General features: G+C 73.3%; 46 protein-coding genes and 1 tRNA gene (2 of these 47 running past the window's edge). 25 read left to right on the top strand and 22 right to left on the bottom strand.

Translation table 11 applies throughout. The features are described from left to right. From ABGB21_RS07440 to ABGB21_RS07430, 3 genes are all read left to right on the top strand, one after another. A protein-coding gene (locus tag ABGB21_RS07440) for a low temperature requirement protein A (RefSeq protein ID WP_347676985.1) crosses the window boundary here: on the top strand, positions 1-480 show its 3' portion. Its footprint begins 774 nt before the window's first position; only the last 480 of its 1254 coding nucleotides appear in the window; its start codon lies beyond the left edge, outside the window; it ends in the stop codon at positions 478-480. An 87-nt stretch (positions 481-567) separates the two neighbouring features. After that, positions 568-648: transfer RNA gene (locus ABGB21_RS07435), tRNA-Leu, on the top strand. Between the two features lie 84 nt (positions 649-732). Further along, entirely contained in the window at positions 733-1257 is a 525-nt protein-coding gene (locus tag ABGB21_RS07430; RefSeq protein WP_347655364.1) for a GNAT family N-acetyltransferase, read from the top strand. Between the two features lie 31 nt (positions 1258-1288). On the opposite strand, the gene ABGB21_RS07425 is transcribed toward ABGB21_RS07430, so the two are convergent. The 3 genes from ABGB21_RS07425 to ABGB21_RS07415 form a co-directional block, all read right to left on the bottom strand. Then, on the bottom strand, positions 1289-2374 hold the full coding sequence (locus tag ABGB21_RS07425) for an expansin EXLX1 family cellulose-binding protein (protein WP_347676983.1): 1086 nt from the start codon (positions 2372-2374) through the stop codon (positions 1289-1291). Between the two features lie 97 nt (positions 2375-2471). Further along, positions 2472-3311: an MOSC N-terminal beta barrel domain-containing protein gene (locus tag ABGB21_RS07420; protein WP_347655366.1), complete on the bottom strand. Its 840-nt coding sequence runs from the start codon at positions 3309-3311 to the stop codon at positions 2472-2474. A 104-nt stretch (positions 3312-3415) separates the two neighbouring features. After that, complete coding sequence (locus tag ABGB21_RS07415) at positions 3416-4249, bottom strand: class I SAM-dependent methyltransferase (RefSeq protein ID WP_347655367.1); 834 nt, start codon at positions 4247-4249, stop codon at positions 3416-3418. A 68-nt stretch (positions 4250-4317) separates the two neighbouring features. On the opposite strand from ABGB21_RS07415, the gene ABGB21_RS07410 reads away from it, so the two are divergent. The 7 genes from ABGB21_RS07410 (at position 4318) to ABGB21_RS07380 (ending at position 12745) form a co-directional block, all read left to right on the top strand. After that, on the top strand, positions 4318-5184 hold the full coding sequence (locus ABGB21_RS07410) for a MurR/RpiR family transcriptional regulator (RefSeq protein WP_347655368.1): 867 nt from the start codon (positions 4318-4320) through the stop codon (positions 5182-5184). 75 nt (positions 5185-5259) lie between these two features. After that, positions 5260-6909 carry a urocanate hydratase gene (hutU, locus tag ABGB21_RS07405; RefSeq protein WP_347676981.1) on the top strand — a complete coding sequence of 550 codons (1650 nt, stop codon included), beginning with the start codon at positions 5260-5262 and terminating at the stop codon, positions 6907-6909. Positions 6910-6920: 11 nt separating this feature from the next. Beyond that, positions 6921-8222 (top strand): allantoate amidohydrolase, encoded by a 1302-nt coding sequence (locus tag ABGB21_RS07400; protein ID WP_347676979.1) that lies wholly within the window; start codon positions 6921-6923, stop codon positions 8220-8222. After that, complete coding sequence (locus ABGB21_RS07395) at positions 8219-9550, top strand: formimidoylglutamate deiminase (RefSeq protein WP_347655371.1); 1332 nt, start codon at positions 8219-8221, stop codon at positions 9548-9550. The genes ABGB21_RS07400 and ABGB21_RS07395 overlap by 4 nt, the downstream gene beginning before the upstream one ends. A gap of 73 nt (positions 9551-9623) precedes the next feature. Next, on the top strand, positions 9624-10832 hold the full coding sequence (gene hutI / locus ABGB21_RS07390) for an imidazolonepropionase (RefSeq protein WP_347676977.1): 1209 nt from the start codon (positions 9624-9626) through the stop codon (positions 10830-10832). Further along, positions 10820-12373, top strand: a complete 1554-nt coding sequence (gene hutH / locus ABGB21_RS07385) for a histidine ammonia-lyase (protein ID WP_347676975.1) — start codon at positions 10820-10822, stop codon at positions 12371-12373. Before hutI ends, hutH begins: the two co-directional genes overlap by 13 nt. Before the next feature lie 99 nt (positions 12374-12472). After that, positions 12473-12745, top strand: coding sequence for a DUF4190 domain-containing protein (locus ABGB21_RS07380; RefSeq protein ID WP_347655374.1), 273 nt, complete (start codon positions 12473-12475; stop codon positions 12743-12745). Between the two features lie 60 nt (positions 12746-12805). On the opposite strand, the gene ABGB21_RS07375 is transcribed toward ABGB21_RS07380, so the two are convergent. Then, positions 12806-13552, bottom strand: coding sequence for a helix-turn-helix domain-containing protein (locus ABGB21_RS07375; protein ID WP_347676973.1), 747 nt, complete (start codon positions 13550-13552; stop codon positions 12806-12808). 62 nt (positions 13553-13614) lie between these two features. Here ABGB21_RS07375 and ABGB21_RS07370 point away from each other — a divergent pair, with 62 nt between their 5' ends. After that, on the top strand, positions 13615-14196 hold the full coding sequence (locus tag ABGB21_RS07370; RefSeq protein WP_347676971.1) for a TIGR03086 family metal-binding protein: 582 nt from the start codon (positions 13615-13617) through the stop codon (positions 14194-14196). Here ABGB21_RS07370 and ABGB21_RS07365 read toward each other — a convergent pair. Together ABGB21_RS07365 and ABGB21_RS07360 are read right to left on the bottom strand one after the other, a co-directional pair. Next, positions 14128-15114, bottom strand: coding sequence for a DMT family transporter (locus tag ABGB21_RS07365; RefSeq protein ID WP_347676969.1), 987 nt, complete (start codon positions 15112-15114; stop codon positions 14128-14130). The genes ABGB21_RS07370 and ABGB21_RS07365 overlap by 69 nt on opposite strands. 21 nt (positions 15115-15135) lie before the next feature. Further along, positions 15136-15501 (bottom strand): DsbA family protein, encoded by a 366-nt coding sequence (locus ABGB21_RS07360; RefSeq protein ID WP_347676967.1) that lies wholly within the window; start codon positions 15499-15501, stop codon positions 15136-15138. A gap of 111 nt (positions 15502-15612) precedes the next feature. Between ABGB21_RS07360 and ABGB21_RS07355 the strand changes: the two genes are divergently transcribed. Then, positions 15613-17100: a PLP-dependent aminotransferase family protein gene (locus ABGB21_RS07355; protein WP_347655379.1), complete on the top strand. Its 1488-nt coding sequence runs from the start codon at positions 15613-15615 to the stop codon at positions 17098-17100. Here ABGB21_RS07355 and ABGB21_RS07350 read toward each other — a convergent pair. From ABGB21_RS07350 to ABGB21_RS07340, 3 genes are all read right to left on the bottom strand, one after another. Continuing rightward, positions 17093-20368 carry a S8 family serine peptidase gene (locus ABGB21_RS07350; RefSeq protein ID WP_347676965.1) on the bottom strand — a complete coding sequence of 1092 codons (3276 nt, stop codon included), beginning with the start codon at positions 20366-20368 and terminating at the stop codon, positions 17093-17095. The two genes, ABGB21_RS07355 and ABGB21_RS07350, sit on opposite strands and share 8 nt — an antisense overlap. Before the next feature lie 203 nt (positions 20369-20571). After that, positions 20572-22221 (bottom strand): MDR family MFS transporter, encoded by a 1650-nt coding sequence (locus tag ABGB21_RS07345; RefSeq protein ID WP_347655381.1) that lies wholly within the window; start codon positions 22219-22221, stop codon positions 20572-20574. Further along, complete coding sequence (locus ABGB21_RS07340) at positions 22218-22784, bottom strand: MarR family winged helix-turn-helix transcriptional regulator (RefSeq protein WP_347676963.1); 567 nt, start codon at positions 22782-22784, stop codon at positions 22218-22220. Before ABGB21_RS07340 ends, ABGB21_RS07345 begins: the two co-directional genes overlap by 4 nt. A gap of 108 nt (positions 22785-22892) precedes the next feature. Here ABGB21_RS07340 and ABGB21_RS07335 point away from each other — a divergent pair, with 108 nt between their 5' ends. Further along, the gene (locus tag ABGB21_RS07335; RefSeq protein ID WP_347655383.1) at positions 22893-23477 is read left to right on the top strand and encodes a TetR/AcrR family transcriptional regulator; all 585 of its coding nucleotides are present in this window, start codon (positions 22893-22895) and stop codon (positions 23475-23477) included. 215 nt (positions 23478-23692) lie between these two features. Here the strand turns inward: ABGB21_RS07335 and rdgB are convergent, their stop codons facing one another. From rdgB to ABGB21_RS07305, 6 genes are all read right to left on the bottom strand, one after another. Next, positions 23693-24331 carry an RdgB/HAM1 family non-canonical purine NTP pyrophosphatase gene (gene rdgB, locus ABGB21_RS07330; protein WP_347655384.1) on the bottom strand — a complete coding sequence of 213 codons (639 nt, stop codon included), beginning with the start codon at positions 24329-24331 and terminating at the stop codon, positions 23693-23695. Positions 24332-24351: 20 nt separating this feature from the next. Further along, positions 24352-25080, bottom strand: a complete 729-nt coding sequence (rph, locus tag ABGB21_RS07325) for a ribonuclease PH (RefSeq protein ID WP_347655385.1) — start codon at positions 25078-25080, stop codon at positions 24352-24354. Positions 25081-25169: 89 nt separating this feature from the next. Then, entirely contained in the window at positions 25170-25916 is a 747-nt protein-coding gene (locus tag ABGB21_RS07320) for an MBL fold metallo-hydrolase (RefSeq protein WP_347655386.1), read from the bottom strand. Between the two features lie 296 nt (positions 25917-26212). Then, the gene (locus ABGB21_RS07315; protein WP_347655387.1) at positions 26213-27178 is read right to left on the bottom strand and encodes a pyridoxal-phosphate dependent enzyme; all 966 of its coding nucleotides are present in this window, start codon (positions 27176-27178) and stop codon (positions 26213-26215) included. Positions 27179-27188: 10 nt separating this feature from the next. Continuing rightward, positions 27189-27584, bottom strand: coding sequence for a MoaD family protein (locus ABGB21_RS07310; RefSeq protein WP_347655388.1), 396 nt, complete (start codon positions 27582-27584; stop codon positions 27189-27191). 87 nt (positions 27585-27671) lie between these two features. Beyond that, positions 27672-28160 carry a M67 family metallopeptidase gene (locus ABGB21_RS07305; protein WP_347655389.1) on the bottom strand — a complete coding sequence of 163 codons (489 nt, stop codon included), beginning with the start codon at positions 28158-28160 and terminating at the stop codon, positions 27672-27674. 186 nt (positions 28161-28346) lie between these two features. Between ABGB21_RS07305 and ABGB21_RS07300 the strand changes: the two genes are divergently transcribed. Continuing rightward, positions 28347-29210, top strand: coding sequence for an aldo/keto reductase (locus ABGB21_RS07300; RefSeq protein ID WP_347676961.1), 864 nt, complete (start codon positions 28347-28349; stop codon positions 29208-29210). Between the two features lie 71 nt (positions 29211-29281). On the opposite strand, the gene ABGB21_RS07295 is transcribed toward ABGB21_RS07300, so the two are convergent. From ABGB21_RS07295 to ABGB21_RS07285, 3 genes are all read right to left on the bottom strand, one after another. Next, on the bottom strand, positions 29282-29809 hold the full coding sequence (locus ABGB21_RS07295) for a DUF2017 domain-containing protein (RefSeq protein WP_347655391.1): 528 nt from the start codon (positions 29807-29809) through the stop codon (positions 29282-29284). After that, on the bottom strand, positions 29785-30075 hold the full coding sequence (clpS, locus tag ABGB21_RS07290) for an ATP-dependent Clp protease adapter ClpS (RefSeq protein WP_331213031.1): 291 nt from the start codon (positions 30073-30075) through the stop codon (positions 29785-29787). Before clpS ends, ABGB21_RS07295 begins: the two co-directional genes overlap by 25 nt. Before the next feature lie 123 nt (positions 30076-30198). Beyond that, the gene (locus ABGB21_RS07285) at positions 30199-31722 is read right to left on the bottom strand and encodes a hypothetical protein (protein WP_347655392.1); all 1524 of its coding nucleotides are present in this window, start codon (positions 31720-31722) and stop codon (positions 30199-30201) included. 198 nt (positions 31723-31920) lie between these two features. Between ABGB21_RS07285 and ABGB21_RS07280 the strand changes: the two genes are divergently transcribed. The 9 genes from ABGB21_RS07280 to ABGB21_RS07240 all read left to right on the top strand — a co-directional run bounded on the left by ABGB21_RS07280 (position 31921) and on the right by ABGB21_RS07240 (position 51182). After that, positions 31921-34599 (top strand): LuxR C-terminal-related transcriptional regulator, encoded by a 2679-nt coding sequence (locus tag ABGB21_RS07280; protein ID WP_347655393.1) that lies wholly within the window; start codon positions 31921-31923, stop codon positions 34597-34599. A 37-nt stretch (positions 34600-34636) separates the two neighbouring features. Further along, the gene (locus ABGB21_RS07275) at positions 34637-35920 is read left to right on the top strand and encodes a nicotinate phosphoribosyltransferase (protein WP_347676959.1); all 1284 of its coding nucleotides are present in this window, start codon (positions 34637-34639) and stop codon (positions 35918-35920) included. A 39-nt stretch (positions 35921-35959) separates the two neighbouring features. Beyond that, complete coding sequence (locus ABGB21_RS07270) at positions 35960-36547, top strand: isochorismatase family protein (protein WP_347676957.1); 588 nt, start codon at positions 35960-35962, stop codon at positions 36545-36547. Positions 36548-36607: 60 nt separating this feature from the next. Next, complete coding sequence (locus ABGB21_RS07265) at positions 36608-37822, top strand: MFS transporter (RefSeq protein WP_347655396.1); 1215 nt, start codon at positions 36608-36610, stop codon at positions 37820-37822. A 252-nt stretch (positions 37823-38074) separates the two neighbouring features. Further along, positions 38075-38938, top strand: a complete 864-nt coding sequence (locus ABGB21_RS07260; RefSeq protein WP_347676955.1) for a DUF4132 domain-containing protein — start codon at positions 38075-38077, stop codon at positions 38936-38938. Positions 38939-38943: 5 nt separating this feature from the next. Further along, complete coding sequence (locus tag ABGB21_RS07255) at positions 38944-43935, top strand: hypothetical protein (RefSeq protein ID WP_347676953.1); 4992 nt, start codon at positions 38944-38946, stop codon at positions 43933-43935. Positions 43936-44074: 139 nt separating this feature from the next. Then, positions 44075-45283: an AAA family ATPase gene (locus ABGB21_RS07250; protein ID WP_347676951.1), complete on the top strand. Its 1209-nt coding sequence runs from the start codon at positions 44075-44077 to the stop codon at positions 45281-45283. Next, the gene (locus ABGB21_RS07245; RefSeq protein WP_347676949.1) at positions 45280-49125 is read left to right on the top strand and encodes a DUF5682 family protein; all 3846 of its coding nucleotides are present in this window, start codon (positions 45280-45282) and stop codon (positions 49123-49125) included. The genes ABGB21_RS07250 and ABGB21_RS07245 overlap by 4 nt, the downstream gene beginning before the upstream one ends. Then, the gene (locus tag ABGB21_RS07240; RefSeq protein ID WP_347676947.1) at positions 49122-51182 is read left to right on the top strand and encodes a hypothetical protein; all 2061 of its coding nucleotides are present in this window, start codon (positions 49122-49124) and stop codon (positions 51180-51182) included. The genes ABGB21_RS07245 and ABGB21_RS07240 overlap by 4 nt, the downstream gene beginning before the upstream one ends. Positions 51183-51256: 74 nt before the next feature. On the opposite strand, the gene ctaD is transcribed toward ABGB21_RS07240, so the two are convergent. The 4 genes from ctaD to eda all read right to left on the bottom strand — a co-directional run bounded on the left by ctaD (position 51257) and on the right by eda (position 56345). Beyond that, entirely contained in the window at positions 51257-53017 is a 1761-nt protein-coding gene (ctaD, locus tag ABGB21_RS07235) for a cytochrome c oxidase subunit I (protein ID WP_347655402.1), read from the bottom strand. A gap of 266 nt (positions 53018-53283) precedes the next feature. Next, complete coding sequence (locus tag ABGB21_RS07230; RefSeq protein ID WP_347676945.1) at positions 53284-54393, bottom strand: FAD-dependent monooxygenase; 1110 nt, start codon at positions 54391-54393, stop codon at positions 53284-53286. A 159-nt stretch (positions 54394-54552) separates the two neighbouring features. Further along, positions 54553-55650, bottom strand: coding sequence for a sugar kinase (locus ABGB21_RS07225; RefSeq protein ID WP_347676943.1), 1098 nt, complete (start codon positions 55648-55650; stop codon positions 54553-54555). Between the two features lie 38 nt (positions 55651-55688). Next, complete coding sequence (gene eda / locus ABGB21_RS07220; protein WP_347676941.1) at positions 55689-56345, bottom strand: bifunctional 4-hydroxy-2-oxoglutarate aldolase/2-dehydro-3-deoxy-phosphogluconate aldolase; 657 nt, start codon at positions 56343-56345, stop codon at positions 55689-55691. Positions 56346-56399: 54 nt separating this feature from the next. On the opposite strand from eda, the gene ABGB21_RS07215 reads away from it, so the two are divergent. Together ABGB21_RS07215 and ABGB21_RS07210 are read left to right on the top strand one after the other, a co-directional pair. Continuing rightward, positions 56400-57257 (top strand): IclR family transcriptional regulator, encoded by an 858-nt coding sequence (locus ABGB21_RS07215; protein WP_347676939.1) that lies wholly within the window; start codon positions 56400-56402, stop codon positions 57255-57257. Between the two features lie 247 nt (positions 57258-57504). After that, positions 57505-57671: the 5' portion of a cellulose binding domain-containing protein gene (locus ABGB21_RS07210; RefSeq protein WP_347676937.1), read on the top strand. The gene runs 958 nt beyond the window's last position; only the first 167 of its 1125 coding nucleotides appear in the window; its start codon is at positions 57505-57507; the stop codon falls past the right edge of the window.

Raw genomic sequence — 57671 nt, 5'->3', positions numbered from 1 at the left:
TTCGTGGTGTCGGTCTGTTTCTGGTGGACCTACACCAGTTTCCTGGCCGCCGGTCTGCCCATCCGACGCCGGCTCGGCAGCGGTCAGGTCTACGGCCTCATCCACGTACCGGCCGGGATCGCGGTCCTCTTCCTCGGCTGGACGTCGGGTCAGGTCGTGGCGCAGATCACGCAGGATGCCGGGCGACTGCCCGGCATCCTGCGTGCGGTCCTGGCCGGGTCACTCGTGATCTGGATGCTCACCGGGGTCGTCCTGCAGTGGTTCCTCCTCGGTGCGGTGCCCCGGGCCCGGGCGGTGGCCACCGCACTCGGGGTCGTGCTGGTCGCCGGGGTCGCCGCCGGGTCGGTCGTCCCGGCCGTGACGCTGGCCCTGACCACCGCGATCATGATCGGTTACTCGATCACGGTGAACGCGCAGCTGGCCCGGTCCGGCACCGGCAACACCGGCCACCCGACGTCCGCGCAGCCCGAGACGCCGTAGCTGCCGGCGGGGCCGGGAGCCGGCCGGAACCGGTGACTCGGGCGGGTTGCCAACGGGTGCGCGTTGTCGGTCTAGACTCACGTCCGAGCGGGAGTGGTGTAATGGCAGCCACGCAGGATTTAGGTTCCTGTGCCTTCGGGCGTAGGGGTTCGACTCCCCTCTCCCGCACCGAACACGTCGGCGCCTGTTAGCGCCGTCACGACGATGCCGGCCGGATCGGCGGACGGGTCGACACCGACGAGGATCAGCCGGGTGGGCATCCGCTTCGTGGTCGATCCTCCCCTCACCGCCGAACTCCGTGACCAGATCGTCACGCTCTGGACCGCGGTGACCAACGCCGGCGGCGCCGTCGGCTTCGTCGGCCCGGTCACCGAGGACGACGTACGTCCGCTCGCGCTCACCACCCTCGCGGAGGCGGGGAACGGCCCGGACCGGCTGTTGGTCGGGTACGAGGAGGACGGGCGGCCGGTCGCGATGCTCTTCCTCACCGACAACCGCTTCCGGCTCAAGGCACACTGGGGTGTGCTCAAGCGGGTGATGGTGCACCCCGACCGGCAGGGGTACGGCCACGGCGCCGCGCTGATGCGACACGCCGAACAGGTCGCCCGGGAACTCGGCTGGGCGGCACTGCACCTGACCGTACGCGGCGGTACCGGCATCGAGAAGTTCTACCAGCGGCTCGGCTACCAGGAGGTCGGCCGACTCCCCGGCGCGCTCCGGCTCGGCCCCGACGACGACCGCGACGAGATCCTGATGTGGCTGCCGCTCGGCCGCTGAGTCGCCGGTCCGCCGGGGGCGAACCCGGCCGCTACCGGCAGGGCGCACCGCCGCCCGCCGCGGCACCGACCACGGGTGCGGTGGCGGTTCCCGGTGCCGGGGTGTTCGGCGTCGGCGGGGTCGGTGACCCGGCTGTGCCGGGGCCGGCGCTGGTGGAGGCCGACGGGGTCGGGGTGGGGCCGGTACCGTCGCCGTACAGCCGGACGCGGCTGCGCTGCTGCTTTCGGGGCTCGAGCGTGATGCCGGTGGCCACCGCCTGGTTACCGTGCACGTCGGTGACCCGGATCTCGTACGGCCCCTTGCCGAGCCCGCCGTCGATCACCCAGTAGTTGTCGGGCTGCCGCTTCGCGTTCCGCCACCCGGCACCGGCCCGGCGTACGGCCACCGACTTCAGCGGGTTGCCGTGGTTGCCCACCTGCACGGCGAACCAGTACTGCGAGGCGCCGCCCTTGACCCGGAAGGTGAGCGGACCGGAGACCGGCGGGTCCACCACGAGCCGGTAGGACACCGACACGATGCCCTGGGAAAGGTCGGCGATCTTCTTGAACGCCTGCTTGGACAGGTCGATCTTGTTGCCGGTACAGCCGGCGCAGCGGTCCAGCACCATCACCCGTACCGTGCCCTTCGGGCCGGTGACGTCGAGAAAACTGCCACAGGCGGCCGATCCGGCGTACCTGGTGGAGCCCACCGCGGCGTAGAGCCGGTTGGCCGGCGGGCCGGGGAAGGAACAGTTGCCGCCCGAGTTGCCACCGTCGTAGTGCGACGCCTTTCCCTTGTAGACCCTGCCGCTGGTCGGCGGGGCGGCGAGCGCGACGGGTGGAGCGGCAAGCGCGGCCGGCGGGGCTGCGAGCGCGGCCGGTTCGCCGACCGGGGCGGCGGGCCGGCCGGGGACCGGGACGGCGGCGGCGCAGGCGGCGGACTCGCCGGAGACCCAGAACAGGACAACGCCGAGGACCGCGGCGAGCAGGGCCGCCCCGCCGCCGGCGAGCCACCGACCCGACCATCGGCGTCGGCCCGCCACCCCACCCGGTCGTGCCGCCGCTGCCGGTTCCGGCGCACCGCCAGGCTCGCGGACGGAACTGGGACGGGTGTGGTCGGGGATCTCCGGGTCGATCATCCGGGCATGTTGCCGGAGTGCCCTCGACGTGCGCAACACGCCACCTCTCCGGCGGGCCGCTGGCCGGGTTGGTGACCGCCGCCGAGGTGTTGTCGAGTTAGTCGGGGAGCAGCTCGACCGGGTCGCCGACGGTGACCGTGTCGCCGGTGCCGGGAAGGTCGAGCAGCGGTACCAGGTTCTGCCCGAAGAGCAGCTTCCGGTTGACGTTGCGGTGCCGGCCGAGGGTGCGCAGCGGCTCGTGGCCGCGTACCCCGGTCTCCTGGTCGGTGGTGGTGACCAGGCAGCGGCCGCACGGCTTGGCGACCCGGAAGACCACCGGGCCGATCCGCAGCCGCCGGCCGGTCCAGTCGTCCTCGGCCCACGGCGTCGCCCCGCCGACCACCAGGTTGGGCCGGAACCGGGTCATCGGCAGCGGCCCCTCCGGGCTGCCGGCCTCGAGCAGCCACTCGTTGACCGCGTCCAGCGAGGCCCGGTTGGCCAGCAGCAACGGGTACCCGTCGGCGAAGGTGACCCGGTCGGCGGACTCGACACCGGCGCTGTCCGGGATCGGCCGCCCGACCGGGTCGGCCTGCCAGACCAGGCGTACCTTCCGGTCGAGGACCCGGGACAGCCAGTCGTTCGCCGCCGGGTCCGCGACCCGGCCCGGCGCGGCCGGCTGGTTCGTGAAGACCCGTACCTCGACCGGTTCGCCGTCGGTCGGTTCGGCGACCTCGGTCGCGGCCCAGCCGGCGGCACGGAGGCGGAGCCCGCCCGGCGTCGGCTCGGGGTGTACGGCGGTCAGCGTGGGCAGTTGGCGCTGGGTGACCCCGACGCCCTCGTCGTCCACGATCATCCACCGCCGGTCACCGGCCAGGCCCCACGGCTCGACCCGCGCCGCGTCGTGCTCGATCCGGCGACACCCCTTGACCGGGTACGTCTGCACCGAAGCCAATCGCATGCGCCAACGGTGCCACACCGGCCCTCACCGGCAGTAGCCGGTTTCCGGGGAGCCGCCGCCGTCGCGGTGCCGGTCCCCGACCCGCTCGGCCGGCTCTGCCCCGGCTACCAGGCCAGGCCGATGCCGTCGCCGGGATACCAGTGCCGGGCGGGGGTCTCCCGGTAGGCGAGGAACCGGCGGCCGGTCTTCTCGGCGTGCTCGGCCAGCACGTTGGTGACCGTGACGTTGTCGGTCAGCAGCCGGGCGCCCGGGGCGAGCTTCGGCTCCACGGTCTGGAACTCCCGCCGTTCGTGGCCGGTGCTGTGGTTGCTGTCGTGCAGGAAGAGGTCGACCGGACGGTCCAGCGCCCTGATCGAGGCGATCGAGTCGCCGATCACCAGGTCGACCACGGTCGACCAGGGCTCGGCCTTCGCCAGGTAGCCGGCCTCCGGGTTGATGTCCAACGAGGTGACCCGGCCGGGGTCGCCCTCGGCCGCGTTGCGGAGCAGGGCCGAGGCGATCACACAGGTGCCGAGCCCCTTGTCGACGCCGGTCTCCACGACGTGCTTCGGCCGGGTGGCCCGGACGATCGCGTACCAGCCGATCCGGCGGGCGTACCGGACGTGGCGGTCGGCCAGACCACGGCGGTCGGCGGCGGCGGTGGCCCGCTGGATGTGCTGGCGCAGCGTGTCGTCGTGCTCGATCTCGTCGAGGTACGCCCGCACCTGCTTGATCGGCACGTCGCAGGTGACGCTGACGAACCAGGCCAGGTGTTCCCGGCTGAGTCTGGTCAGGTCGTAGGTGTAGTTGTGGTGCTCCCGGGAGGTGAAGAGCCACTTCGCCGAGACGGTGAGCACCCGGGCGTCGTGCCGGGCGACCCGCAGGAACCGCTTGGGAAAGGTCGCGACGGGGGCGAGCCGGGTCCGGGCGATCGCGCGCCGGAGCTTCGTAGCATCCACCCCGATGGTTTTATCACGTCCCCGGCGCCCTGTTGCCTACTGAATTATTTTATGCATACAGTCTTGTTGTGAATGACAGCGCTGTCATCGCGGCGCCGACCACGGACCGCGTACTCGATCTCTTCCAGGGCATCCGGTTGACGCCGACCCAGCGGCGGATCGCGCACAGCCTGGTCCAGAACGCCGCCTCCGCGGCCTACCTCTCCGCCGCCGAGGTCGCCGAACTCGCCAAGGTCAGCCAGCCCTCGGTGACCCGGTTCGCGATGGCCCTCGGCTACGACGGCTACCCCGCGCTGCGCCGGCGGCTCCGGGAGATCGCCGCCGCCGGGCACAGCCGACCCGATCCGGAGAAGCCGGTCGGCAACGAGATGCAGCGGGCGGTCCGGGCCGAGGCGCACAACCTCGACAAACTCGCTGAGCAGCTCGCCGACCGGGACGGGGTGACCACCGCCGGCACCCTGCTCGCCAACAGCCGGCCACTCGTCGTCCTCGGACTGCGCGCCGCCGCCCCGCTGGCCGCGTACTTCGCCTACTTCGCGGCGAAGGTGCACCCCGACGTACGGGTCCTGGACTCCGGCGGCAGCCTGCTGACCGACCGGCTCGAACAGGCCCGTACGGCCGGCGCCTCCGCCGTACTCGCGATCGTCCTCCCCCGCTATCCCCGCGAGGTGCTGGACGCCCTCGCCGAGGCCCGGGCGATGGGCATGTCGGTCGTGGTGATCACCGACTCGGCGGTCAGCCCGGCCGCCGAACACGCCCACATCGTGCTGCCGGCCGCGGTCGGCGCCCAACTCGTCTTCGACCTGCACACCGCGCCGATGGCGATGTCGATGGTGCTGCTGCAGGCGCTCTGCGACGCCGCGCCGGCCGACGCCCAGCGCCGACTGGAGGAATTCGAACAGTCCGCCGCCCGCCGACAGCTCTTCGTCGGGTAGCGCCGCCCGCCGAACCGTCGGACAGCACCGGGGCCGACCGCCACCGCCGAACCACCACCACAGAACGGAGTTTCCATGCCCGAGCCGATCCGCGCAGCCCGTGGCACCACCCGGACCGCCGCCGGGTGGCCGCAGGAGGCCGCGCTGCGGATGCTCATGAACAACCTCGACCCCGAGGTCGCCGAGCGCCCCGACGACCTCGTCGTGTACGGCGGAACCGGCCGGGCGGCCCGGGACTGGCCGTCGTACCAGGCCCTGGTCCGGACCCTGACCACGCTCGCCGACGACGAGACCATGCTGGTCCAGTCGGGCCGGCCGGTCGGGGTGCTGCGGACCCACGAGTGGGCGCCCCGGGTGCTGATCGCCAACTCCAACCTGGTCGGCGACTGGGCGACCTGGCCCGAGTTCCGCCGCCTCGAGCAGCTCGGCCTCACCATGTACGGCCAGATGACCGCCGGCTCCTGGATCTACATCGGCACCCAGGGCATCCTGCAGGGCACGTACGAGACCTTCGCCGCCGTCGCCGCCAAGAGGTTCGGCGGTTCGCTGGCCGGCACCCTGACCCTGACCGCCGGCTGCGGCGGCATGGGCGGGGCGCAGCCGCTCGCGGTGACCATGAACGGCGGGGTCTGCCTGATCGTCGACGTCGACCCGGAACGGCTGGCCCGCCGGGTCGCCACCCGCTACCTGGACACCGTCGCCGACTCGCTCGACGAGGCGGTCGAGACGGCCCTGGCCGCGAAGCGGGAGCGCCGGGCGCTCTCGGTCGGCGTGGTCGGCAACGCCGCCACCGTCTTTCCCGAGCTGCTCCGCCGGGGCGTCGAGATCGACATCGTCACCGACCAGACCAGTGCCCACGACCCGCTGTCGTACGTCCCGGACGGGGTCGACCTGGCCGACGCCGCCGACCTGGCCCGCAGCAAGCCGGCCGAGTACACCGAGCGGGCCCGGGCCTCGATGGTCGCCCACGTCGCCGCGATGGTCGGCTTCCAGGACAACGGCGCCGAGGTCTTCGACTACGGCAACTCGATCCGGGGCGAGGCGCAGCTCGGCGGCTACGACCGGGCGTTCGCCTTCCCGGGCTTCGTACCGGCGTACATCCGGCCGCTGTTCAGCGAGGGCAGGGGCCCGTTCCGGTGGGCGGCGCTGAGCGGCGACCCGGCCGACATCGCCGCCACCGACCGGGCGATCCTGGACCTCTTCCCGGAGAACGAGTCGCTGGCCCGGTGGATCCGGCTGGCCGGCGAACGGGTCGCCTTCCAGGGCCTGCCGGCCCGGATCTGCTGGCTCGGCCACGGCGAACGGCACCTGGCCGGCGTCCGTTTCAACGACATGGTCGCCAGCGGCGAACTGGCCGCCCCGGTCGTCATCGGCCGCGACCACCTGGACGCCGGCTCGGTCGCCTCCCCCTACCGGGAAACCGAGGCGATGGCCGACGGCTCCGACGCCATCGCCGACTGGCCGCTGCTGAACGCCCTGGTCAACACGGCCAGCGGCGCCTCCTGGGTCAGCATCCACCACGGCGGCGGGGTCGGCATCGGCCGCTCCATCCACGCCGGCCAGGTCACCGTCGCCGACGGCACCCCGCTCGCCGGCCAGAAGATCGAACGGGTGCTGAGCAACGACCCGGCGACCGGCGTGCTCCGGCACGTCGACGCCGGCTACCCGGAGGCGGCCGAGGCCGCCCGCCGAGGCGACCTCCGCATCCCGATGGCCGAAGTGTGAGGAAGGGCGCCTTGTTCGCGGATTCCGTTGGGGAAGGACTCCTTCCCGACCCCCCGGACGCGGGCCAGTTCCGCCAGCTCTGGGACGAGCTCGCGCCGATCGGCCGTGACCCGGGCACCGGCGGCTACCTCCGGTACGGCTTCACCGGGCCGGTACGTCACCTGGAGCAGTGGTTCCGGTCCACCGCCGTCGCCTTCGGCGCGCACACCGTCACCGAGGACGGCAACGGCAACCTGATCGCCTGGTACGGGCCGCCGCCGGACCAGGGTCACGCCGTCCTGCTCGGCAGCCACTTCGACTCCGTCCCGTACGGCGGCGGCTACGACGGACCGCTCGGCATCGTCAGCGCCCTGCTCGCCGTCCGGGCGGTGCTGCGGCGGGGACCCGGGTTCCGCCGCCCGGTCGGCGTGGTGGTCTTCGCCGAGGAGGAGGGCTCCCGGTTCGGCGTACCCTGCCTCGGCTCGCGGCTGCTGACCGGCGCGCTCGACCCGGACCGGGCGGCGACGTTGACCGACCGGGACGGGGTCAGCCTCGCCGAGGCGCTCGGTGACCGACCGGTCGGGAAACGCCCCGAACTCCTCGCCCGGGTCGACGCGTTCGTCGAGCTGCACATCGAGCAGGGCCGGGCGCTTGTCGACCTCGACGCCCCGGTCGGGGTGGCGAGCGGCATCTGGCCACACGGCCGCTGGCGGCTGGACTTCACCGGCGAGGCGAACCACGCCGGCACCACCCGGATGGCGGACCGCCGTGACCCGATGCTGACGTACGCCTTCACGGTGCTGGCGGCGAACAAGGAGGCCCGGCTGCGCGGCGCCCACGCCACGATCGGCCGGGTCGAGGTGGAGCCGAACGCGACGAACGCCGTACCGGCCCGGGTCCGGGGCTGGCTGGACGCCCGGGCCGCCGAGGTGGAGACCCTGGACGCGCTGGTCGAGGCGGTACGCGCCAAGGCCGCCGACCGGGCCGCCCGGGACGGTACGACGCTGACCGTGACCCGGGAGTCGCTCAGTCCGCTTGTCGAGTTCGACGCCGCGTTGAGCACGTCGGTGCGGCGGGTGTACGCCGACACGGTGCCGGTGCTGCCGACCGCCGCCGGCCACGACGCCGGGATCCTCGCCGGGCACCTGCCGACCGCGATGCTCTTCGTACGGAACCCGACCGGGGTGTCGCACTCGCCGGCCGAGGCGGCCACCGACGACGACTGCGCCGCCGGGATCCGACACCTCGCCGACCTGCTCGCCGACCTCGCCGGCGAATCCGGCCCGGCCGGCGACTCCGCCCCCACCGGCACGACCGATCCGGTCGCCGGATGAGCCGGGCCCGGTTCCACGCCGAGTACGCCTGGCTGCCGGACCGGGCGGAGCCGGACGCGGACGTGCTGATCGAGGTCGCCGACGGCCGGTTCACCCGGATCGTCCCGCGCGAACCGGCCCCGCCGGACGCCCGCCGACTGCCCGGGCTGACCCTGCCCGGGCTGGCCAACGCCCACTCGCACGCCTTCCACCGGGCGCTGCGTGGGCGGGCCCAGGGCGGACGCGGTGACTTCTGGAGCTGGCGCGAGACGATGTACGCGGTCGCCGGGCGGCTGGACCCGGACAGCTACCTGGCGCTGGCCCGGGCCACGTACGCCGAGATGGCGCTGGCCGGGATCACCTGCGTCGGCGAGTTCCACTACCTGCACCACCGCCCGGACGGGGGCCGCTACCACGATCCGAACGTGATGGGTACGGCGCTGGTCGAGGCCGCCGCCCAGGCCGGGATCCGGCTCACCCTGCTGGACACCTGCTACCTGACCGCGACCGTGGACGGGCAGCCGCTGGCCGGCCCACAGCGGCGGTTCGGCGACGGAGACGCGGCCCGCTGGGCGGAGCGGGCCGCCGCGTTCACCCCCGAGGGCCGGCACGTCCGGGTCGGTGCGGCGGTCCACTCCGTCCGGGCGGTCCCCGCCGGGCAGCTGCCGACGGTGGTCGGCTGGGCGGACGAGCGCGGCGAGCCGCTGCACGTGCACCTGTCGGAGCAGCCGGCGGAGAACGAGGCGTGTCTGGCGTACCACGGCAGGACCCCGACCGGGTTGCTGGCCGACGCGGGCGCGCTCGGCCCGGCCACGACGGCGGTGCACGCCACCCACCTGACCGACGCCGACCGCAAGCTGCTCGGCGACAGCCGGACCGGGGTCTGCCTCTGCCCGACCACCGAACGGGACCTGGCCGACGGGATCGGCCCGGCCCGCGACCTGGCCGACGCCGGCTGCCCGATCAGTCTCGGCAGCGACAGCCACGCGGTGATCGACCTGTTCGAGGAGGCCCGGGCGGTGGAGTTGGACGAACGGTTGGCGACCCGGGCGCGCGGCCACTTCACCGCCGCCGAGTTGCGGCACGCCGCGTCCGCCGCCGGGCATGCCGCGTTGGGCTGGTCGGACGCCGGCGCGCTCAGCGTCGGCGCCCGTGCCGACCTGGTCACCGTCCGGCTGGACAGTCCGCGTACCGCCGGGGTGCCGCCGGTCGGCGTGTTCTTCGCGGCGACCGCCGCCGAGGTGACCGACGTCCTGGTGGACGGTCGGGTGGTGGTCCGGGACGGCCGGCACGCGACGATCGACGTACCGGCCGCGCTGACCGCGGCGATCGAGGCGGTGACAGCGTGAGCGAGCGTAGCGAGCGAATCAGTCAGCACAGTCTCCCAGCTCACGACGCCGACGAGCGAAGCGAGGAGGTGGCATGAACCTTCTGATCGACAACATCGGCGAACTGGTCACCAACGTGGCCGGCACCGGCGAGGGCGGCCCGCTCGGCATCCGGCGCAGGGCGGCACTGCTGGTCGAGGACGGCCAGGTGGCCTGGCTCGGCCCGGCCCGCTACGCCCCGGCCGCCGACCGGCGGATCGACGCCGGCGGCGGCGCCGTCCTGCCCGGTTTTGTCGACAGCCACGCCCACCTGGTCTTCGCCGGGGACCGGGCGGCCGAGTTCAACGCCCGGATGGCCGGCGAACGGTACACCGGAGGCGGGATCCGGACCACTGTCGCCGCCACCCGGGCGGCCGGCGACAACACCCTGCGCGGCACCGTCGGGCGGCTGCGTGCCGAGGCGCTGCGGCAGGGCACCACCACGATCGAGATCAAGAGCGGGTACGGCCTCACCGTCGCCGACGAGGCCAGGTCGCTGCGGATCGCCGCCGAGTTCACCACCGAGACGACGTTCCTCGGCGCGCACGTCGTCCCGGCCGAGTACGCCGACCGTCCCGACGACTACGTCGGCCTGGTCTGCGGGCCGATGCTCCGGGCCGCGCTGCCGTACGCGAAGTGGATCGACGTCTTCTGTGAGCGGGGTGCCTTCGACGCCGACCACGCCCGGGCGATCCTCACCGTCGGGCAGGCCGCCGGTCTCGGCGTACGGGTGCACGCCAACCAGCTCGGCCCGGGGCCGGGGGTCCGGCTCGGGGTGGAACTGGGCGCGGCGAGCGTGGACCACTGCACCCACCTCGACGACGACGACATCGAGGCGCTGGCGTCGACCGTCACCACCTGGGTCTCCGAGCCGGAGAGCAGCAGCACGGTGGCGACGCTGCTGCCCGGGGCCGAGTTCTCCACCCGGTCGCCGTACCCGGACGCCCGCCGGCTGCTCGACGCGGGCGTGACGGTGGCGTTGGCGACGGACTGCAACCCCGGTTCGTCGTACACCTCGTCGATGCCGTTCTGTGTCGCGCTCGCCGTCCGCGAGATGCGGATGACCCCGGCGGAGGCGGTCTGGGCGGCGACCGCCGGCGGGGCGCGCGCGCTGCGCCGCGACGACATCGGGGTGTTGCGGCCCGGGGCGCGGGCCGACCTCACCATCCTCGACGCGCCCTCGTATCTGCACCTGGCCTACCGGCCGGGGGTTCCACTGATCAGCCAGGTCCTGCACAACGGAGTACCCGCATGTCAACCGTGACCCGACCCGTCGTCACCGTCACCCCCACCGGGATCACCCCGGCCGACCTGATCGCGGTGGCCCGTGGCAACGCCACGGTCACCCTCGATCCCGCCACCCTGGACGCGATGGCGACCAGCCGGTCGATCGTGGACCGGATCGAACAGACCGGCCGCCCGGTGTACGGGGTCTCGACCGGGTTCGGGGCACTCGCCACCACCTTCGTGGCCCCGGACCGTCGGGCCGAGCTGCAGCACGCGCTGATCCGCTCGCACGCCGCCGGGGTCGGCGCCCCGATGCCCCGCGAGGTGGTCCGGGCGATGATGCTGCTGCGGATCCGGTCGCTGGCGCTCGGCCACTCCGGGGTACGTCCCGAGCTGGTCCAGGCCCTGGTCGACCTGCTCAACGCCGACGTGACCCCGTGGGTGCCGGAACACGGCTCGCTCGGCGCCTCCGGTGACCTGGCGCCGTTGGCGCACTGCGCGCTGGTGCTGCTCGGCGAGGGCTGGGTGCTCGGCCCGGACGGTGGCCGGCTCGACGCCGCCGACGCGCTGCGGTCGGCCGGGCTGCGCCCGGTCACGCTCGCCGCCAAAGAGGGGCTGGCGCTGGTCAACGGCACCGACGGCATGCTCGGCATGCTGCTGCTGGCGATCGCGGACGCCGGGCACCTGTTCGCGATGGCGGACGTGACGGCGGCGCTGGCGATCGAGGCGATGCTCGGTTCGGACCGGCCGTTCCTGCCGGAGCTGCACGCCATCCGCCCCCATCCGGGTCAGGCGGTGTCGGCGGCGAACATCCACCGGCTGCTGCAGGGCTCGCAGATCATGGACTCGCACCGGGACGACCTGTCGCACGCGGTGCAGGACGCGTACTCGATGCGGTGCGCGCCGCAGGTGGCCGGCGCGGCCCGGGACACCCTCGGTTTTGTCGCCGACGTGGCGGCCCGGGAGCTGGTGTCGGTGGTGGACAACCCGGTGGTGCTGCCCGACGGTCGGGTCGAGTCGACAGGCAACTTCCACGGCGCCCCGCTCGGGTTCGCCGCCGACTTCCTGGCGATCGCCGCCGCCGAGGTCGGGGCGATCGCCGAGCGTCGGGTGGACCGGCTGCTGGACGTGGCCCGGTCCCGGGAGCTGCCGGCGTTCCTCTCCCCCGACGCCGGGGTCAACTCCGGGCTGATGATCGCCCAGTACACCGCGGCCGGGATCGTCGCGGAGAACCGTCGGCTCGCCTCGCCGGCCTCGGTGGACTCGCTACCGACCAGCGGCATGCAGGAGGACCACGTCTCGATGGGCTGGGCGGCGACGAAGAAGCTGCGGACCGTGCTGGAGAACCTGACCAGCCTGCTCGCGGTCGAGCTGATCGCCGGCGTACGCGGGCTGCAGTTGCGGGCCCCGCTCACCCCGTCGCCGGCCGGTCGGGCCGCGCTGGCGGCGGTACGCGGATTCGTCGGCGAGCCGGGGCCGGACATCTTCCTCGCCCCGGCGATGGAGGCGGCCCGCGCCGTGGTCGCCGGGCCGCGGCTGCGGGCCGCGATCGAGGCCGAGGTCGGTCCGCTGGGCTGAACGGCCTGGCCGGAACCCCCCGAAGACACATCGGACGGTTGTTGGTCGGCGCATCGGTCTGGGTAACTCCCCGCCACACAGTCACCCCGAGGAGGAGAGATGTCGACCGAGGCAACCGGCGGTACGGGCGGGCAGGTCGGTCAGGTTCGCGGCACGAACGTGATGGCGATCCTCTCGCTGGTGTTCGCCTTCATCTTCGCCCCACTGGGCATCGTGTTCGGCGCCGTCGCCAAGAAGCAGATCCGGCAGACCGGTGAGCAGGGCGAGGGGCTCGCCAAGGCGGGGTTCTGGCTGGGCGTCGTCTTCACCGTGCTCGGCGCGCTCTGGTTCGTCCTCGTCCTCGTCGCCGCGATGTCGCAGACCACGGCCTGATCCGCCGGGTGACGGTGGCGTGTCTCCCCCGGGGACACGCCACCGTGGTCTGCCGGCGGTTCAGTAGCGGGCGGCGTACCAGGTCGGCGGCTCGCCGAACATCTTGGTGAAGTCCCGGACCAGGTGTGCCTGGTCGGCGTACCCGAGATCGGCGGCGAGGCCGGCCCAGTCGACCGGGCCGCCCGAGGCCAGCCGCTCGGTCACCTCGTGCAGCCGGTAGCGGCGGATCACCCACTTCGGCCCGATCCCGACGTACTCGGCGAAGAGCCGTTGCAGCCCGCGCACGGTCAGGCCGGCCGTCCGGGCCACCACGTCCACCCGGTGCAGACCGGGGGTGGCGGCGATGTCGGCGACGACCGCCGCCGCCTGCGCCGCCCTCGGGTCCGGTTCCGGAAGCCGGGTCCGCAGGTAGCTCTCGACGGTGACCGCGTCGGGTCGTGCCGGCGGTTCGGCCGGAAACACCGCGCGGGCCGGCACCGACCGGTCGGTGAGGGTCGAGACCGGGGCGCCGAGGAACGGCCGGAAGCCGCCCGGCCGGAACACCACCCCGAAGACACTGCCGTCCCCGGCCAACACCCGGTGCTGGTGCCGGCTGCTGACCCCGCGTACGGTCGCCGCGCCGCCGGTGAAGGTCAGGTGCACGTTCGGGTACGGCACGATCAACTGCCGGTACAGCTTCTCGTAGTGCCAGGAGACCATCCAGTACCGCTCGACGTACCGGGCCAGGTCCGGGGACGGGGCGGCGACGGTGTGCCGCTGGAACCGGGTCCACGCGCCGGCGAGTTCCCGTCCGTCCCTGATCACCACCGGACCAGGCTATGTCGCGTTTGTTCAAGACCTCCACACGCTCACGTGGTTTCCTGACCGGCATGGCTGACGTACGACTGGTGGCCCCGGCCGCCGCCACGCTCATCGGGATCGTGACCTGCATCAAGCCCGACCAGCTCGACGACCCGACCCCCTGCGCCGGGTACGACGTCCGCCGGCTGGCCAACCACCTGCTGTTCTGGGGTCCGTCGCTGGAGGGGGCGGCCCGGAAGGAGACCGTACCGCCGCCCGCCGCCGCCGAGAGTGAGTTGGACCTGACCGGCGACGACTGGTCGGCGACGCTGCCGGCAGTGCTGGACCGGATCGCGTCAGCCTGGGGGCGGCCGGAGGCGTGGCAGGGCGCCACCCACATGGGCGGCCCGACCGAGCTGCCGGCGGCGCTGGTCGGCGGCATGGTGGTCACCGAGCTGGTGGTGCACGGCTGGGACCTGGCCCGGGCCACCGACCAGGACCGGAGCTGGGACGACGACCTGCTCCACCACGTGCACACGGCGGTCGGCGGCTTCGCCGAACAGGGCCGGCAGTTGGGCGTCTTCGGGCCGGAGGTGCCGGTGTCACACACCGCACCGGTCCTGGACCGGGTGCTCGGCCTCACCGGCCGCGACCCGAACTGGCGCCGTTGACCGCCCCGGCCCCGACCCGGTCCCGTTGACCGACGACCCGACCGACGACTCGTCCGGGGTGGCCTTCGCCCGGCCGGTGGCCAGGACCGCGCCGGCGAGGATCAGTGTGAACGCGACCACCACCGCCACGGTGAGCGGCTCGTCGAGCAGCAGCACCCCCGCGACGACCGCGACCGCCGGGTTGACGTACGTGAAAACCAGCGCCCGGGCCGGGCCGGCCTCCCGGATCAGTGCGAAGAAGACCAGGAACGCCAGCGCCGTACAGAGCACGGCCAGGCCGGCGAGGGAGACCAGCGCCGGGCCACCGGGAACGGTCTGCGGCCAGGTCAACGCGGCCGGGACCGCGTACAGCACGGCGGCCAGGCCGAGGCAGACGGTGGTCATCGGCAGCGCCGGGACGTCCGCCAACCGTCGGGCCAGGATCAACGGAGCGATCGCGTAACAGGTGGCGGCGAGCAGCACCTCGACGATCGACCGGACGTCCCCGCCGCGCAGCCCCGGTGCGGCCAGCACCGTCACCCCGGCGAGCCCGACGGCCAGTCCGGTCCACCGCGCCCCGCCGAGCCGTTCACCACCCCCGGCCAACCGCCCGACCAGCACCGCGATGATCGGCGAGGCGGCGATCAGCAGGCCGGTCATCGAGCTGCTGATCTGGCGCTCGGCGTCGGCGAGCAGCCACCACGGCACGATGATCTCCAGGGCGGCGAAGGCGGCCAGCGGTCGCCAGTGCCGTCGCAGCCGGGCGGCCCGGAGACCCCGCAGCGCCAGCGGCAGCAGTATCGCGGCCCCGACGGCGGTCCGGACGAAGACCAGCACCGGCACGGAGACACCGTCCTCGACCGCCACCTTGATCAACAGGTACGGCACTCCCCAGATCACGCTCATCAGCGCGAACAGCAGCCAACCCCGTCGGGTCATCGTCGCCTCCTGGAACTCGGGTCACGCCGCGGACGGTGCCGGGTGGAACCGCGGGTCGCGGTCCCGGGTCCGCTTCAGTTCGAAGAAGCCGTCGGTGCCGGCGACGAGCAGCACGCCGTCCCAGAGTCGGCCGGCGGCCTCGCCACGCGGGGCCGGGCTGACCACCGGGCCGAAGAAGGCGATCCGGACCGGTCCCCAGCCGACGTCGAAGAGGTCCCGGTAGATCTGCGGCAGGTCGGTCCGGCCCTCGTTGAGCACCGACAGGCTCATCACGTGGAACCGCACCGTGACGTCCCGCACCCGCTCGACCCCGTGCAGCCAGCGCGAGGTGATCCAGGCCCACGGGCAGATCGGGTCGAACCACATGTCGACGAGAGTCGCTGTCATCCCCGTTGTCCTTCCGGTGTGGCTCGGTGGTCACCAGCCACGCTAGGTGGCACATTGGCTGTACGTAAGCGCCAATTCCTGGCAACTCCGTTGGACCAATCGGAGGCTGTGGTGGAGGTCCACGTCCAACTCGTCGGCCGGGGCGACCTGGCCGCCCAGATCTACCGACAGCTGCGCGAGGCGGTGCTCGACGGACGGCTGCGACCCGGCGAACGGCTGCCGCCCAGCCGTGAACTGGCGCAGCGGCTCGCCGTCGCCCGCAACACCGTCGCGGTGGCGTACGAGCGGCTCACCGCCGAGGGCTTCCTGGTCGGCCGGGTCGGTTCGGGCACGTACGTCGGCGACCGGTTCCCGGGCGTGCCGCGCCCCCGGTCCGCACCGGCCGGCCGTGGCGTACGTCCCCGGGCGGTGTGGGGGTCCGTGCCGGTGGTGCCCCGCTCCCCCGCGCCGCGCTACGACTTCCGGGTCGGCGTACCGGACCCGGGGCTGTTCCCGCTGGAGACCTGGCGCCGGCTGGTGACCCGGCAGCTGCGCGACTCGACGGTACGGAGCACCAGCTATCCGGATCCGGCCGGGCATCCCGGACTGCGGGCGGCGATCGCCCGCCACGTCGGCGTCGCCCGCTCGGTCCGGGCCGGCGCCGACGACATCCTGGTCACCCACGGCGCGCAGCAGGCGTTCGACCTGGTCGGCAAGGTGCTGCTGGAGCCGGGTGACCGGGTCGCGGTCGAGGAACCGGGCTATCCACCGGTCCGCCGGCTCTTCCAGACGCTCGGTGCCCGGGTCACCGGGGTACCGGTCGACGCGGAGGGGCTGGTGGTCGCCGCGCTGCCGCCGGACGTCCGGCTGGTCTACGTCACCCCGTCGCACCAGAGCCCGCTCGGCGTACCGATGTCCCTGGCCCGCCGGTCGGCCCTGCTCGACTGGGCCCGGCGGCACGACGCGGTGGTCCTCGAGGACGACTACGACAGCGAGTACCGGTTCGCCGGCCGTCCCCTGGAGCCGTTGCAGAGCCTGGACCGGCACGGGCGGGTGATCTACGTCGGATCGTTCTCCAAGACCCTGCTCCCGATGCTGCGGATCGGGTTCCTGGTCGCCCCGGCCTCGCTCGGCGCGGCGCTGGCCACCGCGCGACAGTTGACCGACTGGCACGGCGACCTGCCGACCCAGGGTGCGCTGGCCGACTTCATCAACGAGGGTCTGCTGGCCCGGCACGTCCGTCGGGCCAGCCGGGAGTACGCGACCCGGCGCGAGCGGCTGCTGTCGGCGCTCGACCGGCACCTCGCGGACCGGCTGCGGCCGGAGCCCTCGGTCGCGGGGCTCCACCTCTGCGCGCGGCTGGCGGTCGAGGGCGGTCCCGAACTGGCCGCCTCGGTGGTCGACCGGGCACGGGCGGCCGGGGTCGGGGTGGAGAGCCTGGCCAGCTACTGCGCCGAGCGCCCCGGCCAGGCCGGCCTGGTCCTCGGCTACGGCGGCATCACGGCCGCCGACGTCGAGGAGGGGATCCGGCGGATCGCCGCCGGCTTCCGGTCCCGTTGGTGCGGTGGGGCCGCCGGAACACCTCCGACGACCCCACCGAGCGGAGCGGGTGTTACCTGACCTCGTACGCCCGGAGCACGGTGGTGGTGACCGTGTTGCCGGCCGAGTCGACCAGGTGGGCCCGCAGCGAGACGTGTCCGGCCCGGGACGGGTTCGTCACCACGGCGACGTGCTGACCGAGCAGGCTGACGGTCGGGACGGAACGCCAGGTCCGGCCGTCGTCGTAGGAGACCGAGACGTCGGCGTCCGTCACCCGGCCGGCGGTGGCCTGTCGGGTGACGGTGAGCGGCACCGGCAGGATGCTGCCGCGCCGGGCCGAGTTGTCCAGCGCCAGCTCGGGGGCGAACCCGACCGCGGTCAGCGGCAGCTCACCCTGCTGCGCCGCCGAGCTGCGGAAGGTCCACTCCGACTCCAGGTGGGTGACGAGCGGGGTGGGTACGTCGAACCCGAACCGCATCCGGTACGTCCGGGCCTCGGCGCCGACCTGCCAGCTGCCGTACAGGAAGTCGAACTCGCCGAGCGTCTCCGTCCCGGTCTCCAGGGTGAACCGGTGGTTGTTCATCTGGTACGGCAGTCCGACGTGCCCGGACGCGTCGGCGAACTGGGTGAAGCTGCCGTAGACGGTGTCCCCGTCCCGGACCACGGCCGCGCTGCCCGGATACTGCGGGGTGAGGGTCATCCCGAGCGGGGCGGCGTTCCAGCGTTCCCGGTACGACCGGCCGGCCCGGTAGCCCGGTTCGGTGGCCTGGTCGAGGTCGGTGACCCAGAGGCCCTCGGCGGCGGTCATCTCCACGATCCCGGACCGCCATTCGACGTTGCCGCCGACGTACTCGGTCCGCCGGCCCGGGGTCGGCACCGGCGGCAACTGCGACGCCAGCGGGTACGGGTCGCCGGAGACGATCGCCGTGTTGTACCGGACCGCCACCACGTCGTGGGCGTTGCGGGCGTACTCGGCCCGCACCTCGGCCAGGTCCTTCGCCTTGAGCCGGGCGGTAAAGCCGGTGGTGAAGGCGCCGGGGACGACCCAGCCGAGCTGGTAGAGCTCCGCGTCGCCGCGGCCCGGCGGGGTCTGGTAGACGGCCTGGATCTGGGTGCTGACCCCGGCGACGCCGGCCGTTCCCAGGTCGGCGGTGCGGATGGTCCGGGGGTCGCCCTGTACCGCGTCGCTGGAGAGGTACGTGCCGCCGCCACGGCTCAGCTGCACCGTGGCGGCGTACGGCTGCGCCTGCTTCGTCGGCAGGGTGATGTCCAGCCCGCGCGTCTTCCGGCCGTCCAGCAGCACGTCCCGGTTCCGGTCGGCCAGCACCTGGTTGTTCGCCATGAAGTCGACGGTGCCGTCCGCGTTCTGGACGAAGGCGGTGACGGTCCAGGAGCTGTTCAGCGGCACCCGGTACGTCTCGTCCGGGTCGAGCGCGGTGTACTCGGCGCCGGTGTTCGGGTCCCGCAGCAGCATGACCACGGTGGCCGGCGTCTTGCCGACGTGGTCGAGGGCGGTCAGGTGCAGGCTCGCCGACGGCGGTTCCCGGAAGACGCTGAACGGGGTCCGCAGGTCGATCCCGTCGGCGGTGGCGACGAGCCGACCGCTGAAGACGCCGTACGTCTCGCCGCCGACCCGCTCGTCGGCGGTCACCTCGACCGAGGCGGTGCCGCCGGCCGGCACGGTCAGGGTGTCGGCGCTGAGCGTCAGCAGTCCGTCCGGTGCGTTCCCGTCCACCGTCAGGTGCAGGGTCACCGGCGCCGCCGAGGTGTTGTGGTACGTCATGGTCCGGCTCACCGGGGCGTCGGTGTGCGGGTACGCCAGCATGCCGATGCTCAGCGACGGCGGGGTGACGGTGACCGGCTGGGCCAGGGCCCGGTCGACCCGGACGTGCCCGGCGCCCTGGCTGAACACGTCGAGGTCGGCCCGGGGTGCCGCCGAGGCCATCAGGGTCGCCTTGGTCTGTCCGGCCCGCCACTCGGGGTGCGCCTGGGCGAGCAGCGCGGCCGCGCCGGCGACGTGCGGGGCGGCCATCGAGGTGCCGGTCGCGCTGAAGTACGGGCCGGCCGGCAGGTGGTCGAGCGCGCTCGGGCTGCGCGCGGAGGTGATCTCCGTACCGGGGGCGGAGATGTCCGGCTTGACGGCGTAGTCGCCGATCCGCGGGCCGGGCAGCGACGACCAGTGCGGCTCGCCGGTCTTGGTCCAGTTCGCCACCGAGAGCGCGGCGTCCGCGGTCGACGGCGAGGCGACCCGGTACGGCGACCAGCCGTCGGCGTTGCCGGCGGCGATGACAAAGAGGGTGCCGTACTCGGCGGTCAGATCGTTGACCGCCTGCTCCAGCGGGTCGACGCCCTCGGTGTCGGTGCCGCCGAGGCTCATGTTGACGACCTTGGCGCCGGACTCCACCGCCCACTGCATGGCGGCGATGATCGCCGAGTCGGAGCAGAAGCCCCGCCCCTGGTCGTTCCAGCAGACCTTGCCGTCGAGCAGCGAGGCGCCGGGGGCGACGCCCTTGTACCTGCCGTCGGAGGCGGCGCCGGTGCCGGCGATGGTGCCGGAGACGTGGGTGCCGTGCCCGTTGAGGTCGGTCCCGGTCTCATGTTCGGGGACGAAGTTGCGGCGGGCGACGACCTTGCCGGCCAGGTCCGGATGGCTGTCGTCGATGCCGGTGTCGAGGACCGCGACCTTCACGCCGGTGCCGTCGTAGCCGGCCGACCAGGCGGTCGGGGCACCGGTCAGCGGCACACTGACGTCGAGGGTCGACTGGCGTACCCCGTCGAGCCAGATCTTTCCGCTGGTCAGCGAGGTGCGGGTGGTCTGCCAGGTGCTGGCCAGGTCGGTCACCGGGACCCGGGTGGCGAAGCCGTCGACGGCCTCCAGCGTCGGCCCGCCGGCGAGTCCGCGTACGGTGTCGGCGTCGGAGACGACAAGTGGCAGGTACGCCAGCTTGTCGAAGTCGTGTTCGAGCAGGCCGGTGACGTTGAACAGCCGTTCGTCGAGCCGGTCGGCCCGCAGCAGCGGCACGGCGTCGGACGGTACGACGTACTGGGCCTGCTCCCGCTGGTAGCGGTAGAAGTGCACGCCGGCGCGGGGCGTGACGCTGACGGTGGCGCCGTCGACCGTCACCCGGTCTCCGGTGTAGAGGGTCACCACCCGGGCGCCCTGCCGCTCGTTCTCCTTCCGTTCCTGTTGGGCTGCCTGCCGCAGCTCCCGCAGCTTCTGTCGGACCGCCTCGGACCCGGTGGGTACGGGCTGGGGTTGTGCCGACGCGTCGGTCGGGCTGGAACCGACGAGTGTGGCCGCCAGGGTCAGGGCGGCCGCGCCGTACGCCAGTAGGTGGCGTTGTCGCACGGAGTCTCCTCTGCGGATACGACAGACCGGAGCCACGGCCCTGTTGCCGTGACCCCGGTCCGCACCAGAAGGATCGAGACTCCCGACTTTTTGTTTCAAGATCAATACTTGCGGGCGCGCCGTCTGGTCCCAGCTGCCGAGGCGGATCTTCCATCGAGACAGCTGCGCAGGTCACGCTCGTGGGAGCGCTCCTATGACGTACTTCACGCCGACTCGGAGGGCGGGCACGGGCGGCCGACGTACCCCCGCGGACAGGCCGGCGCCCCGTCGATCGCCCCCGCCGCCGTGGCCGCCGCGGTCGCCTCCGCCGGCAGGTCGAGGCTGGTCCGCAGGGTCACCGGCCGGAGCAGCACGGCGGCGATCACCCCGACCAGCGCGATCGCGGCCGAGATCAGGAAGATGTGCCCGGTGGCGTCGCCGTACGCGTTCCGGACGATGTGCACCACGACGTCCGGCAGTCCGTCCAGGTTCAGGCTGCCTCCGGCGTCGCCGGAGCCCGAGGTGGGGATGCCGGCGGCGGCCAGGTCGGTGGTGATCTGGTCGGTGACCCGGCGGGCCAGCACCGCGCCGAGCACCGAGACCCCGATGGTGCCGCCCAGGGACCGGAAGAAGGCGACGCTGGAACTCGCCGCACCGATGTCCCGCAGCGCCACGGTGTTCTGCACCGCCAGCACCAGGTTCTGCATGGTCATGCCGACGCCGATCCCGACCAGGAACATCGCCGCGCCGACGAAGACCAGCGAGGTGGCGTGGTCGACGAAGCCGAGCATCAGGAAGCCGCCGACCAGGATCACCGAACCGACGATGATGTACGGTTTGATCCGGCCGCTCCGGGTGATCATGCGGCCGGCGACGATCGAGGAGCCGAGCACGCCGACCATCATCGGGATGGTGAGCAGGCCTGCCTCGGTCGGGCTGTAGCCGCGACCGATCTGGAAGTACTGGCCCAGGAAGACCGCACCGCCGAACATGGCCATGCCGACGGCGAGGCTGCCGAGGATGGCCAGCGCCGTGGTCCGCTCCCGGACGATCTCCAGCGGGACGACCGGCTCGGCGGCCCGGGACTCGACCAGGACGGCGAGGGCGAGCAGCAGCAGGGCCCCGCCGAGCATCACCCCGGTCTGCCAGGAGATCCAGGCGAACGAGCCGTCGACGAACGAGATCCAGACCAGCAGCACGCTGACCCCGGCCGCGATCAGCGCCGCACCCAGGTAGTCGATCTTCACGTTCTCCCGGCGGACGGTGACCAGGTGCAGGGTGGCCTGGAGCACCAGCAGCGCGACGATCGCGATCGGCACGCCGACGAAGAAGCACCAGCGCCAGCCGAGCCACGAGGTGTCGACGATGACCCCGCCGAGCAGCGGGCCACCGACGGTGGCCAGCGCCATCACGCCGCCGAGGTAACCGTTGTACCGGCCCCGCTCCCGGGGCGGGATCATCGCGGCGATCACCACCTGGACCAGGGCCTGCAGCCCGCCGACGCCGATGCCCTGGAAGGCCCGGGCGGCGATCAGCTGGCCGGCGTTCTGGCTCGCCCCGGCGACCACCGAACCGAGCACGAAGATCACGATGGCGGTCTGCACCAGCGTCTTCTTGTTGAACAGGTCGGCCAGCTTGCCCCAGATCGGGGTGGTCGCGGTCGCGGTGAGCAGGGTGGCGGTGACCACCCAGGTGTACTGGGTCTGCGAGCCGTTCAGCTTGCCGATGATCTGTGGCAGGGCGGTCGAGACCACGGTGCTGCTGAGCATCGCGACAAAAAGGACCAGGAGCAGGCCGCTGAGCGCCTCCAGGGTCCGCCGATGGCTCATCGGCTCCGCGCCGGGCGCGGTGGTCGTCATGGTGGGTGCGCTCATCGCGCGGCCTCCAGCGTGTTCTGGGATTCGGTCCGTCCGGAGACGGCGGTACGGGCGGACGGCTCGCCGGCCCCGGCGGATCCCGCGGACCCGGTGACCCCGGTGACTCGGTCCAGGGCACCCTGGATGTCGGCGGCGAACCGTCCGAGGGCTGCACCGAACGCCTCGACCTCGGTCGGGTTCCAGCCGGCGAGCGCGTCGGCGAGCAGGTCGCCGTACCAGGTCCGCGCCTCGTCCAGCGCGGCCCGGCCGGCGTCGGTCAGGGCCAGCAGGTTGGCCCGCCGGTCGGCCGGGTCGGCCCGGCGTACCGCCAGGCCCTGGGTCACCAACCCGGTGACCACCCGACTGACCGTGGACGGGTCGAGCCCGGCATGCTCGGCCAGTTCCCTGGCGTGACAGCCGACCGCCCGGTCGCCCAGCTCGTCGAGGCGCATCAGGGTGCCGACCATGCCCAGTGGCACGCCCGGCCGCTCCGCCACCCGCCGCTGCCGGATGGCCCGGACGATCCGGGTCAGATCCCGCAGCCGGTGCACAAGTTCGCCGTGCCGTACGGAGGTCTCCATCCCGCCTCCCCGGACAGATTGCTTGCCGCACACAAGCATCCCTCGATCTTGCACATTGCGCAAGTTTGCTCGTTGAGCATACGATCATCGGGGCGTACCCTGGGTGCGATGGAGAACACGGTGGGGCGTCGCGAACGCAAGAAGGCGGCGACGCGACAGGCGCTACACGAGGCGGCACTCCGGCTCGCCGTCGCACACGGGCCCGACCAGGTGACCGTCGAGGCGATCGCGGACGCCGCCGACGTCTCCCGCCGTACCTTCTCCAACTACTTCGCGAACAAGGAAGAGGCCCTCTTCTACGTCGACCTGGTCCGGATCCGCCGACTGGTGGAACTCGTGCACGACCAGCCGGTCGACGTACCGCCGTGGACCGCCCTCACCCGGGCCACCGAACAACTCGTCCGGGAAACCGGCGACGTCGACCCGCTCTGGGTCGCCCAACGCCGACTGGTCCGCAGCCACCCCAGCCTGGCGGCCCACCAGATCGCCGTCTACGGCACCATCGAGCGGGAACTGACCACCGAGATCATCGGTCGACTGCCGCGGCACCCGGACACCCCACTACACGCCCAGGTGCTGGCCGCAACCCTGCTCAGCGCGGTACGCGCCGCCATCCAGCACTGGGTCGACCACCCGGAACGGCCCCTCACCGACCTGGTCCGCACCGCGCTCGACTACGCGACCACACACTGACCGCCACCGCCGCACAGCCGGCCCGGGACGAGCCGACCTGCCGGGCCGCCGCCCTCGAAACCATCAGGCCCCGGGGGTAGGGGTTCTCGTCGCGCGTCGACGGCCCGGGCCGGGTGCCGGCGACCAACGCCGGGACGCGTACGTCCGGAGCGGCCGCCGCCTCCGCCACCGCCAGCACCCGGGCCGGGGTGGTGTCGCGCTTCAGTCCCGGGCGGCTACCGGTTGGCCCATCCGCCGGCGTCGCCGACCGGCAGGGTCTTGGCGATCACCTTGGCGAGCGCCCGCAACGCCTTGCCCCGGTGGCTGATCGCGTCCTTCTCCTCCGGTGACAGCTCGGCGTTGGTCCGGTCCTGCCCCTCGGCGAGGAAGATCGGGTCGTACCCGAAGCCACCCTCGCCGCGCGGGGCGCGCAGCAGCCGACCGGCCTGCCGGCCCTCGACCAGGTGCTCCTTGCCGCCGGGCAGCACCAGCGCCGCCGCGCAGACGAACGCCGCGCCCCGGTGCTGGTCCGGTACGTCGCCGATCTGCGCCAACACCAGCTCCAGGTTGGCCCGGTCGTCGCCGTGCCGGCCCGACCAGCGGGCGCTGAACACGCCCGGCATGCCGCTGAGCGCGTCCACCGCCAGGCCGGAGTCGTCGGCGATCGTCGGCAGGCCGGTCCATTTCACGCCCTCACGCGCCTTCAGCAGCGCGTTCTCGCCGAAGGTCAGCCCGGTCTCCGGAACCTCCTGGTACTGCGCCACGTCGGCCAGCCCGACCAGCTGGATCCGCTGCGCGCCGAGCGCGCCGTCGAGGATCCGCTGCAACTCGGTCAGCTTCTTGGCGTTACGGGTCGCCAACAGCACCCTGGTCATCCGGCCAGTGCCCTCCGCCGTCATCCGGCCAGCGCCTTCCGCTGGGCCTCGGTCAGCTCGGCGCAGCCCAGTACGCCGAGGTCGAGCAACGCGTCGAGCTGCTCGCGGGCGAAGACACCGGCCTCACCCGTACCCTGCACCTCGACGAAGTCCCCGGTGCCGGTGCAGACCACGTTCATGTCCACCTCGGCCGCCACGTCCTCCAGGTAGTTCAGGTCCAGCCGGGGCTCACCCTCGATGATCCCTACGCTGACCGCCGCGATCGACCGGTGCACCACCTTGTCCGGCTTGCCGGCCAGCGCCTTCCGGTCGGCCAGCCAGCTGACCGCGTCGTGCAACGCGACGTACGCCCCGGTGATCGCGGCGGTCCGGGTGCCGCCGTCGGCCTGCAGCACGTCGCAGTCGAGCACGATCGAGTTCTCGCCGAGCGCCTTCAGGTCGATACAGGCCCGCAGGCTCCGCCCGATCAGCCGGGAGATCTCGTGGGTACGGCCGCCGACCTTGCCCCGGACACTCTCCCGGTCGGAACGGGTGGTGGTCGAGCGGGGCAGCATCGAGTACTCGGCGGTGACCCAGCCCAGGCCGGATCCCTTGCGCCAGCGCGGCACCCCCTCGGTGACGCTGGCCGTGCAGAGCACCCGGGTGTCGCCGAACTCGACGAGCACCGAACCCTCCGGATGCATGCTCCAGCCTCGGGTCAGGGTCACCGGTCGGAGTTGGTCGGGCCGCCGCCCGTCAGGTCGCGCCATGTGCGCAGCCTATGTGTTGCCGGGATCGCCCCGCCCGAGGGTGTCCCGGCCACCGACAACCGGGCCGGTCAGCCGGCACGGCGCAGCGGTCAGACCTCGTACCGGCAGCCGGGCCGGACCACCTCGACCGGGCCGGCGAACGCGGAGAGCGCCGCCTCGTGCGTCATCGCCTCACTGCCCCAGGCCGCCACCAGGTGGGTGAGCAGCAGCCGGCCCACCTCCGCCTTGGTCGCGATCTCGCCCGCCTCCCGGCCGGTCAGGTGCAGGTCCGGCGGATTGTCCACGCCGTCGAGGTAACTGGCCTCGCACAGGAACAGGTCGGCACGGTGCGCCAGCCGGAGCAGGGAGTCGCAGGGCGCGGTGTCGGACGAGTAGCAGAGGCTCCGGCCGTCGTGCTCCAGCCGTACGCCGTACGTCTCCACCGGGTGGTTGACCCGGTCGACGGTGACCGTGAACGGCCCGATCGGGAAGCTGCCCGGCTGGAGGCCGTAGAAGGTGTAGACGTCGTCGAGCACCCCCTCGTCCAGGCTGTACGCGTTGGCGAGCCGGTCCGGGGCGCCGCTCGGGGCGTACACCGGCAGCGGTGGATAGGGGCCGTCCGGGGCGTACCGACGGACCACGATGTACGGCACCGCGTCGAGGATGTGGTCGCCGTGCAGGTGCGTGAGGAGGATCGCGTCCACCACGTTGAGCCCGACGTACCGCTGCAGGGCGGAGAGCGATCCCGAGCCGAAATCGAGGAGCAGACGGAAGCCTTCCGCCTCGACCAGGTAGGCCGAGCAGGCCGCCTCCGGACCGGGGAAACTACCCGCGCAGCCGAGAATCGTCAGTCGCATCCGGTCGCCCCGTCATCACTGATGGTCACAGACAGTCGGTCGGCCGAGGCGTAGGCGATCATCGCCGAAACGTCTGTCACGGTGCGCAGCCTACGCCGCGACACCTGGGCACAAGAAAGATCCCGTGACCTTTGTCGCCAACGTGACACCGGGTCGTGACCGCCCCGCCCGGTACGAACCGGGTCGCCGCAATCGGCCGTTACCGTTACGTTCCGTCACCTTCGTGGCAAGGATGCCGGGTCGGTCCGCGCGGCCGTCCGGCCCGGTTCGGGGCCCGGGCCCCGAACCGGATCGGATCAGGCCCAGAGCTGGCCCTCCAGCGCGTCCTCGGCGTCGGAGAGGGTGCCGCCGTACGCCCCGGTCGAGAGGTATTTCCAGCCGCCGTCGGCGACCACGAACGCGACGTCGGCGCGGCGGCCGGCCTTGACCGCCTCGTGCGCCACCGCCAGCGCCGCGTGCAGGATCGCCCCGGTGGAGAAGCCGGCGAAGATCCCCTCCACCTCCACCAACTGCCGGGTACGCAGCACCGCGTCCCGGGTCCCAACCGAGAAGCGGCGGGTCAGCACGCTGGCGTCGTACAGCTCGGGGACGTAGCCCTCGTCGATGTTGCGCAGCCCGTAGACCAGCTCGCCGTACCGGGGCTCGGCGGCGATGATCTCGATCTCCTCGACCTTCTCCCGCAGGTACCGTCCGGTCCCCATCAGGGTGCCGGTGGTACCCAGCCCGGCCACGAAGTGCGTGATCGTGGGCAGGTCGTGCAGCAGCTCGGGACCGGTCGTCTCGTAGTGCGCCCGGGCGTTGCCCTGGTTGCCGTACTGGTAGAGCATCACCCAGTCCGGGTGTTCGGCGGCGATCTGCTTCGCCGTCGCCACCGCCTGGTTCGAGCCGCCGGCCGCCGGCGAAAAAATGATTTCCGCGCCGTACATCCGGAGCAGCTGCACCCGCTCGGTCGAGACGTTCTCCGGCATCACGCAGACCAGCCGGTAACCGCGCAGCTTCGCCACCATGGCCAGCGAGATCCCGGTGTTGCCGCTGGTCGGCTCCAGGATGGTGTCACCGGCGCGGAGCCGGCCGTTCCGTTCCGCCTCCCGGACCATGAACAGGGCCGCCCGGTCCTTGATGCTGCCGGTCGGGTTCCGGTCCTCCAGCTTCGCCCAGAGCCGCACCGGCGGTGCCCCGTCGGGCACCACCGGCGACAGGCGGGGCAGCCCCACCAGCGGAGTACCGCCGCACGCGTCGAGCAGGCTCTCGTACCGCGTCATGGCGGCCTGCTCAGCGGGCCGAGGCCGCGGAACCGTGCCCGGCCACCGCCGAGGTCGCGGCGCTGTGCCCGGCCACCACCGAGGTCGCGGCGCTGTGCCCGATGATCGCCGCTGCCGCGGCGAGGCCGAACGCGCCACCCGCGACGGCCGGCAGGATGGTCACCGTGTCCCCGTCGGAGAGCTTCGCGTCGAGCGAGCCGAGGAACCGGACGTCCTCGTCGTTGACGTAGACGTTGACGAAACGGTGCAGCGCGCCCTGGTCGGTGATCAGTCGGCCGCGCAGGCCGGAGTACCTGCTGTCCAGGTCGGACAGCAGGTCGCCGAGCGAGTCGCCCGACCCCTCGACGACCTTCGCGCCGCCGGTGTAGCTCCGCAGGATGGTGGGGATACGAACTTCGATGGCCATGATGGACATGCTCCTTGTGACGTGTGGAGTCGGGGAACGACGGATTCGGGGGAACGGACTACGGATCGGCTGCCGGATCCCGGAGGATCAGCTGCCCGAACACTCGTAGTCGACCGTCGTCGGGCTCTGCCCGAACATGTACGACTGGACCGCGTTCGGGTCCACCCTGGCGTCGACGACCCGGACCGGCTCCTCGGTCACCACACCGTCCACGATCCGGAACGAGCGGATCTCCTCGGTCTCCGGATCCCGGGTCGAGACGAGCAGGTAGTGCGCGTTCGGCTCACCGGCGAAGGAGATGTCGGTGCGGGACGGGTACGCCTCGGTCGCGGTGTGCGAGTGGTAGATGACCACCGGCTCCTCGTCGCGGTCGTCCATCTCCCGCCACAGCCGCAGCTGTTCCATCGAGTCGAACTCGTAGAACGTCATCGACCGGGCGGCGTTCACCATCGGGATGTGCCGGGTCGGGGTGTCGGAGCCCACCGGTCCGGCGACCACGCCGCACGCCTCGTCCGGATGGTCCCGACGGGCGTGCGCGACGATCGCCTCGACTATCGACCGGTCGATGCTCAGCACGACGCCCAGCCTACCGCCTGTCCGGCCGACCGCGCCCGGGCCGTCTCGGCTCCCGGGAGTGGCCGACCTCACCCGGTGTCCGCCGGCCATCGGGGTCGCGATGTGGCAGAAAGGGAAAGTTGACATTCGGGGGCCCGTACCCGGTGCAGAGTGGGGCGGGAAACCCGAGACTGAGGAGGCAACGCGATGAAACACCGCCGCATCGGTGACACCGAGGTGAGCGCGATCGGGCTCGGCGCGATGCCGATGTCGATCGAGGGGCGTCCGGACGAGGACCGCTCCGTCCGGACCATCCACGCGGCACTCGACGCCGGGGTCACCCTGATCGACACCGCGGACGCCTACCACCTGTACGCGGGTGAGGTGGGACACAACGAGACGCTGATCGCCCGGGCTCTGGCCGGCTACGGCGGGGACAGCTCCGGGGTGCTGGTCGCCACCAAGGGCGGGCACCTGCGTCCCGGCGACGGCAGCTGGACCATCGACGGCTCGCCGGACCACATCAAAGCCGCCTGCGACGCGTCGTTGAAGCGGCTCGGGGTGGAGGCGATCGGGCTCTACCAGCACCACCGCCCCGACCCGAAGGTCCCGTACGCCGAGTCGATCGGCGCGGTCCGGGACCTGGTCGACGCCGGCAAGGTCCGGCTGGCCGGCATCTCCAACGCCAACCCGGACCAGATCCGCGAGGCCCGGGAGATCCTCGGTGACCGGCTCGTCTCGGTGCAGAACCAGTACTCCCCGGCGTTCCGTTCCTCGGAGCCGGAGCTGGAACTCTGCGACGAGCTGGGCCTGGCCTTCCTGCCCTGGTCACCGCTGGGCGGCATCGCCCAGGCCGGTGAGCTGGGCAACCGGTTCGCCCCGTTCGCCGAGGTGGCCGCCGCCCGTGGGTTCAGCCCGCAGCAGGTCTGCCTGGCCTGGATGCTGGCGAAGTCCCCGGTGGTGATCCCGATCCCGGGGTCGAGCCGGCCGGAGACCATCCGCGACTCGGTGGCCGCCGTCGACCTCACCCTCGACGCCGCCGAGCTGGCGACGCTGAACCAGACGGCCTGACCGGTCGGGAAGGGGCCCGTCCTGGCGTTCCGGACGGGCCCCTTCCCCACCGCGCAGTGCACGGCGGCCGCTCAGTGGTCGACGATCAACGCGCGGAGCAGGGACTCCTGCAGGTAACCGAGGTAGGCGTAGACGGAGAGCTGGAAGACCCGGGTCGAGGTCGGGTCGTGCAGCACCGCGTCGTCGAGTTCGTCGCCGAGGTCGGTGTCGGCGGAGATGTCGAGGCGTACCCCCATCGCCAGCCGGGCGTCGTTGAGAGCGCGCAGCCACGCCTCGGCCGCCTCGCCGTCGAGGCGTACCTCCCCGCCGGTGGCCGGCGGCAGGGCCGCCAGTACCGCACCCGCCTGGTCGATCTTGCCGGTCTTGAGATCGCCCTCGGTGTACCGCCGGAACTCCGCCGACTCCTCCGGATCCTCCGGGTAGGTGTCCGGGAAGAGCCGCCCGACAACCGGGTCGGAGTGGTCGAAACCGTCGGTGAGCAGCCCCACCACCTCGGAGGCGACCTTGCGGAGCACCCGTACCTCGTCGGCGGCGAAGGTCGCCACGCAGTGCTCGCCCTGCCGGCGGAAGGTACTCACGCGCGCTCCACGGTCGCCCACAGCCCGTACGCGTGCAGCCGGGACGCGTCGTGTTCCATCCGCTCCCGGGCGCCGCTGGAGACCACGGCCTTGCCCTTGTGGTGCACGTCGAGCATCAGTTTCTCGGCCTTCTCGTGGCTGTAGCCGAAGAGTTTCTGGAACACCCAGGTCACGTACGACATCAGGTTGACCGGGTCGTCCCAGACGATCGTCACCCATGCCCGGTCGGTGACCGGCACCTCGTCGGTGTCCGGCGTTTCGACCGGTGCAACCTGTGGAGCCGCCATGCCCCCCATCGTGCCACCGTCGGCGCCGAACCGGAGAATCGACGCCCGGCCGCGTCGCGACGCCCCGTCAGCGGCTGCCCGAGTGGCCCACCACACCCCGTCGCCGACCACCGGATCCGCCGGTCAGCCGCGCAGCCGGCCGTGCCGGATCGCGTCGGTGAGGACCACCGTGAGCGCGGCACGGACTGCCTCGAACCGTCCGGTCACCTCGCGGGACACTTCCAGTTCGATCTCCCGCAGTGCCCGCTGCAGCCAGGAGCGGGCACTGCCCGGGTCGGCGTGTCCCGGCTCCCGCCAGTATCCGTAGCACTCCCCGCGCAGGCCGAGCCCGAGCGGCGGCAGGATCGCGGCGGCGGTGCAGCCGGGATAACTCGCCGGGGCCCGGGCGGTGCCGGCGGCGTCGACCGGCTCGATCGCCGCGGTCCGACCGAGCAGCAGCACACGTGGGGGTGCCCCGCCGCCGGGCCGGTCGGTCAGCGCCTGGCCGACCGCGGCGGCGGCACGCAGTCGTACGGCGTCGTCCGGCTCCTCGCCGAAGACCAACCCGAGCGACTCGCCGAGGATCCGGTCCACCTCCGTGTCGCAGGCGGCCATCACGTCCAACGCCAGCGACTCCAGCTCACGGTCCAGGAATCCGGGAAGCCCGGCGACCCCCGCCCCGTCGACTATCTCCTGAACGCCGCGCAGGTGGATGCTTGCCGCCTCCAGGGCGATCTCCCGACGGAGCCGGTGTGTGCAGGTACGGACCCGGCGGTCCAACCGGTCCGCCCAGCCGGTGGCGGACGCCTCCGGCGCCACCCGGACGGTACGCCCGAAGCCCGGCACCACCGGCGGGACCCGGCTCGCCCGGCGCAGCCCCTCCGCGCTGGCCCAGTCGACCAGGGCCCGGCGCAGGTAGGCGGGGTCGGCCGGGTCCAGGTCGAGCCAGGACAGCCCGGCGAGCGCCGGCACCCGATCGACGAGTTCGGCCCGCCGCCGGTCGACCTCCGCCCAGTACGCGGCCAGGGCGGCACCGCCGTCGTCCCCGTCCACCACCTCACCGACAAGCACTTCCCCGCACGCGGCCGCCGGCGGCGGCCAGGTGTCGTCGCCGCCGGGGGTGCCGACCAGGAAGATGGCCGCCTCGCCCGCCACCTCGCCGAGCAGTTCGACGTCGGCGGGGGTGACCTGCTGGTCCGCCGGAAGGACGAACAGCAGGGCGCCGCCGCGCCGGACGGTGTCCCGGACGATCCGCCGGCCGGCCACCCCCAGGGTCTCCGGATCCGGCGTGTTGACCAGGTGGAAGTGCCGGAGCAGCGGCTCCGGCCCGGCCAGGTCGATCCGGCGCGGTGGACGCCCCGGTGCCTCGCCGGCCAGCCCGGGCACCTGGACGGTGACGTCGAGGGTCGGCGCGTACCGGAAGACCTGGAAGCTCTCCGGGGGCAGCCGCATCGCCGAGGGGGTGACCGTGACCCCCAGCAGTCCGGCGAGGACCGCCCGGCGGTCGGCGCCGGCCGGGCCGACGGCGACCACCGCGAGCGGTTCGTCCGGGGCCGGCGGCACCGCCGGGTGCCGGCGCGGCACCGCCCGGGGTACGGCGACGTCGCCGAGCAGCTCCGACTCTGCGCCGGACCGTTGCGGCACCGCCGCGGCGTGTGGCGACGTCATCGGCGCTCCCACCTTCCGATCGACCAATCCACCCTCGACGATTCGGTCGATGCGACATCCGCCCGAATGCCGGAACGCTATGTGTCGATGCCCACACGCTGCGAGTATCCACGGTACTCATTGCCTCATCGATGAACTACTCAAATTCACTCCGTCACGGGACGGGCGCAGCTGCCCTTCGGTCTATATGCTGCCCCGATGGGGCGGTGGAGGTTCGTTGGCAGGACGGATGAACTCAGCCGACTGGTGAACGCCGCCACCAGTCCGGGAGGCCGTGGCCTCTTCGTCAGCGGCAGCGCCGGCGTCGGCAAGAGCCGACTGCTCGCCCAGAGCCTGGAGCAGCTGCCCGCACTGGGCTGCGCGGTCTGGTCCGCGTCGGCCAACATCGCCACCGCCGGCATCCCGTTCGGTGGCCTGGCCCAGGTGCTGCCGGCCGACCAGCCGGCCGGGCTCACCCCGGCCGGGATCATGCGCTGGGCCGTCGACGCACTGCACCAGCAGGCGGCGGGGCGACGGATCGTCATCGGCATCGACGACGCCCACCTGCTCGACCCCTCCTCGGCCGCGCTGGTCTATCTGATCGCCCGCTCCGACAACGCCACCGTGCTGGGGACGCTCCGCAGCGGCGAGCCGGTGCCGCTGCCGATCCGGGCGCTGTGGACCGACGACCTGGTGGACCACGCCGAGCTCGAACCGCTCGGCCTGGGCGAGACCGACGACCTGTTGACCGCGATGCTCGGCGAGCCGGTCGACGGACCGTCGGCGGACCGGCTGCACCGGCTCTCCGCCGGCAATCCGCTGCTGCTCCGTGAGCTGGTCATCGCGGCGCAGACGAGCAACGAGCTGAGCCGGGCGTACGGGCTGTGGCGGTGGACCGGCCGCAGCCACCTGCCGCCCAGCCTGGACGACCTGGTCGACGCCCGGATCGGCCAGCTGGAGCAGGGCGTCCGGACGGTGGTCGAGCTGGTGGCGATGGGCGAGCCGATCGGGCTGGCCCTGCTCACCCGGGCCACCGACCACGCCGACGTGGAGGTCGCCGAGGAACGGGGACTGATCCGGGTCGTCACCCACGACCGCCGCTCCGACGTACGCCTCGCCCACCCGCTCTACGGCGAGGTGGTCCGGCGGCGCTGCCCGGTCACCCGGACCCGTCGGCTCAGCGCCCAGCTCGCCGACCTGGTGGAGGCGGTCGGCACCCGACGCCGCGACGACCTGCTCCGGGTCGCGGTGTGGCGGCTCGACTCCGGCACCGCCCAGGATCCGGCCCTGCTGCTGAAGGCGGGCGCCCAGGCGTTCAGCCAGTTCGACGTACCGCTGGCCGCCCGGCTGGCCCGGGCGGCGCTGGACACCGGCGGCGGTTACCAGGCCGCCGAACTGCTCGCCACCATCCTGATGTTCGGCGACCGGGCCGCCGAGGCGATCGGGGTGCTCGACGCGGTCACCGACCAGCTCACCTCGGAAACCCGCCGGGCCCGGTGGCTGACCGTGCGCGGCATGGTCTCCTACTGGGGGCTCAACCGGGAGTCCACGGTGGCCGAGATCGCCGCGGACGCCGGGCGGCTCACCGACCCGGCGGACCGGGCCCGGGTGGTCGCGTTCGAGGCGATCATGCGGCTGCACCGGCTGGAGTGCGCCGAGGCTTTGCGGCTGAGCCGCTCGGTGCTGGACCGGCCGGCGGCCACCGTCGCCGCCCGGGGACTGGCCCGGTGCACCATCGCCCACCTGCAGGCGGCCCGGGGCGAGCTGACGCTGAGCGGCCGCGCCGTCGAGGGCGTCGCGGCCGAGGCGGCACAGTGGCGGGCCGACATGCCGTACCTGCAACTCGCCCTGGAACTGGCCCGGGGCACCCGGCTCGCGCTCGCCGGCGACCTGTCCGGGATCGACGCCATCGTCGCCGCCGAGTTCGCCGACCTGGCCGACGCCGGCGACTTCCGGCTCGGTTCCGGCTACCTGTCCATCCTGCGCGCCCAGGCGGCCCGGCTGCGGGGCCAGACCGGGGAGGCACTGCGGACCAGTCTCGGCGCCTGCGCCGTCCTCGCCACCAGCCAGGTCTTCGCCGGCCTCGCGCACGCCGAGCGGGCCCAGGCGGCGGCGATGCGCGGCGACGTGGACTCGGCGACCGAGGCGATGGCCGAGTCGGACCGGGCGCACAGCTCCGGGATGGCGATCCTCTACCCCTGGCTGGAGCAGGCCCGGGCCACCGTCCAGGCGGCCACCGGGGACGTCGCCGGGGCGGTCGGTCTGCTCCGGGATCTGGTGCACCGGCTGCAGGGTGACGGGTTCGCCGGGCACGAGGTGCTGGCCCTGCACGACCTGGTCCGGCTCGGCCGGGCCGACGTGGAGGTCGGCGAGCCGACGATCACCGGTCGGCGGCAGAGCGTGGCGCAGCGGCTCTCCGAACTGAGCGAGACCGTCGACGGGCCACTGCCGTCCCTGATGGCCCGGCACGCCCGGGCCGAGTACGCCCACTCCGGCGACCAGCTGCTCGCCGTCGCCGACGCCTTCGCCGAGCTGGAGCTGAACGTCTTCGCCGCCGAGGCCACCAGTCGGGCGGTCTCCCGGCTGCGCGCGGCCCGGTCGGTCCGGTCCCACGAGGCGAACCTGCGGCTCGCCGAACTGCTGCGCCGCTGCGACGTACTCCGGACCCCGGCGCTGAGTGTCCGGCAGCCGGCGCTGACCGACCGGGAGCGGCAGATCGCCCGGCTGGCCGCCCGGGGTCTGGCCAGTCGCAACATCGCGGAGCAGCTCTACATTTCGACCCGGACGGTGGAGAACCACCTGCAGCGGGTCTACAACAAGCTCGGCGTCACCGGTCGCGGCGAACTCTGGCCGGCGCTGCGCTCGATGCCCGAGCCCGAGGCCGACCCGGACCGCTGAGCGACACCGCCCGACCGGGCACGCTTAGGCTGGCCTGGTGCACAGTTCCCATCCCGCCCTGCTCACCGACCACTACGAGCTGACCATGGTCAGCGCGGCGCTGCGGGACGGCACCGCCGACCGGCGCTGCGTCTTCGAGGTCTTCACCCGCCGACTGCCGACCGGCCGGCGGTACGGGGTGGTCGCCGGCACGACGCGCCTGGTCGAACTGCTCCGCGACTTCCGGTTCGACGAGGCGGAGGTGGCGTTCCTCCGGGACACCGGGGTGGTCGACGAGCCGACCGCGAGGTGGCTGGCGGACTACCGGTTCACCGGCGACATCACCGGCTACGCCGAGGGGGAACTGTACTTCCCGAACTCGCCGATCCTGACCGTCTCCGGCACCTTCGCCGAGTGCGTACTGCTGGAGACCCTGACCCTGTCGGTGCTCAACCACGACTCGGCGGTCGCGGCGGCAGCGGCCCGGATGGTCACCGCGGCCCGCGGCCGTACGCTGATCGAGATGGGTGCCCGGCGGGCCCAGGAGGCGGCCGCGGTGGCCGCCGCCCGCGCCGCCTACCTGGCCGGCTTCGGCTTCACCTCGAACCTGGCCGCCGGGCGGCGCTACGGCATCCCGACCGCCGGCACCGCCGCGCACGCCTTCACCCTGCTGCATGACGACGAGCCGGCCGCGTTCGCCTCCCAGGTCGCCGCGCTGGGCCGGGACACCACCCTGCTGGTCGACACCTACGACATCGCCCAGGGGATCCGGAACGCGATCGCGGTCGCCGGGCCGGAACTGCGGGCGGTCCGGATCGACTCCGGCGACCTGTCGGTGCTGGCCGGGCACTCCCGGGAACTGCTCGACTCGCTCGGCGCCACCGAAACGAAGATCATCGTCTCGGGTGACCTCGACGAGTACGCGATCGCCGCGCTCGCCGCCGAACCGGTCGACATGTACGGCGCCGGCACCGCCGTGGTGACCGGCTCCGGCGCGCCGACCGCCGGGCTGGTCTACAAGCTCGTCGAGGTCGACGGGCGGCCGGTGGTCAAGCGCTCCGAGCACAAGGCCACCGTCGGCGGCCGGAAGACCGCGGTACGTCGGCACAAGCCCAGCGGCACCGCCACCGAGGAGATCGTCGTCCCGCAGGGCGCCCCGGAACCCCGCCCGCACGACCGTGCCCTGCAGCGCCCGTACGTCGTGAACGGCGAGCCGGTGGACGATCTTCCCACTCTCGCCGAGTCCCGGGAGCACCTGCGGCAGTGCCTGATCTCCATCCCCTGGGAGGGGCTCAAGCTCTCCGCCGGGGACCCGACCATCCCGGTCATCGTGCAGGCGTAGGTCTGCCACCATCCGACGAGCTGAGAGGGAACGGGACCGATGAGCCGAGCGCTGATCATCGTCGACGTACAGAACGACTTCTGCGAGGGAGGGTCGCTCGCCGTCGCCGGCGGCGCCTCGGTGGCCGCCGGGATCTCCCGGCTGCTCGCCGCCGAGCCGGACCGCTGGGACCACGTGGTGGCGACCAAGGACCACCACATCGACCCCGGTCCGCACTTCAGCGCGGAGCCGGATTTTGTCGGGTCGTGGCCCCCGCACTGTGTGGTGGGCAGCGACGGCGCCCAGTTCCACCCCGACCTGGCGACCGACCGGGTCGAGGCGGTGTTCCACAAGGGCGAGTGGCAGGCCGCCTACTCCGGCTTCGAGGGGGCGGCCGAGGGGGCGGAGAAGCTCGCGGACTGGCTTCGCCGGCACTCGGTGGAGAGTGTCGAGGTGGTCGGCATCGCCACCGACCACTGCGTCCGGGCCACCGCCCTGGACGCGGCGCGGGAGGGTTTCGCGACCAGTGTGTTGCTCGACCTGACCGCCGGGGTCGCCGAGGGCACCACCCGGGCCGCGCTCGACTCGATGCGCGAGGCCGGGGTCACCCTGCACGGCACGCCTGTGCTCGGCACCCCGGGCACGTAATCCGGTTGCGGGTCGACCGTGCCCGACCGGCAGGATGAGCAGCCGGAGGTACGGAGCCCAATGAATCTAGCCCCTTACCGGACAGCGCTCGCGCTGCCCGGTGTCCGTTCCCTGGTGCTGGTCGCCCTGGTGGCCCGGATCCCGGCCACCATGACCGCGGTGACCCTCACCCTGTACGTCGTGCTCCACCTCCACCGAGGTTACGGCGCGGCCGGCCTGGTGGGGGCGGCGCTGACCGTCGGCAGTACGGTCGGCGCCCCGCTGCTGGGGCGGCTGGTCGACCGGCGCGGACTGCGGACGATGCTGATCCTGGCCACCCTCGGCACCGGCGTCTTCTGGATCACCGCACAGTCGATGTCGTATCCGGTGCTGCTCGGCACCGCCCTGCTCGGCGGCCTGGTCAACCTGCCGGTGTTCGGGGTCGTCCGGCAGTCGCTCGCCGCGCTCGTCCCGGAGGCGCACCGCCGACCGGCGTACGCGTTGGACTCGATGGCGGTCGAACTGTCCTACATGGCCGGTCCGGCGTTGGCGGTGCTGCTGGTCACCTCGGTGTCGCCCCGGGCCGCCCTGGTCGCCGTCGGCACCGGCCTGGTGCTCGCCGGGGTGGCGCTCCTTGTCCTCGACCCGCCGGTCCGGGCCGGGGACGAGCCGGTCACGCCCGGCCGTCCGCCCGCCCGCCGGGAGTGGCTGACCCCCCGACTGCTCGGGCTGCTGGCCGCCACCGCCGCCACCACACTGGTGCTGGCCGGCACCGACGTCGCCGTGGTGGCGGTGCTGCGGGACTCCGGCCAGGTCGCCTGGACCGGGTTGGTGCTGGCGATGTGGGGCGCCTCCTCCCTGGTCGGCGGTTTCGCGTACGGCGCGGTACGCCGACCGCCGTCGGCGCTGTACCTGACCCTGCTGCTCGGTCTGGCCACCGTGCCGGTCGGCCTCGGCGGCGGCCAGTGGTGGGGACTCACACTGGCGTTGTTACCGGCCGGTCTGCTCTGCGCCCCGTCCCTGGCGGCCTCCGCCGACGCGGTGAGCCGGCTCGCCCCGGCCGCGGTCCGGGGTGAGGCGATGGGACTGCACAACTCGGCGCTGACCACCGGGATTGCGCTGGGCTCCCCACTGGCCGGTGCGGTGATCGACGTCGCCGGCCCGTCGTGGGGTTTCGCGACCGCCGGCCTGACCGGCGCCGGGATCGCCCTGGCCCTGATCCTCGTCAGGCTGTCACGGCGCGGGTCGGCCACGCCGGTGACCGGGCACGCCACCCCGGCCACCGTCGACCGCTGACCGACGCGACAGTCGGCCCGCACGCCTTTGCCGCACCCCCGGTGTCCACACTGGCACGTCGGGATCCCCGACATCGGCCGACCCCGGTACTCTGCCCCGGGCGCGACCCGGTTTTGTCGGTGCCGCTGACTAACGTTCCACGCGTTCCCGGCCGGGCCGGGGGGCTTTCCACGCTCCGCACCGTCGTACCCTGCCCGTCTGGCGCACGGCCGGCGGCGGTGCGGAGATCACCAGTGACGGAGGGGTCTACCGGTGGGTTGGCTGTCGGCGGGCGAGGCGTACGAGGTTTCGCTGATCGAGGGCAGGGTCGTCGCCCGGTCGGCCGCCCGCAGGGGTTCCGGCCGCCCGCTGAAGTCCCTGCCCAAGGTGCTGCGGGACCACCCCGAGGTGGATCGGCTGCGTCAACTCACCGAATGGCTCGACCGACACACGGTCGCGTGCCGCGCCCGGGTCGACTCCTGGATGGTGTCGTCGGTTCCGGTGCCCACCGTGTTGCTCGCCCGGGTCTGGCCCGATCCCGCCTGGCAGGAGGCACTGCGCGACCTGGTCGTACTCGGTGACGACCCGACGGTGCCCGGCTTCCTGCGCGACGTCAGCACAGATGGCCTGCTGGGGGTCGTCGACCTCGACGGGGAGAGCCGGCGACTGTCGGCGGAGACGGTACGGCTGCCGCATCCGGTGCTGCTGCCGTACCTGGCGGACCTGCGGGAGTTCGCGCTGGAGCTGAACCTGACCCAGCGGGTCGACCAGCTCCTGCGGACGGTCTGGCCGAAGCCGGCGCAGGTCGGCGAGCGGGCGACCGAGGTGTCGGACTTCCGCGGGGCCAAGCTGGGTTCCCGGAGCGCGCTGGTCGCCAGGGCGACCTCGCTCGGTTGCCAGGTGTCCGGCTCGGTCGTCACCTGCCGGGTCCACGAGGCGGGGCGCACGGTCGAGGCGACCGCCTGGCTGGACGGGGACTACTGGTCGGACTGGACCATGGGCGGTCTCTCCTGGCGGTTGCGGGACGGCCGGCAGTTACCGCTACCGGAGGTCGGTCCGGTGGCCTGGTCGGAGGGGATCCGGATGGCCGCGGCACTGACCGGCGGCCAACCGGCCGATGCGGAGAAGGGTGCGTGACCCCGGTGGCGACTGAGCTGGAGGAACTGCTGGCGGCCGGCGCGGTGCTACCGCTGCCGAACGGTCCGGCCGGTGGGACGGGCAACGGTCCGGCCGACGGAACGGACGACGCTCCGGCCGACGGAACGGGCAACGGTCCGGCCGGCGGAACGGACGACGGTCCGGCCGACGGGACAGCCGACAAGCTGACGGTGCCGCTGACCGCCCGCACCTACCGGCATCCGGTGCTGGACGACCGGCCGGTGGTCCGGCTGGTCGCCGCCGACCTGGGCACCGGGGAGGACGCCACCGCCGAGTTCCTCGGCCTGCGCCGGGTCGACGAACCCGTACCGGTCGGGCTCGGGCAACGCCAGTCACTCGGGTTCCCCGAGTGGGTGCTGGTGCACCATCCGGAGGAGGGCCGGCAGGCCCTGGCCATCGTGCCGGAACTCAGGCGCATCGCCGACCAGGCACGCAGCAAGCCGAAGCAGGCGGTCGAGGCGTACCACGCCCTCGCCGGCCGGCTGGCCCGGTCCGTACCGCATTTCCTGCCCACCTTCTACGAACAGGCCGGCCGGGTCCTGCTCGCCGAGCAGGAGGAGTCGTACGCGGGACAGCTGTTCAACCGGGCCCGCAAGGCCGAGGCGGAACACGGGCTGCCCGTCGACCCGGACCGGCTCGACGAGGTGTACCTGGAGTTCGCGCTCGCCGGGGCGCTCTCCGCGACCGCGCTCGCCGGATACGCCAAGGAACTCGCCGCACGGCTGCCCGCCGGCGAGGCGCTGGACCGCTTCTGCGGGCTCTCCGTACGCGGGGTCGCGGCCGGACTGGTGCCGGCGGCGACGCTCGCGACCACCGTACGTCGGCTGGTCCGCAACGCCGAGAAGGCCGGCGACCGTGCCCGGGCCCAGGCGCGCGAATTGGCGTACCTGACCGACCTGATCAGCCTGCCCGCCACGCTCGGGGCGACCGCCTGGTGGAAGGCGCACCTGCCGGACCTGGTCCGACTGGCCGAACACGACCGGAGTGTGCGGGGCACGCTGCTGAACCTGATGCCCCGCGACAACGACGAGGCGCTGCCGCAGTGGCTGGAGGTCCTCACCCGGACCGGCGCCGTCGAGGGGCTCGTCGATCCGACACTCCCCGCCGACCAGCGCCCGGCGGACGGGACGGCCGGCTGGCTGGGGCGCTTCCTCACCGCCCGGTACGCCCACCGCTACCGCAGGCCGGATCCGCTGCCCGAGTTGGACACGCTGATCGTCCGGCTCGCCGACCAGGTCCGCCGGGAACTCACCGCGTCGCGGACGTCGCTCGGGTTCGTCCCCGATCTCGACCTGATCGACCTGCTGCTGTCGCTGGGGATACCGCTGGACGGTCCCGACGACAAAAGCGTCGACCTGCGCGCCTGGGCCGAGGGCAAACAGCCGCGCGACCTGTCCGGAGTCGCCGGCGACGAGCGGTACCGTGTCGCGCTGATCCGCTGGCTCGGTCAGCCGCAGGAACACAACCGGCTTGTCATCCGGCTGCTCGCCGAGCGGCCCGGCAGCCGGCCGCTGCTGGCCGGCCGGGTCCGGGAGTGGGCCCGGGGGTACGCGACGGCGGCGCTGCCGGACCTGTACGACACGGCCGAGCGGCTCAAGGCGTTGCCCCGGGAGGCGCTGGCACTGGCCCCGGACGAGGTCGCCGCCGCCACCCGACCGGATCTGGTCGGCCACGTCGTCCGCACCCTGCGCGGCGGGCTCTTCGACGAGTTGGGGTGGCCGGCGTGGGAGGAGGCGCTCGACGACGTCGTCGGCCCCGGTGCCTACCAGCGGCGGATCGTCGCGGACGCCTGGCCGCACCTGGTGGTCGCCGGGCCGACCCGGGCCCGGGTGATCGACGCGGACGGCACGCTGCTCTGCCACGACCTGCGCATCCCGCCCGGCGACTCCCCCTGGCGCGACCCCGGGTTCCACTACGTGGACGGGGAGCTGCTGGTGTACTGGCACTCCCAGCAGCACAGCTACGAGCTGCGCGGTTACTGGCACCTGTCCACGGTGCGCGATCCGCAGCCGATGCAGGGCGATCCGCGCCAGGACGACACCGTCACCCTGCCGCTGGCCGGCGGCGGCCGCACGACCGGATCCGGTGTGCTGCACGTCGGCGACACCGAGGTGCCGCGCGGGCGGAGTTTGCTCAGCGACGGTACGTCGTACTGGATCGCCCGGCATGACACCCAGGGCGCCCGGTGGCTCGAGTACGACCCGGTCAGCGGCGAGCACGGCCGGGCGAGCCTGCCCGCCTTCCTCGCCGACGCGCTCGCCGACGCGCCGGCCGGGAGCTCCCTCGACAGGTCGAGCTGGCTGCGGCCCGCGCCGTCGGCCCAGGTGTCTCCGCTCGGCGTACCGGTCGACGGGCTGCTCGGCTGGCGGGTGGTGCGGCTCCCGGACGGGTCGACGCGCGGCGAGGACCGGGCCGGCCGGCGGGTCACGGTGCCCGACCGCCGGCTGCCGGTCGGCGCGCTGACCCTGCCCGGCGACGACCGGCCCCGGGCGCTGCTCGCCGACAACAGTCTGGTCGACCCGGACGGGGTGGTCACGGCGGTGCTCGGGTCGAGCAAGGCCTACTCCCCGACGACGATGCCGATGCCGCCCCGGGCCTACTGGCACCAGCTGCGGGCCCGCGACCCGGAGGGTTCCGCCGCGCTGCGCCGGATCGACCGGGAGACGGTGGCCGCGCTCGTCAAGGCGGCCCTGGAACAGGAGGCGACCCGGCGGGCCCGGGAGAAGGCCCGCCAGCCGCTCACGGCGGAGGAACGCCAGGCCGCCGACGTCGAGCTGACCGGCCTGGTCCGCGCCGCCATTCCGCAACTCAACCACGAGGCGCTGGTGGCCGGGGTGCTCGGCGTACTGCGGTTCGCGATCGCCCGGCAGAACACCTTCGACAGTCTGACCGACCGGCTGCGGGCGGCACCGGCGGGGAGCCGGGAGGAGCCGGTCACCGGCCCGGACGACCAGGAGCTCTCCGCCGCGCTGGACGGGCTCGGCGTCCGGCACCTGAGCACGGCGACGGCGAAGTCGACAGTCCAACAGTTCCGTACGCTGCGCCGGGCGATCGCCGCGACAGCGCCGGATCCGCAGCCGCGACTGCACCTCGACGGGACCTCCCTGCCGACCCCGGTGCTGGACTGGCCGGCCGCGCTCGCCGGCAGCGCGGCGTTCGCCTACCGGGCGGCCGTCGCGACCACCCCGGAGCCGGACCGGGACGCCCTGTGTGCCCTGCTCGCCGAGTTGGACGCGCTCGACCTGGTCACCGTCGGCGACCCGGCCCGGTGGCGGCGGCTCACCCTGCACGTCGCGGCCCAACACCTGAAGCGGCCCGACGGCAAGAACCGGGCCGGCCACTGGCGGGCAGTGCTGCCGGTCGCCGCCGGCACGTTCCTCGCCTGCCACAACTACCAGCAGTCGGGGGCGGCCACCCCGGGGTACCTCTTCCACACGCTGTACCACGACCCGTCCGGGGCGTTCGAGGTGCCGGCGCCGTACACCGTCCTGGACTCGGCGTCGGTCGGCGACAACCGGCCGGCGGGCTGGGTCTCGCGTTTCCTCGCCGAGTACGCCGCGCGCGGGCCGCTGCCGTGGCAGCCGGCGGCGGTCGACCGGTTTGTCGAACTCACCGGCGTCACCCGGGCGGTGGCCACCCTGCTGCTCGCCGGGCTGCCGCTGGTCGACACCGGTGCCGCCCTCGACGCCGAGACCCGCAAGCTGCTGAACCTCAAGACCGTCGAGGTCGGGTACGCCCGCCGGCAGCTCCACACCCTCGCCCCCGACTTCCGGCGGGCCGTGCTCGCGGCCCTGCTCCCGGACGATCCGGCGCGGCTCTGGACGGACGGCCCGGACGTGGCCCGGGCGGCGGAGGTCTGGGTCGCGCTGCTGGGACGGCGGCCGGCCATCCCCGAGCTGCTGCTCGCCGAGGCGGTGAAGGAGGTCCAGGTCGGCTGGGGGCCGCAGCAATCCCTGCCGGCGCTGCTCGAACCGGCGGCCTCGCCGGAGCTGAGCACCGACCTGACCTGGACGGTGCGACACAACCGGGTCGAGCCGGTGGACCAGCAGGCGCGTGGCTTCACCGCCGAGATCCTGGTCGGCATGGTCGCCACCGCGGCCTGGGTGGCCCACCACACCGCCGTCGGTGACCCGTTCCGTGCCGCGCTCCCCGCCGCGCTCGCCGCGCTCCGGGACCGGCTGGCCAACCCCGACCTGCTGTTGAACCTCGGCCGCTACGTCTGGCTCGACGCCTTCCGACAGGTGGCGGGCAGTCCGACCGAGACCGGCAGCGGCTGGGAGCGGTACGGCGCCGTCGTCCTGGCGACCGCCAACAACCGGCCCGACCCGGGTGTTCTGGTGGCTCTGCTCGACGAGACCGGCACCGACCCGTTCCTGCCGGCGTTGCGCGGCGGGTCCCAGCAGATGTTCCCGGTCGAGGCGGCGTTGTGGCTGGTCCGCGACGCCGGCTTCGCCGCCCTGGCCGTCGACCCGGGTGATCCGGTCGCCGGTGGCCGGGATCCGGACGGCACCTGGTGGCCGCAGGATCCGACCCGCTCGGTGCCGGATCTGGTCGCCGAGGTCGCCGCCGCACACGGTTTCGGCCCGGACGCCGCCGCGACGTACCTGATGCTGCTGGCGATGCCCGATCCGACCGACCGGAACGTGGCCCGGTGGACCGGGTGGAAGCCGGCCCGGCTCAAGGCGGCCCGCGCCGAACTCGGCGGCACCGACCTGGTGGTCTCCGCCACCCGGGCCCGGGCCGGGCGTTCGCTCTTCCTGCCCGGCCCCTGGTTGGACAACCCCAGCCCACGGCTGCCGATGGAGCAGTGGAAGCAGCCGCTGTTCACGATCCCGGGCCAGCCGCGTCCGCCGTTCGACACCAACCTTCCGCTGCGACCGGCGGCGGAGCTGTACCGGCGGGCCTGGCAGCGGCTCCGCGACGGGGACATGCCCCGGCTCGAGGAACTGCGCAACCCTGCCCGGGGTCGCCGCTGACCCGCCCGGACGGCCCGGCCCGGCGACCGCAGGGTCGCGCACCACACCGGACACCAGCCTGCGTACAGACCCAGAACCTGTCCAGATCACGAGCAGTGCCTGCCCCGATTCACGAGCAGAAAGAGACCAGGGACCCGCGGTGACCACGACCGAACAGAGCACGAGCACCCCGATCGCCGCCGGGCCGGCGACCGCCGACCCGGCCTGGCAGATCCTGCCCGCCGAGATCCGGTACGCCACCGAGTTGGCCTTCCTCGCCGCGTACGACGACGGGCCCCGACCGCCGGGCTGGGCACTGACCCCCCGGGCCGTGGTCACCTTCGTCCAGGGCAGCGGCGGTGAACCGCTCACCCTGCCAGCCGACCGGCGGACCGCCCCGGACGGCACCGACCTGCCCGGCACGCTGGTCGTACCGGCGAAGTTCGTCGGGGACCGGGCCCTGGTCGAGCGTTGTGTGGTGACCCTGGCCGGCGAGCGCGGCCTGCTGCTGGTCGGCGAGCCGGGTACCGCCAAGTCGATGCTCTCCGAGCTGCTCTCCGCGGCGATCTGCGGCACCAGCGCGCTGACCGTGCAGGGCACCGCCGGCACCACCGAGGACGCCTTCCGGTACGGCTGGAACTACGCGCTGCTGCTCGCCCAGGGCCCGACCCGGCAGGCGCTTGTCGAGTCGCCGGTGCTCACCGCGATGCGGACCGGCCGGGTGGCCCGGGTCGAGGAGGTCACCCGCTGTCTGCCGGAGGTGCAGGACGCGCTGGTGTCGATCCTCTCCGACCGGCGGATCAACGTGCCCGAACTCGCCGACACCCCGGCCGGGGTGATCCCGGCGGTGCCCGGGTTCAGCGTGATCGCCACCGCAAACCTGCGGGACCGGGGCGTGTCGGAGATGTCCGCCGCGCTGAAGCGGCGGTTCAACTTCGAGACGGTGCCGCCGATCGCCGACGCGGCCACCGAGATGGCGCTGGTCCGCCGGCAGGCGACCGCCGCCGTCGAGCGGGCCGGTGCCGGGTACGCGGTCGACGACGCGGTACTCGACGCCCTGGTCACCGTCTTCCGGGATCTGCGGGCCGGCCGGTCGGCGGAGGGCTGGGACGTGGAGCGTCCGGGCACCGTGATGTCCACCGCCGAGGCGGTGCAGGTCGCCGCCGCGCTCGGCCTGGCCACCGCGTACCTCTCCTCCGGAGATCCGCTCGACCTGCTGCCCGGGCATCTGCTCGGGGTGGTCCGCAAGGACGACGAGGCTGACCACGGCCGGCTGGTCGGCTACTGGGACGGTCCGGTACGTCGCCGGGCCGAGGCCGGTTCGCCGATGTGGCGGCGGCTCTGGGACCTGCGGGAGACCCTTCGGTGACGACCACCACCGCACCGGCCGACCCTTCGGTGATGGCGACCACCGCACCGGCCCACCCTTCGGTGACGACCACGGCAGCGGCCGACCCGAGGGAGTCGCTGGCCACCCTCGCCGGGTCGACAACGCCGTACCTGATCGGGGTACGCCACCACAGTCCCGCCCTGGCGGCGGTGGTACCGGCGCTGCTCGACGCCGCCGTACCGGACGTGCTCTGTGTCGAGCTGCCGAGCGATTTCCAGCGGTGGCTGCCGTACCTGGCCGATCCGGCCACCCGGGCACCGGTCGCGTTGGCCGGGGTGCGCGGCGACGGTCCGCTCGGCTTCTATCCGTTCGCCGACTTCTCCCCCGAGCTGGCCGCGATCCGCTGGGCCCGGGAGCACGGCGTCGAGGTGCGCTGCTGTGACCTGCCGCTGGCCGACTCCGGCTGGTCGGGCGCTCCGGCCCTGCCGGTGGATGGCCCGACAGACGGGCCGGTGGACGGCCGGGCGGATGCTCCGCTGGACGAGCGGCCGGCCGCGACCGGTTTCGCCGCCGCGCTGGCGGCCAGCGGCACCGGTCGTGGCAATGACGATCTGTGGGACCGGGCGGTCGAGGTACGCGCACCGGGTTGTTCCGCCGAGGCGGTCCGCCGGGCCGCCCTGGGGGTCGGCTGGGCGATGCGTCAGGACGCGGAGACCGGCGTCGGCGTACCGGCCCGGGATCTGGCCCGGGAGCGGCACATGCGCGAGGTGATCGCGGCGGCGGCGTCCGGCGGGCGACGGGTCGTCGCGGTGGTCGGCGCCTTCCACGCCCCCGCTCTCGTCGAGCCGTCTCCGGTCACCCCGACCGGCGTCACCGCCACCGCCACCGTCGACGCGGCGAACGGCAAGCCGGTCACCACCGACCCGACGAAGGGCCACCCGACGGACGGCGGCCCGACGCCGGTCGCCGACATCGCCTCGACAACCGGTACGACGATCCGCACCACGGCCACGGTCGACCCGCGGACCGATCCGACGGTCGACCCGACCGACGGCGGCACGGTCGCCACGTCCCTGGTCGCGTACGCCTTCGACCTGCTCGACTCCCGTTCCGGCTACGCGGCCGGGATCCGCGACCCGCGCTGGCAGCAGGCGGTGTTCACCGCCGGTGGCGACCCGGAACGGGTCCGGCAGGCGGCGGCGTGGGCGGTCACCGAACTGTGCCGGGCACTGCGCTCCGCCGGGCACCCGGCGGGCACCGGGGAGGCCACCGAGACCCTGCGGATGGCCGAGGACCTGGCCCGGCTGCGCGCCCTGCCGGCGCCCGGTCGGGGCGAGCTGTTGGAAGCGGTGACCACCGTGCTGGGGCAGGGTGAACTGCTCGGCCGTGGTCGTGCCCTGGCCCGGGCGCTGGAGTCCGTCCTGGTCGGCACCGACCGGGGTCGGCTGGCGCCCGGCACGCCCCGCTCCGGGCTCGGCCCGTCGGTCGAGGCGGAACTCGTCGCGCTCCGGCTGCCGCACCCCGACGACCCGGCGCCCCGGGAGCTCCGGCTCGACCCGCTCCGCTCCGCACTCGACGGTCGGCGCGAGACCCTGCTGCGCCGGCTCCGGATCTGCGGCATCCACTACGGTACGCCGGTCGAGGTCGCCGGGGTCGGGGACGGGAGCGCCCTCAGCACCCGGTGGCGGGTCGCCTGGAACCCCGCCATCGCCGCGCTGCTGGACCTGGCCGGGGTGCGGGGCGTGACCGCCGCCCTCGCCGCGACCGGCACGCTGCGGGAGCGGTTCCGTCAGCAGGTTGCCGAGGGTGGACCGACGTGTGCGCAGGTCATCGCCGGCCTGGAGGACGCCGCCCGGGCTGACCTGCCGGAACTGGTCACCGACCGGCTCACCCTGGCCGTCACCGTCCTGCCGGCCGCCGCCACGTTGCCTGAACTGCTCGCCGCGCTCGACCTGCTGGAGGCGTTGCGCCGACAGCACCTGCCGGGCACCACGGTGGAGAGCCGGAGCCAGGCCGCCGACCTGGCGGTGGTGCTGTTGGACGCCGCCATCCGTGGGCTGCCCGGGCTCGCCGGCAGCGACGATCCGGCGGATGCCGCCGCACTCGTCGCGCTCGCGCTCCGGGCCGGCGAACACCGGATCGGTCTGCGTCTCGACGACGCCCTGGACCGGCTCGGGCGGAGCGGCGCACCCATCGTGCAGGGAGCCGCGCTCGCCGCCCGGGTCCTGCTCGACCTGGACGGCCCCGACGTGCTCGGGGTCCGGGTCGCCGGCTGGGTCGACGCCGGCACGAACCCGGACGCCCGCCGTCGGCTGCACCGGCTGCTCAGTGGTCTGCTCACCGCCGCCGGTCCGCTGCTGCAGTCCGCCCCGGTCGCGCTCGACCCACTGCTGGACCGGGTCGAGCAGCTCGCCGACCGGGACTTCCTCGACCGGTTGCCGGCGTTGCGGGGCGGCTTCGACGCCCTCTCCCCCGCCGCCCGGGACCAACTGCTGGAGACGGTCACCGAACGCCTCGGTGACCGGATCGAGTTGACCCTGGCCGCCCCGCCCGGCCTGCTGGCCCGCTGGGCCAGCGCCGACACGGCAGGCTGGGAGGCGCTCACCGCCCTCGGCATCCCGGTCCCCGCCCTGGCCGCGGCCGGCTCCACCCCGACCGTCGCGGGGTCGACCGGCTCCGACCCCGGCGACTCCGCCGTCGTGGCCGAGTCGACCGGTCCGGCCGAGCCGGCGACGGGGTCCGACGGTTCCGCCGTACGCCGGTTCAGCCCGGCGGACCGGTGGCGGCTGCTGCTCGGCCGCGAACCCGACCTGCTGCCGGAACACGCCCGCCGGCACGCCCACGCCCTGGACGAGCTCTACGGCGCGGGCCGGGGCGAGGGTGCGGCCGGAATCGGTGGCGGTACCGGCGGCTCCGGCGGCGGTCAGGGCGCCTCGTTCCCGACCGCCCGGGAGTGGGCCGAGGAACTGGAGGCACTGTTCGGGGCCGGGGTCCGGGAGGAGGTGCTGGCCCGGGCGGCGGAATCCGGTCGGGCCGACGTGCTCACCGAACTCGACCCGGCTTCGGTACGCCCCTCGGTGGAGCTGCTGACCACGGTTCTCTCCCTCGCCGGTGGCCTTCCCGAGCAGCGGCTGGCCCGGCTCCGGCCGCTGGTCCGGCGGCTGGTCGAGGAACTCACCCGGCAGCTCGCCACCCAACTGCGGCCCGCGCTGACCGGCCTGGCCACGCCCCGACCGACCCGACGTCCGGCGGGCCGGCTCAACCTGGACCGGACCCTGCGGGCCAACCTCGCGCACGCCCGGCGGCTGGACGACGGCCGCATGGTGGTGATCCCGGAACGGCCGGTCTTCAACACCCTCGCCCGCCGCCAGGCCGACTGGCGGCTGGTGCTTGTCGTCGACGTCTCCGGTTCGATGGAGGCCTCGGTGGTGTGGTCGGCGCTGACCGCCGCCGTGCTGGGTGGGGTACCGACCCTGTCGACACACTTCCTCGCGTTCTCGACCGAGGTGATCGACCTGTCGGACCGGGTTGCCGACCCGCTGTCGCTGCTGCTGGAGGTCCGGGTCGGCGGCGGTACGCACATCGCCGCCGGGTTGGCCCACGCCCGTTCGCTGGTCACCGTGCCGAGTCGCACCATCGTGGTGGTGGTCAGCGACTTCGAGGAGGGCTACCCGCTCGCCGGCCTGCTCGGCGAGGTGCGCTCGCTGGCCACCTCCGGCGTTCACCTGCTCGGCTGCGCCGCGCTCGACGACCACGGGGTGCCGCGGTACTCGGTGCCGATCGCCCAGCAGCTCGTCGCGGCCGGCATGCCGGTGGCCGCACTCAGCCCGCTTGAACTCGCCCGCTGGGTGGGCGACCGGCTCCGCGGAGGAACCCATTGAGCACAGCCACGGTATCCGCGCCGCCCGCCGGGTCGGCGGAGCACGACCCGGTCGTCCTGCCGCCGGTGGCACCGGAGCTGGTCGCGGCGGTCACGGACGCGCTGCCTTCCCGGCTCCGCGGCCGGCTCGACACGGCTGTCGAACGGATCGGCGGTGCGCCCCGCCAGGGCAGCCCGGACGGGATCCTGGTCGACTGGGGGCCGGAAACCCGGGTGCTGCTCGTACCCGGGCCGAACGGGACGGTCACCGGGGCGGACCAGGTCCGGTGTAGTTGTCTGCTGGCCCCCCGCTGCCTGCACCGCGCGGCGGCGCTCGCCGCCTGCCGGTTGGCCGACCCCGTCGCGGCGCCGGCGTCGACCGCCACCAGCGGCGCCGAGGACCGCAGCGCCGAGGACCGCGCCGCCGGCGAGGACGGTACGGCTGACGTCGGCTCGACCGGCACCGGTCGGGCCGCGTCCCGGACCCGGGCCCGTACCGGTGCCGGCCCGAACGCCGCCCAGCGTGCGGCGGCGGCCGGACTGTGGCGGGCCGCGGCGGCGGTGCTCGCCGCCGGCGTACCCGGTTCGGGAGCGGTGCTCCAGGCGGAGCTGCTCCGGGCCGCGCACAGCGCCCGGCTCGCCGCGCTGCCCCGCGCGGAGGCTGCCGCGTTGCGGGTGGTCCGTGGCCTGCGGGCGGCACGGGACCGGCGTGCCGACCACCGGCTCACCGACCTGGTCCAGGAACTGCACGACCTGCTGCTCACCGCGGGCCGGCTCGCCGCCGGTGCCACCGACCCCGGCCTGGTCGGGATCAGCCGCCGCAGCTACCGGCCCGGCGGAAACCTCCGGGTGTACGGGGTCTGCCGCGAGCCGGTGATCAGCGCCACCGGTTATGCCGGGGTGGTGACTCACCTGCTCGACGACGAGGGCCGGTGGTTCTCCGTCTCCGACGTACAGCCGGGTGAGCCGGGACGGGCGCTGAGTGTCGCCACCGCTCCGGTCGACCTCGGCCCGGCCGGGGTCAGCCATGCCCGGCTCGCCCGGGCCGGTCTCCTGGTCACCGGCACCACGGTCTCACCGGACGGGCGGCTCGGCTCCGGTCGTGGGGTACGGGCCACCCCGGTCACCGGGCCGGGCTGGTCGGCCGGCCCGCTGGGGCAGCTCTTCGCCCGTCCGCTGGCCGAGGTGGTGAACGCCCAGCTGAACGCCGCCGAGGCGGGTACGGGCGACGACCCGGTCGGCGGGCCCGAACAGCTCGTCGGCGCCGACCTGGTGGTCATCGGCGGGTACGGCGACCACCTCCTGGCCCGGGAACTCTCGCCGGTTGCGGTGACGACAGCCACGACCGCGGAGCCGTCGGCGACCACGGCCACGTCGGCGGGACTCTCGGCAACGGTGGGGGCAGCCGGATCGGACCAGCCTGTGGCAGCGGTGGAGCGTAGCGCCACCGGCCCGCTGATCCGGCTGATGCCGGTCAGCTCGCATCCGACGTTGGCGCACCTGGCCAACCTGCGCCGGCTGGCGTCCCGGCCCGGTCTGCGGATCCGGGTGGTGGCCCGGCTCGACACCGGGCGGGCCAGCACGCTGCGGCCGCTGGCGGTCGCCCCGGTGCCGGGCGCCGAGTCGACCCTGCGTCTGCCGGACGACTGGCAGGGCCACGCCGACCTCGGGTACGACGTACTCCAGAACGGGCATCTTCCGGCGTCGCAGCCGGTGCTCCCGGACGCACCGGTCGGTGGCTCCGGGCCGGACCCGGTGGGCGACGCTCCGCTGTGGCGGGTCCGGCGGCTGGTGGAGTCGGCGGTCGCGGGTGGCCGGCAGGCGATCGCCGGCCCGGCCCGGAGCGCTGGTTCGGGTTTGGCCGGACTGTTGCGGCGGTCCGGTTTTCCGATGGCCGCCGAGCTGGCGACCGCGTTGGTGGCCGAGTCGGAGCGGCAGGGGCGGGACGCCTTCGGCCGGGTCGTGGATGCCGATCCGGACCGGTACGCCTGGGCCTGGGTGGCCGCCGCCACCCAGCTCGCCGCCACCGAACGGGCGCTGGTCCGGGCCTCCTGGAACGACGACCCGCCGGTCGGCTGACCCCCCGACAGCGGCGCTGAAAAGCCGCGCGGCCGGTACCCGTCCGGGGTACCGGCCGCGATCGCTTTCTACGGCTACCGCTGGTCGACGTTGGTCTCGGTGTCCTCCTGGTAGCTGGCGCCACCGTCGGACTCGCTGGTGAGCGGCTTGGCGCCACCCTCCGGCGGGCCGGCGAGCGACTGTCCGCCAGCGGCCAGTTCGGGGAACTTCGCGTCGAAGGCGGGCCGCTCGGAGCGGATCCGCGGCATCCGGTCGAAGTTCCGCAGCGGAGGCGGCGAGCTGGTCGCCCACTCCAGCGAGTTGCCGTGACCCCACGGGTCGTCGACCTCGACCACCGGACCGGTCTTGTACGACTTCCAGACGTTGTAGATGAACGGCAGGGTCGAGATACCGGTGATGAACGAGCCGATCGTGGAGATCATGTTCAGCGTGGTGAAGCCGTCGGTCGCCAGGTAGTCGGCGTACCGCCGGGGCATGCCCTCGTTGCCGAGCCAGTGCTGCACCAGGAACGTGGTGTGGAAGCCGATGAAGGTCAGCCAGAAGTGCACCTTGCCGAGCCGCTCGTCGAGCATCCGGCCGAACATCTTCGGGAACCAGAAGTAGATACCGGCGTAGACCGCGAAGACGATGGTGCCGAAGAGCACGTAGTGGAAGTGCGCCACCACGAAGTACGAGTCCGACACGTGGAAGTCCAGCGGCGGGCTGGCCAGCAGCACACCGGTCAGACCACCGAAGAGGAAGGTGACCAGGAAGCCGATCGACCAGAGCATCGGCGTCTCGAAGCTGATCTGGCCGCGCCACATGGTGCCGATCCAGTTGAAGAACTTCATACCGGTCGGTACGGCGATCAGGAAGCTCAGGAACGAGAAGAACGGCAGCAGCACCTGGCCGGTGGCGAACATGTGGTGGGCCCACACGCTCATCGACAGCGCCGCGATGGCGATGGTCGCGCCGACGAGTCCCTTGTAGCCGAAGATCGGCTTGCGGGAGAAGACCGGGATGACCTCGCTGATGATGCCGAAGAACGGCAGCGCGACGATGTAGACCTCAGGGTGGCCGAAGAACCAGAAGAGGTGCTGCCAGAGCATCGGCCCGCCGGTCTCCGGCGCGAAGACGTGCGCGCCGAGGATCCGGTCCGCGGCCAGCGCGAAGAGTGCCGCCGCCAGCAGCGGGAAGACCATGATCACCAGAAGGCTGGTGACCAGGATGTTCCAGGTGAAGATCGGCATCCGGAACATCGTCATGCCGGGCGCGCGCAGGGTCAGCACGGTGGTGATCATGTTGACCGCGCCGAGGATCGTACCCAGGCCGGAGATGGCCAGGCCCATGATCCACAGGTTCGCGCCGACGCCGGGCGAGTGCTCGACGCTACTCAGCGGCGTGTACGCGAACCAGCCGAAGTCGGCCGCGCCCTGCGGGGTCAGGAACCCGCCCAGCGCCATCGTCCCGCCGAACAGGTACAGCCAGTAGGCGAAGCTGTTCAGTCGCGGGAACGACACGTCGGGCGCGCCGATCTGGATCGGCACGATGTAGTTCGCGAACGCGAAGACGATCGGCGTCGCGAAGAACAGCAGCATGATCGTGCCGTGCATGGTGAAGAGCTGGTTGTACTGCTCCGCCGACAGGAACTGCAGTCCCGGCTGAGCCAGCTCGGCGCGCATCAGCAGCGCCATCAGGCCACCGATCATGAAGAACGCGAAGGCGGTGACCATGTACATGATCCCGATCTGCTTCGCGTCCGTCGTACGCAGCAGCCGGGCCAGTGCCGAGCCCTTGACCGGCTTATGTACCGGCCATGGCCGCGTCACGATCGGCTTAGGTGCGACGGTGGTCACGAGTGGCCTCCGGTTCTCGTTCGTCCCACTCGGCACGCGCTCTTGATCTGCGGGCCGTACCTCGCAGGCAGAATAGTCCCCGCCAGCGGCGGGTCCGGCGTCGGGTACGACTTGACCCGTCCGCGTCGTCCGATTCCCTCGTCCGGCGCCTGTCCCGGCACGTGTCCCGGCGCCGCTTCCCGCGTCTTCTCCGCCGGCCGCCGTCTCTACTGCCGGCCGCTGTCTCTACCGCCGGCCGCCGTCTCTACCGCCGGCCGCCGACCGGCTCAGGCCGGGTCGACCAGGAGCCGGTAGTGGTCCCGGAAGATCCGGGCACCACGGTCACGCAGCAGCGGGTCCCGCAGGGCCGGCGACACGTCCCGGGTACGGTCCCGGTCCCGGGTCCGGTCCAGCACCCACTTGATCCGGGGCCGACGGCGGCTCTCGTAGCGGGCGAGGGCCTCGGGCACCGTCGTCGACCGGCCCAGCATCCGGGCCAGCACCAGGGCGTCCTCGATCGCCATCGCGGCACCCTGGGACAGGGTCGGTGCGGTCGCGTGCGCGGCGTCGCCGACCAGCACCACCCGTCCCCGTGACCAGCGGCCCAGTTCCACCTCGTCGGTACGGCTGACCCGTACCTCCTCCAAGGCCTCCAGGATGGCCGGCACCGGGCCGCCGTAGCCGCCGAACACCTCCCGGATCCGGGCCGGCGGATCGGCCGGAAGCGCGGTACCGGTCACGTCGGCGTGACAGTGCAGCCGACCGGCGCCCATCGGCACCACGACGAACGCGGCCCGCTCGCCGAGCAGGCCGGTCCACTCGCCGACCGACGGCAGCCCGGTCACCACGGCGCGGTAGACGACCTGCCCGGCCGGGCGGGCCGGCCCGCCGAGCGCGGCCAGCGTCCGTACCGCCGACTGTCGGCCGTCGGCCCCGATGACCAGGTCGTACTCGGCCTGCCGGCCGTCGTCGAAGGTCACCGTCACGGTCTCGGTGTCGAGGTCGACCGCGCGTGGCACCGTGCCGTACCGCACCTCGCCGCCGGCGCCGGAGAGCAGGACCCGGTGCAGGTCGGCACGGGGCAGCGCCCGGCAGTCGCCAATCCCGGCCCAGAGCTTGGTGAGGTCGACCTCGCAGAGCGGGCCGCCCCGGGCGTCGAGGAACCGTTGCCGCCGGATCACCTGGCCGAGCGGGCGTACCGGGCCGTCCAGGTCGATCTCCCGTAGCGCCCGCTCGACGTTGCCCGTCAGGTAGATGCCGCCGTCGGTGGGGTCCGCCGGGCCGGGCAGTCGCTCGGTGACCTCGGGCCGGAACCCCGCGAGCCGGAGGGCGCGGGCTACCGAGAGACCTGCGATGCCCGCGCCGACGACGAGGATTCGCAGGGGGGATCCGGGCATATGGGGACGCCTCCGGAAGGAGCGGCACGCGTTGAAGGCAAGACACTACTCCCCGCGACTCCTCCTGCGGTAGATCCAAACGGTCCCGCCGCAGCTCATCGCCGGGGTACCGGAACCGCCGGCCAGCGGTCCCGGCCTGACCCCCCGGTCAGCGACGGATCACCGCTGGACGCGGGCGCCCGCCCCACGGACGAGTGCCTCGACCTCCTTCAGGTTCGCCGTCGAGGTGTCGCCCGGGGTGGTCATGGCCAGCGCCCCGTGCGCCGCGCCGTACTCGACCGCGGTCGCCAGGTCGCCGCCGACCAGCAGTTGGTAGATCAGCCCGGAGGCGAAACTGTCGCCACCGCCGACCCGGTCGAGGATCTCCAGGTTCGGCCGGTGGGTCGCCTGTACGAAGCCGCTCGGCGCGGACCAGGCGATGGCGCCCCAGTCGTTGACGGTGGCGCTGCGCACGGTACGCAGGGTCGTGGCGACCACCCGGAAGTTGTCGTACTCCTTGGTCACCGCCTCGATCATCCGCTGGAAGTTGGCGACCTCCAGCTCGCTGAGGGACTCGTCGGTGCCGGGCACCTCGAAGCCGAGCGACGCGGTGAAGTCCTCCTCGTTGCCGATCATGACGTCGACGTACCGGGCCAGCCGCCGGTTGACCTCCTGGGCCCGGGCCTGTCCGCCGACCGCCTTCCAGAGGCTGGGCCGGTAGTTCAGGTCGTACGAGATGATCGTGCCGTGCCGGCGCGCGGCGGACATCGCCGCCTCGATCGTCTCCGGCGTGGTCTCGGAGAGCGCCGCGTAGATGCCGCCGGTGTGCAGCCAGCGCACCCCGAGGGTGCCGAAGAGGTGGTCCCAGTCGACGTCGTCGGGGCGGAGCTGGCTGGCCGCGGTGTGGCCCCGGTCGGAGGTGCCGACCGCGCCGCGTACGCCGAAGCCCCGCTCGGTGAAGTTGAGCCCGTTGCGGACGGTGCGGCCGATCCCGTCGTACGGCAGCCACTTCACGAACGTGGTGTCCACCCCGCCGGTCAGGATCAGGTCCTCCAGCAGCCGTCCGACCTCGTTGTCGGCGAACGCGGTGACCAGCGCGGTACGCATGCCGAAGCAGCGGCGCAGCCCCCGGGCGACGTTGTACTCCCCGCCGCCCTCCCAGGCCCGGAACGTCCGGGCGGTACGGACCCGGCCCTCGCCCGGGTCGAGTCGGAGCATGACCTCGCCGAGCGAGACCAGGTCGTAGCGGCAGTCCTCGACGGGACGCAGGGTCAGCATCTTCGTGCCTTTCGACTGATGGTGGCGGAGGGGGCGGGTCAGGCCGGCCGGGTGGCGGCGACGGCGGCCGTGGTGAGCCGGGTGACCTCGTCCCACCGGCCGGCGGCGAGCAGCGCGGGGGCGACCATCCAGGTGCCGCCGACCGCCAACACGGCCGGTACGCCGAGATAGTCGGCGAGGTTGCCGGTGTTGACCCCGCCGGTGGGGATGAACCGGACCGACCGGAACGGCGCGGCGAGCGCCTTGATCATCCCGACGCCGCCGAGCTGCTCGGCCGGGAAGAACTTGACCGTCTCCAGGCCGGCGTCCAGGGCCATCTGGATCTCGGTCGCGGTGGCGGCACCGGGGAAGACCGGCAGTCCCCGCTCCTGGCAGTGTCGGACGACGGCCGGGGAGAAGCCGGGGCTGACCACGAATCTCGCGCCGGCGTCGGCGGCCTGGTCGACCTGGGCGGGGGTGAGCACGGTACCGGCGCCGACGAGGAGGTCGGGGCGTTCGGCCATCAGCCGGATCGCGTCGGCGGCGGCAGCCGTCCGGAACGTCACCTCGATGGCCCGCAGGCCGCCCGCGGTGAGCGCGGCGGCCAGATCCGGTGCGGCGGAGGCGTTCTCGAGCACCACGACGGGCAGGATCCGGGTCGCGGCGATGGTCTCCGGAACACTCTTTAACTGTTCATCATCTTGAACACTGGTCACGTAGGTGACCCTACTGTCGCCGTTGGCGCTGTCAAGACGACTAGAGTGGCCGCCATGACGACCGGGACGACCAGGGACGCCGACCCGGCCGGGACCACAGCCGACCCGGCCGCGCCGGTCGCCGTCGCCGGCGGCGACGACACCCGGCTGACGTTCCAGCCGGTGAAGTCCGCCGGCCGGACCCTCGACGTGCTGGAGGCACTGGCCGGATCCCCGCAGCGCCGGTCACTTGTCGAACTCGCCCGGGCCCTGGAGATCCCGAAGAGCAGCCTGCACGGCATCCTCCGCACGATGATCCAGCGCGGTTGGGTGGAGGTGGACGCCACCGGCACCCGGTTCGGGCTCGGCGTACGCGCCCTCCAGGTCGGTGCCGCCTACCTGGAGGCGGACGACACGACCGGGCTGCTGGCCGGCGTGCTGGACGGGCTGGCCAGCCAGTTCGGCGAGACCGTGCACCTCGGTCGACTCGACGGTCCGCACGTGGTCTACCTGGCGAAACGGGAGTCGGTGCATCCGCTCCGGCTGTACAGCGCGATCGGCCGGCAGCTGCCCGCGCACGCCACCGCGCTGGGCAAGGTGCTGCTCGCGCAGCGCCCCGACGAGGCGGTCGACCGGCTGCTGAGCTGGCCGTTGCCGGCACTGACCCGGCACACCGTCACCGACCCCGACCAACTGCACGCCGAGCTGGCGACGGTCCGGGACCGGGGCTACGCGGTGGACCGCGAGGAGAACACCGAGGGCATCGTCTGTTTCGCGATGGCGGTGCCGCTGCACACCCCGGCGGTGGACGCGATCAGTCTCTCCGTGCCGACCAGTCGGCTCGACCAGGAGAGCGAGCAGCGGATCGTCGCGGCACTGCGGGTCGCGGTGGACCAGGTGCGGGCGGCCCGCACCCTGCTCGCCGGCAGCTGACCCCCGGTCACCGCCCGCCGCACGCCGGCCGCCGATCCGGTACGTCGTTCAGCCCGCCGAACAGCTCGGCAGGCTCCGCCACGGGCCGGTGGACCCTCCCGGCAGGCTCCCGGTTGCTTTCCATTTTGAAGCATGTAAATGTGTCTCCAACTGCCATGGGAGCGCTCCCCAACGCATCGCCGCCGCACGCCCACCACCGGCGCGGCACCGCACATCTCCACGGACACCCACCACGTCAAGGAGCATCATGAGACGCCCCGTCCCCCTCCTCGCGGCGCTCGTCGGCCTGCTCGCCGCCGGCACCATCGCCGTGTTCGGCTCCGCCGGCCCCGCCCAGGCCGACGTGCAGATCTGCGACCAATACGGCTCCACCACCATCCAGGGCCGCTACGTGGTCCAGAACAACCGCTGGGG

This window comes from Plantactinospora sp. B24E8, from assembly GCF_039871735.1.
Lineage (GTDB): Bacteria > Actinomycetota > Actinomycetes > Mycobacteriales > Micromonosporaceae > Plantactinospora.
This window is presented reverse-complemented; position numbering and strand designations above follow the sequence as displayed.

Bases quoted from the DNA above. Each gene is read 5' to 3' on its own strand.
- ABGB21_RS07425 (WP_347676983.1), bottom strand. From the start codon at position 2,374: ATGATCGACCCGGAGATCCCCGACCACACCCGTCCCAGTTCCGTCCGC.
- ABGB21_RS07420 (WP_347655366.1), bottom strand. From the start codon at position 3,311: ATGCGATTGGCTTCGGTGCAGACGTACCCGGTCAAGGGGTGTCGCCGG.
- hutU (WP_347676981.1), top strand. From the start codon at position 5,260: ATGCCCGAGCCGATCCGCGCAGCCCGTGGCACCACCCGGACCGCCGCC.
- ABGB21_RS07395 (WP_347655371.1), top strand. From the start codon at position 8,219: ATGAGCCGGGCCCGGTTCCACGCCGAGTACGCCTGGCTGCCGGACCGG.
- hutI (WP_347676977.1), top strand. From the start codon at position 9,624: ATGAACCTTCTGATCGACAACATCGGCGAACTGGTCACCAACGTGGCC.
- hutH (WP_347676975.1), top strand. From the start codon at position 10,820: ATGTCAACCGTGACCCGACCCGTCGTCACCGTCACCCCCACCGGGATC.
- ABGB21_RS07380 (WP_347655374.1), top strand. From the start codon at position 12,473: ATGTCGACCGAGGCAACCGGCGGTACGGGCGGGCAGGTCGGTCAGGTT.
- ABGB21_RS07370 (WP_347676971.1), top strand. From the start codon at position 13,615: ATGGCTGACGTACGACTGGTGGCCCCGGCCGCCGCCACGCTCATCGGG.
- ABGB21_RS07365 (WP_347676969.1), bottom strand. From the start codon at position 15,114: ATGACCCGACGGGGTTGGCTGCTGTTCGCGCTGATGAGCGTGATCTGG.
- ABGB21_RS07360 (WP_347676967.1), bottom strand. From the start codon at position 15,501: ATGACAGCGACTCTCGTCGACATGTGGTTCGACCCGATCTGCCCGTGG.
- ABGB21_RS07345 (WP_347655381.1), bottom strand. From the start codon at position 22,221: ATGAGCGCACCCACCATGACGACCACCGCGCCCGGCGCGGAGCCGATG.
- ABGB21_RS07340 (WP_347676963.1), bottom strand. From the start codon at position 22,784: ATGGAGACCTCCGTACGGCACGGCGAACTTGTGCACCGGCTGCGGGAT.
- ABGB21_RS07335 (WP_347655383.1), top strand. From the start codon at position 22,893: ATGGAGAACACGGTGGGGCGTCGCGAACGCAAGAAGGCGGCGACGCGA.
- rdgB (WP_347655384.1), bottom strand. From the start codon at position 24,331: ATGACCAGGGTGCTGTTGGCGACCCGTAACGCCAAGAAGCTGACCGAG.
- rph (WP_347655385.1), bottom strand. From the start codon at position 25,080: ATGGCGCGACCTGACGGGCGGCGGCCCGACCAACTCCGACCGGTGACC.
- ABGB21_RS07320 (WP_347655386.1), bottom strand. From the start codon at position 25,916: ATGCGACTGACGATTCTCGGCTGCGCGGGTAGTTTCCCCGGTCCGGAG.
- ABGB21_RS07315 (WP_347655387.1), bottom strand. From the start codon at position 27,178: ATGACGCGGTACGAGAGCCTGCTCGACGCGTGCGGCGGTACTCCGCTG.
- ABGB21_RS07310 (WP_347655388.1), bottom strand. From the start codon at position 27,584: ATGGCCATCGAAGTTCGTATCCCCACCATCCTGCGGAGCTACACCGGC.
- ABGB21_RS07300 (WP_347676961.1), top strand. From the start codon at position 28,347: ATGAAACACCGCCGCATCGGTGACACCGAGGTGAGCGCGATCGGGCTC.
- clpS (WP_331213031.1), bottom strand. From the start codon at position 30,075: ATGGCGGCTCCACAGGTTGCACCGGTCGAAACGCCGGACACCGACGAG.
- ABGB21_RS07285 (WP_347655392.1), bottom strand. From the start codon at position 31,722: ATGACGTCGCCACACGCCGCGGCGGTGCCGCAACGGTCCGGCGCAGAG.
- ABGB21_RS07280 (WP_347655393.1), top strand. From the start codon at position 31,921: ATGGGGCGGTGGAGGTTCGTTGGCAGGACGGATGAACTCAGCCGACTG.
- ABGB21_RS07270 (WP_347676957.1), top strand. From the start codon at position 35,960: ATGAGCCGAGCGCTGATCATCGTCGACGTACAGAACGACTTCTGCGAG.
- ABGB21_RS07265 (WP_347655396.1), top strand. From the start codon at position 36,608: ATGAATCTAGCCCCTTACCGGACAGCGCTCGCGCTGCCCGGTGTCCGT.
- ABGB21_RS07230 (WP_347676945.1), bottom strand. From the start codon at position 54,393: ATGCCCGGATCCCCCCTGCGAATCCTCGTCGTCGGCGCGGGCATCGCA.
- ABGB21_RS07225 (WP_347676943.1), bottom strand. From the start codon at position 55,650: ATGCTGACCCTGCGTCCCGTCGAGGACTGCCGCTACGACCTGGTCTCG.
- ABGB21_RS07215 (WP_347676939.1), top strand. From the start codon at position 56,400: ATGACGACCGGGACGACCAGGGACGCCGACCCGGCCGGGACCACAGCC.